The 57,671-nt window shown below is 40.4% G+C and carries 47 protein-coding genes (1 of these 47 running past the window's edge); 19 read left to right on the top strand and 28 right to left on the bottom strand.

Annotation, left to right across the window (positions count from 1 at the left end; all coding sequences use genetic code 11):
- The 4 genes from AACV33_RS02780 to typA all read right to left on the bottom strand — a co-directional run.
- On the bottom strand, nt 1–353 hold the beginning of the coding sequence (locus AACV33_RS02780; RefSeq protein ID WP_182699820.1) for a bifunctional GNAT family N-acetyltransferase/hotdog fold thioesterase. 547 nt of this gene lie to the left of the window's left edge; only the first 353 of its 900 coding nucleotides appear in the window; the start codon lies at nt 351–353; its stop codon lies beyond the left edge, outside the window.
- Nucleotides 354–622: 269 nt separating this feature from the next.
- Nucleotides 623–1,057: a D-aminoacyl-tRNA deacylase gene (dtd, locus tag AACV33_RS02775; RefSeq protein ID WP_065611894.1), complete on the bottom strand. Its 435-nt coding sequence runs from the start codon at nt 1,055–1,057 to the stop codon at nt 623–625.
- Nucleotides 1,029–1,961: a virulence factor BrkB family protein gene (locus AACV33_RS02770; RefSeq protein WP_182699819.1), complete on the bottom strand. Its 933-nt coding sequence runs from the start codon at nt 1,959–1,961 to the stop codon at nt 1,029–1,031. The genes dtd and AACV33_RS02770 overlap by 29 nt, the downstream gene beginning before the upstream one ends.
- Nucleotides 1,962–2,093: 132 nt before the next feature.
- Nucleotides 2,094–3,923, bottom strand: a complete 1,830-nt coding sequence (gene typA / locus AACV33_RS02765; protein WP_065611944.1) for a translational GTPase TypA — start codon at nt 3,921–3,923, stop codon at nt 2,094–2,096.
- Between the two features lie 557 nt (nt 3,924–4,480).
- Between typA and glnA the strand changes: the two genes are divergently transcribed.
- The 7 genes from glnA (at nt 4,481) to AACV33_RS02730 (ending at nt 15,822) form a co-directional block, all read left to right on the top strand.
- On the top strand, nt 4,481–5,890 hold the full coding sequence (glnA, locus tag AACV33_RS02760; protein ID WP_012551354.1) for a glutamate--ammonia ligase: 1,410 nt from the start codon (nt 4,481–4,483) through the stop codon (nt 5,888–5,890).
- 219 nt (nt 5,891–6,109) lie between these two features.
- Nucleotides 6,110–6,649, top strand: a complete 540-nt coding sequence (locus tag AACV33_RS02755; RefSeq protein ID WP_065611895.1) for a DUF4124 domain-containing protein — start codon at nt 6,110–6,112, stop codon at nt 6,647–6,649.
- 122 nt (nt 6,650–6,771) lie between these two features.
- Complete coding sequence (gene glnL / locus AACV33_RS02750) at nt 6,772–7,815, top strand: nitrogen regulation protein NR(II) (protein ID WP_065611896.1); 1,044 nt, start codon at nt 6,772–6,774, stop codon at nt 7,813–7,815.
- A gap of 43 nt (nt 7,816–7,858) precedes the next feature.
- Nucleotides 7,859–9,262, top strand: a complete 1,404-nt coding sequence (gene glnG, locus AACV33_RS02745) for a nitrogen regulation protein NR(I) (protein WP_182699818.1) — start codon at nt 7,859–7,861, stop codon at nt 9,260–9,262.
- A 99-nt stretch (nt 9,263–9,361) separates the two neighbouring features.
- Nucleotides 9,362–11,905: a bifunctional diguanylate cyclase/phosphodiesterase gene (locus tag AACV33_RS02740; RefSeq protein ID WP_065611898.1), complete on the top strand. Its 2,544-nt coding sequence runs from the start codon at nt 9,362–9,364 to the stop codon at nt 11,903–11,905.
- A gap of 134 nt (nt 11,906–12,039) precedes the next feature.
- Nucleotides 12,040–13,041 (top strand): adenosine deaminase, encoded by a 1,002-nt coding sequence (gene add / locus AACV33_RS02735; RefSeq protein WP_017022171.1) that lies wholly within the window; start codon nt 12,040–12,042, stop codon nt 13,039–13,041.
- A gap of 240 nt (nt 13,042–13,281) precedes the next feature.
- Entirely contained in the window at nt 13,282–15,822 is a 2,541-nt protein-coding gene (locus tag AACV33_RS02730; protein ID WP_065611900.1) for a bifunctional diguanylate cyclase/phosphodiesterase, read from the top strand.
- Between the two features lie 66 nt (nt 15,823–15,888).
- Here AACV33_RS02730 and AACV33_RS02725 read toward each other — a convergent pair whose 3' ends face one another.
- On the bottom strand, nt 15,889–16,524 hold the full coding sequence (locus AACV33_RS02725) for a bifunctional 4-hydroxy-2-oxoglutarate aldolase/2-dehydro-3-deoxy-phosphogluconate aldolase (protein ID WP_012551363.1): 636 nt from the start codon (nt 16,522–16,524) through the stop codon (nt 15,889–15,891).
- A 154-nt stretch (nt 16,525–16,678) separates the two neighbouring features.
- On the opposite strand from AACV33_RS02725, the gene AACV33_RS02720 reads away from it, so the two are divergent.
- A complete protein-coding gene (locus AACV33_RS02720; RefSeq protein ID WP_065611901.1) occupies nt 16,679–17,698 on the top strand; it encodes a COG3650 family protein in 1,020 nt (339 codons plus the stop codon).
- Nucleotides 17,698–18,285 carry a tRNA-uridine aminocarboxypropyltransferase gene (locus AACV33_RS02715; RefSeq protein ID WP_065611902.1) on the top strand — a complete coding sequence of 196 codons (588 nt, stop codon included), beginning with the start codon at nt 17,698–17,700 and terminating at the stop codon, nt 18,283–18,285. The genes AACV33_RS02720 and AACV33_RS02715 overlap by 1 nt, the downstream gene beginning before the upstream one ends.
- 13 nt (nt 18,286–18,298) lie before the next feature.
- Here AACV33_RS02715 and AACV33_RS02710 read toward each other — a convergent pair whose 3' ends face one another.
- The 4 genes from AACV33_RS02710 to ftnA all read right to left on the bottom strand — a co-directional run bounded on the left by AACV33_RS02710 (nt 18,299) and on the right by ftnA (nt 23,109).
- Nucleotides 18,299–20,782: a bifunctional diguanylate cyclase/phosphodiesterase gene (locus AACV33_RS02710; protein ID WP_017022175.1), complete on the bottom strand. Its 2,484-nt coding sequence runs from the start codon at nt 20,780–20,782 to the stop codon at nt 18,299–18,301.
- A gap of 117 nt (nt 20,783–20,899) precedes the next feature.
- Nucleotides 20,900–22,084, bottom strand: coding sequence for an NAD(P)/FAD-dependent oxidoreductase (locus AACV33_RS02705; RefSeq protein WP_026025483.1), 1,185 nt, complete (start codon nt 22,082–22,084; stop codon nt 20,900–20,902).
- A gap of 48 nt (nt 22,085–22,132) precedes the next feature.
- On the bottom strand, nt 22,133–22,471 hold the full coding sequence (uspB, locus tag AACV33_RS02700) for a universal stress protein UspB (protein ID WP_012551359.1): 339 nt from the start codon (nt 22,469–22,471) through the stop codon (nt 22,133–22,135).
- A 110-nt stretch (nt 22,472–22,581) separates the two neighbouring features.
- Entirely contained in the window at nt 22,582–23,109 is a 528-nt protein-coding gene (gene ftnA, locus AACV33_RS02695) for a non-heme ferritin (RefSeq protein WP_012551358.1), read from the bottom strand.
- Nucleotides 23,110–23,315: 206 nt separating this feature from the next.
- Here ftnA and AACV33_RS02690 point away from each other — a divergent pair, with 206 nt between their 5' ends.
- Complete coding sequence (locus AACV33_RS02690) at nt 23,316–23,741, top strand: universal stress protein (RefSeq protein WP_012551357.1); 426 nt, start codon at nt 23,316–23,318, stop codon at nt 23,739–23,741.
- Here AACV33_RS02690 and AACV33_RS02685 read toward each other — a convergent pair.
- Entirely contained in the window at nt 23,738–24,520 is a 783-nt protein-coding gene (locus AACV33_RS02685) for a class I SAM-dependent methyltransferase (RefSeq protein WP_017022177.1), read from the bottom strand. The genes AACV33_RS02690 and AACV33_RS02685 overlap by 4 nt on opposite strands.
- Before the next feature lie 155 nt (nt 24,521–24,675).
- On the opposite strand from AACV33_RS02685, the gene asnC reads away from it, so the two are divergent.
- A complete protein-coding gene (gene asnC, locus AACV33_RS02680; protein ID WP_012551355.1) occupies nt 24,676–25,137 on the top strand; it encodes a transcriptional regulator AsnC in 462 nt (153 codons plus the stop codon).
- A 529-nt stretch (nt 25,138–25,666) separates the two neighbouring features.
- On the opposite strand, the gene hemN is transcribed toward asnC, so the two are convergent.
- The 5 genes from hemN to AACV33_RS02655 all read right to left on the bottom strand — a co-directional run bounded on the left by hemN (nt 25,667) and on the right by AACV33_RS02655 (nt 29,597).
- Nucleotides 25,667–27,040, bottom strand: coding sequence for an oxygen-independent coproporphyrinogen III oxidase (hemN, locus tag AACV33_RS02675; RefSeq protein WP_017020375.1), 1,374 nt, complete (start codon nt 27,038–27,040; stop codon nt 25,667–25,669).
- Between the two features lie 111 nt (nt 27,041–27,151).
- On the bottom strand, nt 27,152–27,643 hold the full coding sequence (locus AACV33_RS02670; RefSeq protein WP_012549104.1) for a DUF2489 domain-containing protein: 492 nt from the start codon (nt 27,641–27,643) through the stop codon (nt 27,152–27,154).
- Nucleotides 27,644–27,645: 2 nt separating this feature from the next.
- Nucleotides 27,646–28,194 (bottom strand): Der GTPase-activating protein YihI, encoded by a 549-nt coding sequence (gene yihI / locus AACV33_RS02665; protein ID WP_012549103.1) that lies wholly within the window; start codon nt 28,192–28,194, stop codon nt 27,646–27,648.
- Nucleotides 28,194–28,835: a class I SAM-dependent methyltransferase gene (locus AACV33_RS02660; protein WP_026025262.1), complete on the bottom strand. Its 642-nt coding sequence runs from the start codon at nt 28,833–28,835 to the stop codon at nt 28,194–28,196. Before AACV33_RS02660 ends, yihI begins: the two co-directional genes overlap by 1 nt.
- 144 nt (nt 28,836–28,979) lie before the next feature.
- Entirely contained in the window at nt 28,980–29,597 is a 618-nt protein-coding gene (locus AACV33_RS02655; RefSeq protein ID WP_017020377.1) for a c-type cytochrome, read from the bottom strand.
- 287 nt (nt 29,598–29,884) lie between these two features.
- Between AACV33_RS02655 and yihA the strand changes: the two genes are divergently transcribed.
- The gene (gene yihA, locus AACV33_RS02650; protein ID WP_017020378.1) at nt 29,885–30,532 is read left to right on the top strand and encodes a ribosome biogenesis GTP-binding protein YihA/YsxC; all 648 of its coding nucleotides are present in this window, start codon (nt 29,885–29,887) and stop codon (nt 30,530–30,532) included.
- Between the two features lie 436 nt (nt 30,533–30,968).
- On the opposite strand, the gene AACV33_RS21515 is transcribed toward yihA, so the two are convergent.
- The 5 genes from AACV33_RS21515 to recQ all read right to left on the bottom strand — a co-directional run bounded on the left by AACV33_RS21515 (nt 30,969) and on the right by recQ (nt 37,706).
- Complete coding sequence (locus AACV33_RS21515; RefSeq protein ID WP_438616993.1) at nt 30,969–31,016, bottom strand: hypothetical protein; 48 nt, start codon at nt 31,014–31,016, stop codon at nt 30,969–30,971.
- A 239-nt stretch (nt 31,017–31,255) separates the two neighbouring features.
- A complete protein-coding gene (gene polA / locus AACV33_RS02645; protein WP_017020379.1) occupies nt 31,256–34,060 on the bottom strand; it encodes a DNA polymerase I in 2,805 nt (934 codons plus the stop codon).
- Between the two features lie 712 nt (nt 34,061–34,772).
- Nucleotides 34,773–35,438, bottom strand: a complete 666-nt coding sequence (locus AACV33_RS02640; protein WP_017020380.1) for a 7-cyano-7-deazaguanine/7-aminomethyl-7-deazaguanine transporter — start codon at nt 35,436–35,438, stop codon at nt 34,773–34,775.
- Nucleotides 35,439–35,576: 138 nt separating this feature from the next.
- Nucleotides 35,577–35,867, bottom strand: a complete 291-nt coding sequence (locus AACV33_RS02635) for a DUF3630 family protein (RefSeq protein ID WP_182699817.1) — start codon at nt 35,865–35,867, stop codon at nt 35,577–35,579.
- A 3-nt stretch (nt 35,868–35,870) separates the two neighbouring features.
- Nucleotides 35,871–37,706 carry an ATP-dependent DNA helicase RecQ gene (gene recQ, locus AACV33_RS02630; protein WP_182699816.1) on the bottom strand — a complete coding sequence of 612 codons (1,836 nt, stop codon included), beginning with the start codon at nt 37,704–37,706 and terminating at the stop codon, nt 35,871–35,873.
- Nucleotides 37,707–37,883: 177 nt separating this feature from the next.
- Between recQ and rarD the strand changes: the two genes are divergently transcribed.
- Entirely contained in the window at nt 37,884–38,801 is a 918-nt protein-coding gene (gene rarD / locus AACV33_RS02625) for an EamA family transporter RarD (protein ID WP_182699815.1), read from the top strand.
- A gap of 974 nt (nt 38,802–39,775) precedes the next feature.
- Here the strand turns inward: rarD and uvrD are convergent.
- Both uvrD and AACV33_RS02615 read right to left on the bottom strand, forming a co-directional pair.
- Nucleotides 39,776–41,980 carry a DNA helicase II gene (uvrD, locus tag AACV33_RS02620; protein WP_182699814.1) on the bottom strand — a complete coding sequence of 735 codons (2,205 nt, stop codon included), beginning with the start codon at nt 41,978–41,980 and terminating at the stop codon, nt 39,776–39,778.
- A 101-nt stretch (nt 41,981–42,081) separates the two neighbouring features.
- On the bottom strand, nt 42,082–44,592 hold the full coding sequence (locus AACV33_RS02615; RefSeq protein ID WP_017020385.1) for a class I adenylate cyclase: 2,511 nt from the start codon (nt 44,590–44,592) through the stop codon (nt 42,082–42,084).
- Between the two features lie 257 nt (nt 44,593–44,849).
- On the opposite strand from AACV33_RS02615, the gene hemC reads away from it, so the two are divergent.
- Genes hemC through AACV33_RS02595 form a run of 4 tightly spaced genes read left to right on the top strand, consistent with a single transcriptional unit; the run spans nt 44,850 to nt 48,938 of the window.
- Nucleotides 44,850–45,785, top strand: a complete 936-nt coding sequence (hemC, locus tag AACV33_RS02610; RefSeq protein ID WP_012549092.1) for a hydroxymethylbilane synthase — start codon at nt 44,850–44,852, stop codon at nt 45,783–45,785.
- Nucleotide 45,786: 1 nt separating this feature from the next.
- A complete protein-coding gene (locus AACV33_RS02605; RefSeq protein ID WP_065611909.1) occupies nt 45,787–46,533 on the top strand; it encodes a uroporphyrinogen-III synthase in 747 nt (248 codons plus the stop codon).
- A 12-nt stretch (nt 46,534–46,545) separates the two neighbouring features.
- Complete coding sequence (locus AACV33_RS02600; protein ID WP_017020387.1) at nt 46,546–47,760, top strand: uroporphyrinogen-III C-methyltransferase; 1,215 nt, start codon at nt 46,546–46,548, stop codon at nt 47,758–47,760.
- On the top strand, nt 47,757–48,938 hold the full coding sequence (locus AACV33_RS02595; RefSeq protein ID WP_065611910.1) for a heme biosynthesis HemY N-terminal domain-containing protein: 1,182 nt from the start codon (nt 47,757–47,759) through the stop codon (nt 48,936–48,938). Before AACV33_RS02600 ends, AACV33_RS02595 begins: the two co-directional genes overlap by 4 nt.
- A gap of 78 nt (nt 48,939–49,016) precedes the next feature.
- On the opposite strand, the gene fre is transcribed toward AACV33_RS02595, so the two are convergent.
- The 6 genes from fre to trxA all read right to left on the bottom strand — a co-directional run bounded on the left by fre (nt 49,017) and on the right by trxA (nt 54,987).
- Nucleotides 49,017–49,727 carry an NAD(P)H-flavin reductase gene (gene fre / locus AACV33_RS02590; protein ID WP_012549039.1) on the bottom strand — a complete coding sequence of 237 codons (711 nt, stop codon included), beginning with the start codon at nt 49,725–49,727 and terminating at the stop codon, nt 49,017–49,019.
- A gap of 98 nt (nt 49,728–49,825) precedes the next feature.
- Complete coding sequence (locus AACV33_RS02585; protein ID WP_065611911.1) at nt 49,826–50,089, bottom strand: 2Fe-2S iron-sulfur cluster-binding protein; 264 nt, start codon at nt 50,087–50,089, stop codon at nt 49,826–49,828.
- A complete protein-coding gene (gene ubiD / locus AACV33_RS02580) occupies nt 50,086–51,927 on the bottom strand; it encodes a 4-hydroxy-3-polyprenylbenzoate decarboxylase (protein WP_065611912.1) in 1,842 nt (613 codons plus the stop codon). Before ubiD ends, AACV33_RS02585 begins: the two co-directional genes overlap by 4 nt.
- A gap of 96 nt (nt 51,928–52,023) precedes the next feature.
- Nucleotides 52,024–53,019 carry a hypothetical protein gene (locus tag AACV33_RS02575; protein ID WP_017020392.1) on the bottom strand — a complete coding sequence of 332 codons (996 nt, stop codon included), beginning with the start codon at nt 53,017–53,019 and terminating at the stop codon, nt 52,024–52,026.
- 143 nt (nt 53,020–53,162) lie between these two features.
- Nucleotides 53,163–54,422, bottom strand: coding sequence for a transcription termination factor Rho (gene rho, locus AACV33_RS02570; RefSeq protein ID WP_065611913.1), 1,260 nt, complete (start codon nt 54,420–54,422; stop codon nt 53,163–53,165).
- A 238-nt stretch (nt 54,423–54,660) separates the two neighbouring features.
- The gene (gene trxA, locus AACV33_RS02565) at nt 54,661–54,987 is read right to left on the bottom strand and encodes a thioredoxin TrxA (protein WP_012549034.1); all 327 of its coding nucleotides are present in this window, start codon (nt 54,985–54,987) and stop codon (nt 54,661–54,663) included.
- A gap of 112 nt (nt 54,988–55,099) precedes the next feature.
- Between trxA and rhlB the strand changes: the two genes are divergently transcribed.
- The gene (rhlB, locus tag AACV33_RS02560) at nt 55,100–56,404 is read left to right on the top strand and encodes an ATP-dependent RNA helicase RhlB (RefSeq protein ID WP_017020393.1); all 1,305 of its coding nucleotides are present in this window, start codon (nt 55,100–55,102) and stop codon (nt 56,402–56,404) included.
- A 32-nt stretch (nt 56,405–56,436) separates the two neighbouring features.
- On the top strand, nt 56,437–57,671 hold a 1,235-nt coding region (gene gppA / locus AACV33_RS02555; RefSeq protein ID WP_182699813.1), incomplete at its 3' end, for a guanosine-5'-triphosphate,3'-diphosphate diphosphatase.

Here is a 57,671-nt window from a genome sequence, read left to right as displayed (position 1 = left end):
ACATAAAACGGAATTGCTTCTTCACGGGCATTACATACCAGACGTTTAGCCCCTTCTTGGCGTGCGTAAGACTCTAGGGCGACCATTATCAATGCACCAATGCCTTTACCGCGACAATGTGGAGAAACCGCCATATAGCGGATTTGGCCATCATTATCAGGAGTAAGGTATAAACGTCCGACTGCCACGGGCTTCCCTCTGCCATCAACAATCATCCGATGCTGACTCATGTCGTCATACGCATCACGCTCAGAGCCTTCAGGTTGACGCCAAGGTTCACGCAGTACTTGCCAACGAAAATGATAGTAGGCTTTTAGTTCGGCCTCTGTGGTTGGGGTGATCAATCGAAACATATAAATCCTTTTATAAAAATTAGAGCAGGGTTCAGATCGGTCGCAAGCTCCCTTGCAGAGTTCAGGGATGATCGTTGTGATTTCAGCGGTCACAATACTGTTCCTCCCCTTAATAAGGGGAGGGTTAGGGAGGGGTTATTGCGATACAGGTAGAATTGAATACCAATCTACCTTGATTATGCGCTGTTAGTTCTTGACCCCATCCCAACCTCCCCCTTATTAAGGGGGAGGAGCTAAAAGCAAACGAATCTAAAACCTAGTCCCTGCTCTTAGACCTGCAACCAAAATGTCACAGGACCATCATTCACTAACGATACTTTCATATCAGCCGCAAAACGGCCTCTTTGCGTAGTTAATTTTTCTTCACATAAATCAGAGAAGTGATCATATAAGCGCTCAGCGTCGATAGGGTTCGCACCTTTAGAAAACCCAGGACGCGTTCCCTTTTTCGTATCAGCAGGTAAAGTAAACTGAGAAACAACCAATACGCTACCATTCACTTGTTGCACATTTAAGTTCATTTTCCCTTCGTCGTCTTCAAAGATACGATAAGTCAGAACTCTTTCCATTAAGCGTTTTGCTTTCGCTTCATCGTCTTCTCTTTCAACACCAAGTAATATTAATAAACCTTGATTAATTTCACCTGTGATCTCGCCATCAACACGTACTGAGGCTTCACTTACTCTTTGGATCAGTGCTATCACTTTCTGTTAATCCTTTTGATTCTGTTAATGCCGTATTCTCAGCATCAAATACATGCGTATTTATTTTATCTATCAACCACTGATCGGATTCACCCAGACTTGCCGTAATTTCTGCGCCAATTAACACAATGATCCAACACAGATAAATCCACACAAATAGAATCGGTACCGCCGCTAAAGCGCCATAAATAACTTCATAAGATGGAAATTGCGTGATGTATTGTGCGAATCCCACCTTGCTGACTTCAAACAAGCACCCTGCTGACATCGCACCAATAAGCGCATGTCTTACTCGTATTTTTTTATTTGGAACCAGTAAATACAACCCTAAAAATGCTGAGAATGACAAAATAATAGGTAACCACCCCAGTAACGTTCGATAAAAACTGGAGACGATTTCATCATCCATAATTTTTAATGACGTCACATACGATGTCGCCGCTAAGCTAGCCCCAACCAGTAATGGACCTAAGGTTAAAATCATCCAATACAATGAAAATGAATACATTGGACGACGCTTTTTCTTCACTCGCCAAATGTAATTCAAGCTACGGTCAATTGCCGATATCAACATCACAGAGGCAACAAATAAGAACCCAGACCCAACGGCGGTCATCTTGCCCGTATTTGAAATAAATTCTTTCAGACTTCCTTCAACCGCATCACTGGCGGCTGGTACAAAATTCTGAATCACAAACTCTTGCACTGTCTCTCCTGCTCCTGAAAAAATAGGAAACTGAGATAACACAGAAAGTAAGACGGTGACTAAAGGAACCAATGATAACAACGTAATATAGGCCATATAACCGGCACTGACCGTTAATCGATCATGAATAATGCGTTGCTTTAAAAATAAAAAATATGACCAGCTAATCCTTAGCGAATGTTTAAACTTCTCTTCCATAATATCTGACTCTTTAAAATTGCCTTTATTTATCATAACAGATAAAAAAAATCCCTTCGTAGTTGCCTACAAAGGGATTTAATATTTATTCAATTTACAATTTAACTATAACGCTAAATCAAAAATTAATAATTACTTAGGTGTACGACCAGCACGTTTACGATCGTTCTCTGTAAGTAGTTTCTTACGGATACGAATGCTTACTGGTGTTACTTCTACTAGCTCATCAACGTCGATGAATTCAAGAGCTTGCTCAAGAGTCAAATCGATGAAAGGAGAAAGCGTTTGTGCTTCATCAGTACCAGAAGAACGAACGTTAGTCAGTTGCTTACCACGAATACAGTTAACTGTAAGGTCGTTTGCACGGTTATGAATACCGATGATTTGACCTTCGTATACTTCTGTAGCGTGACCTAAGAATAAACGACCACGATCTTGTAGGAAGAATAGTGAGTAAGTAACAGCTTTACCAGCTTGGTTACAAATTAGTACACCATTTTTACGTTGACCAATTGTGCCGCCTTTGTGAGGACCGTAGTGATCAAATGCGTGGTAGATAAGACCAGAACCAGAAGTCATTGTCATGAATTCAGTTTGGAAACCGATAAGACCACGAGAAGGCATCATAAAGTCCATACGTACACGGCCTTTACCATCTGGAGCCATATCAGTTAGTTCACCCTTACGAGTACCGATACTTTCCATTACCGCGCCTTGGTTCTCTTCAACTACATCGATTGTTACCGTTTCAAACGGTTCCATTAGTTGACCATCTACCATACGTTCGATAACTTCTGGACGAGATACTGCTAGCTCGAAACCTTCACGACGCATGTTTTCGATTAAGATACCTAGGTGAAGTTCACCACGACCAGATACTTTAAATTTATCCGGGTCACCAGTTTCTTCAACTTTAAGTGCAACGTTGTGTACTAGTTCTTTTTGTAAACGCTCAAGGATGTTACGTGAAGTAACGAATTTACCTTCTTTACCACAGAATGGTGAGTTGTTTACTTGGAAAGTCATTGTTACCGTTGGTTCATCAACTGTTAGTGGCGGCAATGCTTCAACATTGTTTTGCGCACAAACTGTATCAGAAATTTTAAGCTCGCCTAAACCACTGATTGCAACGATGTTACCCGCTTCTGCAAGTTCAACATCATGACGCTCAAGACCTAAGTAACCTAGTACTTGACCAATTTTGCCTTTACGTTCTTTACCGTCAGCACCGATAACTGTAACCGCTTGGTTAACTTTAACGCTACCACGTGTAATACGACCAACACCGATAACACCAACGTATGCGTTGTGATCAAGTTGAGAAATTTGCATTTGGAAGTCACCGTCACGGTCAGCAACTGGTGCATCAACACCGTCAACGATCGCTTGGAATAAAGATTCCATGTTTTCAGTTTCTTCTTCTGATTCAGCGTTAGCCCAACCATTTAGTGCAGAAGCGTAAACAACTTTAAAGTCTAGTTGTTCATCAGTTGCGCCTAGGTTATCAAATAAATCAAATACTTGATCCATAACCCACTCAGGACGAGCGCCTGGACGGTCAACCTTGTTGATTACAACGATTGGCTTAAGACCGTGTGCGAATGCTTTTTGCGTTACGAAACGCGTTTGTGGCATTGGACCGTCAACAGCATCTACGATAAGTAGAACTGAATCAACCATAGACATAATACGCTCAACTTCACCACCGAAATCGGCGTGTCCTGGAGTATCTACGATGTTGATGTTGTAATCGTTCCAAGTAATCGCTGTGTTCTTAGCAAGGATCGTGATACCACGTTCTTTTTCAATATCGTTCGAGTCCATGACGCGCTCTTCAGCTTCACCACGAGATTCAAGCGTACCTGATTGCTGGAGCAATTTATCAACCAACGTTGTTTTACCGTGGTCAACGTGCGCAATAATTGCGATATTTCTTAGTTTATCAAGTTGTGGAGTAGACATGGATTCAAATTCACTCAGAACGTGTAGAGCCACCATTGGCGCTACTTTGGTTTAAAAACGGTCAATAATTTAACAGATTTTAGAGCAAAACCCACGAAATATGTGATTGAAGACACAATTTTTTTTCAATTTATTTAATCAAGCCCACAAAAACGACGAAAAAATAACCAAAAATCAAGAAACCCCATCAATTTGCATTCTTACTTTATTTTTTTCAACAAAAAACAAAAAACAATTATTATCAACAAGTTAAAACATTAATTTACTTTTTCTAATTATTTTAACAAGGGATTATATTGACAAATATGGCATTTCACGGCTGAATAGCAGATAGAAGTAAATTAGTGATGATTTAATTTTTTATTTTTCGATACTCGACTTGCACCAAATAAGTGCAACCAAAGATCAACTTGGTGCAACACCCAAGTAAAAATGAAGATAAAAAAACCTAACTCACTAATATTAAAGGATTATTACTTTTGGCACAGTTTTGGCTATATAGTTAATAACAGCCTAACTGGCCAATATTTATATTATAACACCGGAGGTTATCCTACATGTCAGTAGAAAACGTATTCGCTCTAATTCAAGAAAACGAAGTAAAATTTATTGATTTACGCTTTACCGATACAAAAGGTAAAGAGCAACATATCTCAATTCCTTCTCATCAAGTTGATGCAGACTTCTTCGAAGACGGCAAAATGTTTGATGGTTCTTCAGTTGCTGGCTGGAAAGGCATTAATGAATCTGACATGGTTATGATGCCAGATGCAGCAAGTGCGGTACTTGACCCATTCACTGCTGATGCAACCTTAAATATTCGTTGTGATATTCTTGAACCAACAACAATGCAAGGTTACGATCGTGACCCTCGCTCAATTGCAAAACGCTCTGAAGACTACTTACGCTCGACAGGTCTTGCTGACACGGTTTTAGTCGGTCCAGAACCAGAATTCTTCCTATTTGATGACGTTCGCTTTAGCACTGATATGTCAGGTTCTTTCTTTAAGATTGATGATATCGAAGCCGCGTGGAACTCAGGTACTGAATACGAAGGCGGCAACAAAGGTCACCGTCCTGGCGTTAAAGGCGGTTACTTCCCAGTCGCTCCTGTTGATTCATCTCAAGATATCCGTTCTGCTATGTGTTTAATCATGGAAGAAATGGGCCTTGTTGTTGAGGCGCACCACCACGAAGTAGCAACGGCGGGTCAAAATGAGATCGCAACTCGCTTCAATACGCTAACAAACAAAGCAGATGAAACTCAAATCTATAAGTATGTTGTTCATAACGTAGCTCACGCTTACGGTAAAACAGCGACTTTCATGCCAAAACCACTTGTTGGTGATAACGGTTCAGGCATGCACGTACATATGTCATTGAACAAAGATGGACAAAACTTATTTGCTGGCGATAAGTACGGCGGCCTATCAGAAATGGCTATCTTCTTTATTGGCGGTATCATTAAACACGCTCGTGCTATCAATGCATTTGCTAACCCAACAACCAACTCATACAAGCGTCTTGTCCCTGGTTTTGAAGCTCCGGTAATGCTTGCATATTCTGCTCGTAACCGTTCAGCGTCTATCCGTATCCCAGTGGTACCAAGCCCGAAAGCACGTCGTATCGAAGTTCGTTTTGGTGACCCTGCGGCAAACCCATACTTAAGCTACTCAGCAATGCTAATGGCTGGTCTTGACGGAATTAAGAACAAGATCCACCCAGGCGAAGCAATGGATAAAGATCTGTATGACCTTCCTGCGGAAGAAGCAGCTGAAATTCCAAAAGTAGCTGAATCTCTAGATATCGCACTACAAGCTCTGGATTCTGATCGTGAATTCTTAACGGCGGGTGGCGTATTCTCTAGTGATTTCATTGATTCTTACATCACTCTAAAATCTCAAGACGTTGCCGCTATCAACACAGCTGTTCACCCTCTTGAATTTGAAATGTATTACTCAGTTTAATTCTGACGTAACAAATTGAAATCAATCTGATGTTTTTAGGCTCGCTTCACAAGCGAGCCTTTTTTATATTGGCAAAATCCCATTTACACGCAACACTCCCTACACACACGACAACACTCGCCATTTAACGAGTTGTATTGTTATGCATAAACTAAACGAGATTTCACTTTTGAAGTAGCTTATTGAAATCAAATAATAACCATCATCAATGGTGGAACCATGCCTCATACTTATATCGTACTTTTATTTCTTAGCCTATTCTCCCTACCTTCTACCGCAAATACCGTTTACACATGGGAAGATAAATCGGGCGTCCGACATTTCAGTGACACTCCCCCAGCAAGTAATACAAAATCAACACAACTGTCTTTTTCTTCGAATGAAAATGAAATGGAAAGCATTCCAGCCCCCACGGCCTCAAACTCTTCGGTCCCAAAAAAGAAAAGACCAGAGCAAAAGACCACCTTAGCTAAGTTAAGCATATCAATTAATAACTTATCTCAAGAAGAAACCATCCGTAGCTCTCGCGGGCACATCATGGTGTTAACAGACTTAACTCGTAAGCTTGCTGTTGATGAGAAACTTCAATTAGTGCTCGATGGCTCTCCTTATGGCTTGCCTCAAACATCAAAAGAATGGAAGCTCACCAACATAGAAAGAGGCACTCACATTATTACTGTCGTGGCTCAAAAAAACGGCAAGAGAATTGCATCATCACCAATAATAACGGTGCACTTGCATCGACCATCCAAGCTATAAGTACCTATAGCGAGTAAGAGCGTATAAATTCGCGCTATTTGGGTTGTCACTGCCTTTCATGAAAGGTAACGATGCACTAGAATGGTGCATTAGAATGTGATGACAAGGATGTGGTTCTATTTATGGATTTTTCAACGCAATTACTCGACCATCAAGTAACCGCAATTTTATTACTTGATGACCAACGTAATATTCATTATGCCAACCCTGCCGCTGAACAGCTTTTTTCTCAAAGCGCTCAACGTATGGCTCTACATACTTTTGATGACTTATTTCAACACACTCGATTTGACCTATCTACGTTAATGATCCCTCTTGAAACAGGACAAAGTGTTACCGACAGTGATGTGTGTATGATCGTAGGAAACAGCCCTCTCTACATTGAAGTAACATCCAGTCCAATTGCCATTAAAAAGTCACTGTATCTCTTAATTGAAATTCGTCAGATTGAGCAACAACGTCGTTTATCACAAGAAATTAATCAACATGCCCAACAACAAGCAGCAAAAGTATTAGTTCGAAGCCTTGCTCATGAAATCAAAAATCCATTAGGAGGATTACGTGGTGCGGCCCAACTTTTAGAGCGTATGCTCCCAAACCCTGAACTGCACGAATACACTCAAATAATTATTGAGCAAGCCGATCGTTTACGTAATTTAGTCGACCGACTTTTGGGGCCACAACGTCTTGGCCTAAAGCAACCCGAAAACCTGCACGCCATCATAGAAAAAGTACGTCAAATTATTGAATTAAACCCAAGCTATCAAGTAAAAATACAACGAGATTATGATCCAAGCCTGCCTGATTTTGAAATGGATGCAGAACAGATTGAACAGGCGATTCTAAATATCGTGAGTAACGCCGCCGAAGTATTAAAGAACCAACCGGATGGCCTCATTACCCTAAGAACGCGCACCGATTATCAAACCAACATTTATGGCCAACGCCATCGTCTTGCCGCAAAAATAGAAGTGATTGATAACGGTCCGGGAATACCAAGTCATATCCAAGACACGTTATTTTACCCCATGGTCAGCGCGCGAGAAGGCGGAACCGGCTTAGGTCTTTCTATTTCTCAAAACTTAATAGACCAACATAATGGCAAGATTGATGTCGACAGTTGGCCAGGAAAAACCATATTTACGATTTACCTCCCACTAAAATAACAATGAATAAGACCATGAAATATCATGGCAATGGAGAAAAACAATGAGCAAAGGATTTATTTGGGTTGTTGACGATGATAGCTCTATTCGCTGGGTATTAGAAAAGACACTAACAAGTGCCAACATGTTATGCGAAAGTTTTGGCGATGCAGAGAGCGTACTGCAAGCGCTAGAACGCAATGTGCCAGACGTTATTATCTCAGATATTCGTATGCCTGGGATGGACGGATTAACCCTTCTCAACAACATTCAAGAAAACTACCCCGAGTTACCCGTCATCATCATGACGGCACACTCAGATCTTGATGCAGCGGTAAGTGCTTATCAAAAAGGGGCCTTTGAATATTTACCAAAGCCGTTTGATATTGATGAAGCATTAACCTTAGTTGAACGAGCTCTTGCTCATAGCCAAGAACAAAAAAAACAACACAACCAACAACCAAAACAAGAACACCATGTTCCAGAGATCATTGGTGAAGCTCCTGCCATGCAGGAAGTATTTAGAGCCATTGGTCGACTTTCTCGCTCTTCAATTTCGGTATTAATTAATGGGGAATCCGGCACGGGTAAAGAGCTCGTAGCCCATGCTTTACACCGTCATAGCCCAAGAGCCAATAACGAATTCATCGCACTCAACATGGCTGCCATACCAAAAGATTTAATTGAGTCTGAATTGTTTGGCCATGAAAAAGGGGCATTTACTGGCGCGAATTCAATACGCAAAGGTCGTTTTGAACAAGCCAATAATGGCACCCTATTTCTTGATGAGATTGGAGATATGCCATTAGACATTCAAACCAGATTATTGCGTGTTCTCGCTGACGGGCAATTTTATCGTGTCGGTGGGCACTCACCCGTGCAAGTGGATGTACGTATCATCGCGGCCACTCATCAAAACTTAGAAAAGTTAGTATCCGATGGTGGCTTTCGTGAAGATTTATTTCACCGTTTGAATGTTATTCGAGTGCATATTCCTGCACTACGTGAGCGCCGTGAAGACATAACGAAACTCACCGAACATTTTTTACGTCTTGCCGCAAAAGAGTTGAGTGTCGAATGCAAAACACTGAGTAAAGAAGCCAGTCATAAACTCGGCGAATGTGAGTGGCCTGGTAACGTAAGACAATTAGAAAACACTTGTCGATGGCTGACGGTAATGGCCAGCAGCCAAGAAGTACTTCCTTCGGATCTTCCACCCGAATTATTCACCATTCAATCAAAAGCAAGCAATCTTGAAACATCAGATTGGCAATCCTCACTTCAATTATGGGTTGAAGAACAACTTAACCAAGGTGAGACTGAAATCTTAAATTATGTGATACCTCAAGTTGAAAGAATATTGCTTGAAAAAGCACTCACACACACACATGGTCACAAGCAAGAGGCAGCAAAACTATTAGGTTGGGGACGCAACACCCTAACAAGGAAATTGAAAGAATTAGAATAATCATTGCAGCTTTTACGATTTTGGCCGATTAATTACTAATACCATTTAAATTAATCGGCTACGGCATAGCAAAATGCGGTACCTCATAATGAAGTTACTATGATTGAACAGACACCGAAAAGACAATTCTCATTAAGAACAGCAGTTATGCTGCCTTTTATTACCGTGTTATCACTAACACTCGGTGTTATTTTTTATACTCAAAATAGTAGTTACGAAAAAATGGTTGATGATGTCAGCCAAAAGATATTGTCCTCTTACACCCAAAATACCCATGATGACCTCAACAAGTTTTTAGAAAGCCCATTTTTCGCCGTTCAGAACATGGTCGACCAAATTGAACGTTATAAAATGTACCAACCGAACAACATCACACACATTCAGTCTTATTTAGAAGGTACCTTCTTAGGCTTATATCAAGACCTTGAACAAATGGATGTTCTCTCTTTTGGTGGGGAGAAAAAAGAATACATCGGGTTCCGACGCGAGCCAAACACCGGCCTATCCTTGATGTTGCAAGACAAGAGGACAGGGGACGATCTCATCATTTACCGTGGAAAAAAAGAATCGAAAGACATACGATCCGTCATTAAAAACTACGATCCAAGAGAACGCCCTTGGTATATCCCTGCAGCAAACACATTCAGGCCTTCTTGGTCGGCAATTTACGCCAATGCGGACGAACGTAAAGACATTACCATGTCAGCAATACAGCCTGTTTTTTATAATGATGATTTTATTGGCGTCTTTGCCGCTGACATCAAATTAGACTCTTTTAATCGTTTTTTATTAAAAGAAACAAAACAGACGAAAGGGTCGATTTATCTTATTGATGAGCAACAGCAACTCATTGCGCATTCCAGCATAGGAAGTGTTATTTCTTTAGGTACTGATAAAAGCCAAATTGGCTCTCGTTTGTACGCCACCGAAAGCTCAGATATAGCCATTAATCAAAGCGCCCAATACATTAAAGATCACAATTTAATTCATGCGACCACCGCGACACCCTTTAATTTCACTAATAATAAAGAACGCTATTTCAGTCAAATAACACCTTACGTAGATGATTATGGGCTGCATTGGTATATCGTTATTTCTATTTCAGAAAGCGATTTATTAGGTCAATTACAACAAGAGCAACGCAGAGGTTTAGGGTTTGGCTTTCTGCTTGCGATTGCAGGTCTTTTGATCGGTATTTATTTTATTACTCAAGTCACTAAACCGATATTTACCACAGCAAAAGCAGCCCGCAATATTGCCAGTGGTCACTGGAACAACCTTGAAGCCACAGGCAGCATCTATGAAACCACCATGCTGATGAACGCCTTTAACGATATGACCAATAAACTGCAATCTTCGTTCGAAGCCATGCGTCAACAAATTATATTCGACCCTTTAACCCAAGTATTCAGTCGCCAAGGCTTAATTGAACACAGTAAAGAAATGATCCAAGCAGGAAAAAAACAAGGTCTCTTAATCATTGGGGTGAATAACTTCCGAGATATTAACGACAGCTTAGGCATTATCGAAGGCGACAAATTACTTCAAAGCATTACTGATCGCCTTCAGTTAAGTTTTCCAGAAAAAGACATTGCCATCAGCCGAGTGGGTGGAGATGAGTTCGCTGTTTTCTTTTCGCAATTGGACAATGTAAAACAATTAGAACAACACGCCATTGAGATACAAGCGCGATTTATCACACCATTTTGTAGCGCAAACGACAGCGTGTTAGTCAGTATTTCCATAGGCTTAGTGGCAGGAGATCTTAGCTCGGATTCCATGACAATATGGTTACGTAACGCCAGCATTGCACTTGGCCAAGCCAAAAAGAATAATTTCAACATCTCGCTATACACACCTGAAATGGCGGAGGCATCATTAAATAAAGCCATCATGACAAGAGAGCTCGTGTTAGCGATTGAGAACAACGAAATGGTGCCTTTCTATCAACCGATCATTGATATAAAAACAGGTAAAACCATTGGTGCAGAAGCATTAGTACGCTGGTTGCATCCGACCCGAGGGATGATATCGCCATTAGATTTCATTCCCCTTGCTGAAGATAATGGAATGATTATTCCTATTGGCAAACAGATCCTGACCCAAGCCTGTTTAGACACGGTTTCACAGATAGAAAAAGGCTTATGGTCAAAAGACTTCCATATGCACGTTAATTTATCGGTTTGCCAACTCATGCAGGACGATTTCTTAGAAGAGTTAGATTCGGTGTTAACTCAAACGACGATTCCACCACAAAACCTAACCTTAGAGATAACGGAATCTCGCTTAGTCAATCATGATAAAACCACCACAGACACAATGCAGAAAATACGAGATTTGGGTATTCAAATTGCGATAGATGACTTCGGTACTGGCTATTCGTCATTGGCGTACATTCATAAACTTCCTTTTGATGTACTCAAAGTCGATCGTTCATTTATCAAAGATTTAACCACTGAAAATGTAGAATCTTCTATCGCTGCTGCGGTCATTAATATGACCAAAGGATTTAATATCACTTTAGTTGCCGAGGGGATTGAAACTCAAGAGCAAGCCGAATTACTCGTTAAATTAAATTATCAACACGCTCAAGGCTTCTTATACAGTCGCCCGCTTCCTCTGAGTGAATGGCCAACAGAATAAGTTAACATAACAGCGCAATCGGTAAAATTGCGCTGTTTTCCCCCGTTTTGCTGCTGACATCATCATCACTACTCTCTATACTTATTCTTACTATTTATACGCATTCATGTCTTCTTTGTAGGAATAATCCAATAATGATAACTAAAACACTCCCTCTTACGGATCTTCATCGTCACCTTGATGGCAATATCCGCATTGAAACCATTTTAGATTTAGGCCAAAAATTTGGTCTTGCATTACCCGCTTATGACTTAGAAGCATTACGTCCACACGTTCAAATTGTAGAAGCAGAGCCAAGCTTGGTTGCCTTTCTTTCTAAATTGGACTGGGGTGTTGCTGTTCTGGGTGACTTAGACGCATGTCGTCGCGTGGCTTATGAAAATGTTCAAGATGCCATGAATGCACAGATTGATTACGCCGAATTGCGTTTCTCCCCTTACTACATGGCAATGAAACATAACCTATCGATTGCGGGTGTTGTTGAAGCCGTTGTTGATGGCGTTGAGGCCGGTTGTCGTGATTTTGGTATCAAGACAAATCTTATTGGGATCATGAGCCGTACGTTTGGACAAGAAGCCTGTCAGCAAGAATTAGATGGTCTTCTTTCTCAAAAAAATAAGTTAGTTGCTATCGATTTAGCAGGCGATGAACTCGGTCAACCGGGTGATCGTTTTGTAAATCACTTTAAACAAGTACGTGATGCCGATTTACGTGTGACTGTGCATGCTGGTGAAGCGGCGGGTGCAGAAAGCATGTGGCAAGCAATTAATGAATTAGGAGCCATTCGTATTGGGCACGGCGTTAAAGCCGTTGAAGATCCAAAACTGTTGGAATTTCTAGCCAAAAACAACATTGGTATCGAGTCATGCTTAACCTCAAACATTCAAACAAGTACCGTTGCTTCCTTTGAATCTCACCCAATCAAAACCTTCTTGGAATATGGTGTAAAAGTCTGTTTAAACACCGATGATCCTGCGGTTGAAGGCATTGAGCTTCCTCATGAATACAACGTTGCGGCACCAAAAGTCGGCCTGACTCAAGAGCAGATCCGTCAGATTCAAATTAATGGCTTAGAGTTGGCTTTCTTATCTGACGCAGAAAAACAAGCGTTACGAGACATGGCAGCAAAGCGTTAATCATATAAAACGTCCTCATTAATAATAAGAGCCATTGGCTCTTATTATTAAATTCACCTCGTAACACTCACTTACCCTACTCATTCATCTTAACTTTAAGAATTCCACTCATCTTACCGTGCTTATTGATAAATAGCCTCTTGAGTCATTGTTAAGACAGTTTTGTTCTCATCATTACTGATAGCATCAGACCGCTAAAATTTACTCTCTAAATTTTGAACTCTGATAGGCCTTCTCGTCATGTTGTTTAAACAAAAAATCTCATTAAAGCTCGCAATAACACTGCCTTTTTTAGTCATCTTTATTATAACGATGACTATTATGCTCAATGAACAACAAAAAATGTACGACGACATGTTAAGTATAACGAGTAAAAAGCTCCTTCAATCGTCTTCTCGTAGCATTAAAGTCGGCCTACATCATTTTTTAGAAGATCCATTCAATGCCAATTTAACGATGCGTAATACCATAGAGCACTATCAGCTTTATTTACCAAATAAAGCATTCGAATTACAAGATTATTTAAAACAGCATTTTTCAAAAGAACTTAATGTTCTCCAGCAAGTCGATATTATTGGCTTTGGCAGCAATACTGGTGATTACTTTGGTTTTCGTCGAAACAAAAGTGCTCATACTTTATCTTTATTCTTAAAAGATCAATCCACCGATAATGGCCTTAATATTTACACTAACGCATCAACCAATGCACCGCTCCTAAAAACAATTCCAGCGTATGATCCTCGCTTACGCCCATGGTACATAAAATCAAAAGAGAACCCCAAGGCACAATGGAGCGATATTTATACCAATATCGACGAAGATGACGACTCAATTTTATCTGCATTAGCGCCTGTTTATGATAAAAGACATCATCTTGCCGGCGTCTTAACGACCGATGTCATGCTCAGCTCGTTTAATACCTTTTTAAATCAGGAAGCAAAAGAAATATCAGGCAGTATTTCAATTTTAGATGAGAAAGGAAATGTGTGGATTCATTCAAATCACAATGAAAAATACGCAAACCACAAAATAGATCGCTTAAAAGACATTAATGATCCCGTCACTCGAGAAACCATTCGTTATATCTCTGATATTGGGTTTAGCAAAGCAATCACAAAGAAAATCATCACGTTAAAAATTAATGGTAAAAACCATTTTTTAACCATTACCCCGTTTAAAAATAATACCGATATTGGAGCCTACATTGTGGCATCAATACCTGAATCCGTTTTACTCGGGAAGCTCCCAGAACAGCGGGACCGTTCTATTTTATTTATTATACTACTCAGCTTACTGTGTTTTACTTTAACGGCTTATATTGCCCGTCGCTTAATTCAGCCAATCATTGATACCGCAAATTCAGCAAAAGCCTTATCTCAAGGGGAATGGGATACACCGGTACCTTCTCACAGCAGCACAAAGGAAATCTCAACATTAACTGAGTCATTCGAATTAATGGCGAGAAATTTAAAATCCTCCTTTCAAGAACTCCAAGATAAAGTGACCTACGATACGTTAACCACGCTGTATAGCCGATCTGGATTAACCGAAGCGATATCGCCTTATTTATCAAAAGAATCAGGGCTCATCTCTTTTAGTATTAACGAATTTAGAAATATTAATGATGCCATTGGGCACGTAAGCGGTGATCTCCTGCTAGTCGATATCGCGCAACGTTTAAAAACACATTATCAAATAGACAATATTGAACTTGCCAGAATTGGTGGTTCGGAATTCGCGCTCTTTTTCTATTCAGTAAAAAGCGTCGATGAACTAAAGAAGTACGCTCAACAATTGCATTCTATTTTTAACACCCCGATTCAATCAAATTCAGGGGAAATAGCCATTCAAATCTCGATTGGGATTGTTTATGAACTCAATGACAATAACGTGATGCATTGGCTTCGCAGTGCCAGTTTGGCATTGGCCCAAGCACAATCAACGGCTGGGTATATCACCACTTTTACACCTTGCATGGCGATTGCATCTACTCAAAAAACACAATTAACGACAGACCTTGCCTACGCCATAAAAAATAATGAGTTCATTCCGTATTATCAACCATTAATCGATTTTAAAACCGGTAACGTTCAAGGCGCAGAGGCATTAATACGCTGGCAATCTCCCCTTTATGGGTTAATTCCACCGAATCAGTTTATTCCACTCGCTGAAGATAATGGCATGATTATCAACATTGGCCGTTACATTCTTCAGCAAGCCTGTTCCGATACGGCAAAAAAAATAAAATCAGGAGAATGGCCTGCTGACTTTATTATTCACGTTAATGTATCAATAGAGCAATTTCACCACTCCAACAGCTACGAAGGACTTGTTCGTATTTTACAATCATCAGGGTTATCAGCAAAAAATCTAAGCCTTGAGCTCATTGAATCTCGTTTGCTTAATGAAGATGACACCATGATAGAGCTAATGCGAAAAATAAGATCACTAGGGGTTCATTTGGCCATTGATGATTTTGGTACTGGCTATTCATCGCTTTCTTATTTACACACGCTGCCGTTTGATTGCCTCAAAATAGACCGTTCTTTTGTTAAAGGGTTAAACACAGAAAATGCATCGACTTCCATTGCAAACGCGATTGTGAATATTGCGAAAGGGTTTAATGTGTCGATTGTAGCAGAGGGTATTGAAACGGAAGAACAAGCCTTAATTTTAAAAGAAATGGGGTGCGATACCGCACAAGGGTTTTTATACAGCAAGCCACTACCACTTTCTTCATGGCCAAAAGACTTAACCGATTTTTCAATCACCCCCTCGTGATAATAAAAAAGACAACCACTTAAGTAAGTCATTGCCTTTATGTGAAAAGAAAATCGAATATTGTGCTTATTTAATTAGCTCAATCGCTTCTTTTGCAAGCGTGGTTATTTTTGACCAGTCTTTAGCGGCAATGACGTCTTTTGGTAGCATCCAAGAGCCACCGACCGTCGCCACACACTCTAACGCAGTGTAGTCATTTACATTCTGTGGATTAATCCCACCAGTAGGACAAAACTGCACTTGAGGTAATGGAGCCGCCATCGCTTTCAATACAGATGGTCCACCAAACGCACTTGCTGGAAAGAATTTAAGGTGCGTATAACCTAACTCAATGGCACGAATGACTTCTGACGGCGTAGCAACACCTGGGATCAAAGGAACATCTGCCGATTTTGCATGAGCTAATAAACTGGGAGTAAATCCAGGAGAGATAATAAACTTAGCGCCAGCCTCTACCGCTTGATCATATTGTTGAGTGCTGATCACTGTACCTGCACCAACAAGGGCTTGTGGCATTGCTTTTCGAATCGCCGTAATCGCCTCAAGAGCAACCGCCGTTCTCAATGTAACTTCAAATACATTAATACCGCCCGCCGCTAAAGCTTGAGCCATTGGTACAGCATCTTCTAGTTGTTCAATAACCATAACAGGAACAACGGGTGATGCGCTAAATACGTCTGAAGGCGAAAGATTCCAACTCATATTTTTCTTAGCTCTCTTTACTTATTAAAATAACCCTATTATTTTACGCTAATTTATTATCAATAGCTCTGATAAAGGTGAATTCCAATCTATTTTAGGTGTCCTATGGCATACTGGTTTTTATTCAACTTATCATCGATTTCTGGAGTTTATTATGAAGCTTTCACTACTGACTTTCACCGCTCTTCTGTTTTTATCAGGGTGTAGCCAGCAATCAGCAATAGACACATCCACAGATGATTTTGATAACAGTCAATCCGCATCAGGGGCTCATACTTTTATACTGCGTGGTACTGTAGTCATTGGCCACGAATCACAAAGTATTCAACCTTGTGGCAGTGATCAACAATATTGGATAAACCTCACTTCAGAGCAATGGAAAGCAGGAACCGACATTCAATCAACACCTTACCAATCAATGTATGGTGAATTAATCGGTCATTTTGAAGCACCACCAAAGGGCGGATTTGCGAATGATTACCCTGCACGTTTTGTCGTTTCTCATATCAACAAATTAGTTGCCGGTGAAGGCGCACGCTGCCAACAACCCGCTCAACCAACAACCGCATCGGGTAATGAACCTTTTTGGAATGTTCAAGTAAATAAAGGGATATTTAGCGTATCGGAAATGGGTAAAAAGGCCCAACAGCAAGCCATTACGGATCAAGAATTATCCATCGAGCAACGCACCTATCAATCCGATGACATTTCTCTTGTGATGGACAGTGCTATCTGCAAAGACACCATGGTTGATACTGTTTATGGTTGGGCATCAGACGTCACGATAAATGATAAAAACTATCAAGGTTGTGCTTCAATCTCACCAAAAGATACCACGCTAAACTGGGTAAACACATACAAAGGAACCAGTACGGCAGGTAACTCAGGTTTAACCATTGGTCTAACTTTACGTCCTGATCATTCCGCCGTCACTACGTATGATTATCAAAATGGCGAACCTCAATTAATTGAAACTGGCGTGTGGCAAGCCATTAATGAAAACCAAGTTCACGTATTAATGAGCCGTCACCAACGACAATACATGATTGCAGAACGAACCTTTACCCGTAAAGGCAATACCATCAACGCAGAGAAAGAAACGGTGAATGGCGTAGTCTTTCCCATCCAATCAGGGCTAACCTTATTCTCACCAGTACAACCGTTGGATAAATAATGTCTTGTTCAATTTGTGGATTTACCTATAACTGTATTTGCTCTCACCAGCCAAGTTTAACCTCGCACATTGAATTTGCGCTGCTGTACCATGAGAACGAACAAAAAAAATTAACCAACACCGGTAAGTTGATAACAAACAGCTTACCGAACGCTCGGGCTTATTTATGGCAACGTAAAGAGCTGCCAACCGCGCTACTAGAAAAAATAGCGCGAGATGATACTGAGACATGGTTACTTTTTCCAAGTACAGAAAACACACTCAGTACAGAATATGCCAATGCAAAGACGTCATCTAAAAAGCAGTTGTTTATTTTACTTGATGCGACCTGGCAAGAAGCGAAAAAAATGGTCAACAAAAGCCCTTGGTTACAAGAGCTTCCTTGTTTGTATTTAGAGAGTGTCGATACCTCAAGCTATCATTTACGTCGAAATCAAAGCGAAGGCAATCTGTGCACTTGTGAGGCGGGAATGGAAATATTAAAGATGGTAAAAGAGCCTGAAAATGCACAGGCTCTTAATCTGTATTACGAGCGATTTTTAACCGTTTTTCAAGCAGAACGCAGTGGTCACCTTTACGTCGAATGACCCTCGACATCCCTTATTTCAATGCTTTAGGCTCACCCAAAAAGTAGCCTTGTAAATAATCAACGCCCATTTGCTCCACAATCGAGCAGACTTCTTGATTGTGAACAAACTCAGCCACCACTTTCGCATCAAGCGCATGGCACAATTGCACCATTTGCTGAGAGATCAGGCGTTGACGCTTATCTTGATGAACATTTTTAATCAAAGAGCCATCCAGTTTAATCACTTGAGGCTCTAGTTTCATGACCTCATCAATATTCGAATAACCAGACCCAAAGTCATCAATGATGATCCGTGCCCCTAATCGTCTAAAGTGATTACAAACTTCAATCATACGACCGTAATCTTGAATTTGCTCCGTCTCTAACACCTCAAAACCTACTCTAAATGGATTATCTAAACGAATAATAGAGGACTCTAATAAATCAAGAGTTCTGTCACTCATCAAATCTTGAGGCGAAAGATTAATGGAAAAATCCATATGATTCGATTGCATAATATCAAACGTACAAGAAATCATTTCTCGGCTTAATCGAGTATAAAGGTGAGTGCCCTCTACCGCTGGCAAAAATTGCCCAGGAGAAAATACTTGGTCACCTTCACGAATACGCATTAAACACTCTGTAGAGGCTTGCTCGTGGCTATTTGCTTTAAAGATTGGCTGACCATAGACCAACACACTTTTTTTAGAAATGGCGCGATTCACACACGTTAACCAATCCAACTGGCTTTGGCGTAATCGCTCTTCTTTCAATAAATCACGTGCGTTACATAAGTGACGATTTCGACGCATCGCTACGCGACGGGCTTCTACGGTTTTTAAAATAAGTTCTTCGACTGCAATCTGAGGGAAATCACGACGGCTAATTAAACCACCAGAAATAGTCACACTGAGATAATCCACATCATTAAGGCCATAAGGTTCAAAACTTACGTGCTCAATGCCTTCAATAAAGTCCGTAATGTATTTACGTAAAACTTCACTGTTCTTATTACTGTGAAAAACCACTCCCCATTCAGCAATACCGATACTGTAAAGCTCGACTGCCGCCCCAATCGCACTAGAAAGTTGATCTTCTAAGTATTTACTGATGTCTTGAAGTAATTTATCCCCGACTTGATAACCATATTTTTCATTCACTTGGCTTAAATTGGTGAGCTTAAAAGACACTAAGTGATCGGTTTCTGCAATATGTTCAAGACGCTCTTTCAAAACGATCCGATTAAGGAGACCAGTTCGTCGGTCAGTACGATACGTTTGGATAAGGCGCATCGATTGGTCATGGATTTTCTTTTCCATCTCAGAGGTCATTTGATCAACATCTTGAATCGAATTTTTTATTAATGAAAACAAAGGTGTTAAGTTATGCTCTCTTGGTGAGGGAGCAAATCCAGAATCAACCGTTTCTGAGACGGACTCTCTCAGAGCTAAGTAGGTTAAACTATGATGCAAGATGAGTTGCTTATGAGAACGGAAAAATTCGCCCATTCCATAAATACCTTGGCACGAACCAATATCTGAGAAAGTTTGCAGCTCTGTCGATTCCGAACTGCTTTCAATTCGAGATTCACAATTATAAATAAAAATAGATTCAGGTTGTTTCTTTGCCAGTCTCATTGCGCCTTGATTCACTTGCTCTTGAGTCAATGAAGGATGGTAATAACATAATCGAACTTCATCCCCCATTGGGATCGGTGAAGCAAACTGAAGGTACCCTTCTTCTGTAATCGCCTCCACCGCGTTGATGTGGCGCACGGTGTCCTCTTCCAACATTAAAGGAAATGCTTGGATCTGGCTTAATGCCGTCGATTTGTTATCAGCAAGATATTTACAGTAAAAATCATACGCAAGAAGGTGATCTATTGTTTTTACAATATTACCTTCTGAAGAAGTAATTCGAAAACGCTTACCAATTGGGTTCCATTCCACAAACGCTTCTGACCACGCTTGCAGTTGTTCTCCATGCATCGCTACCGCAACAATTTGATCGTAATAAAATCGACCATTTAAAAATACCCATGTTCCTTTTCCGGTATCTGCGGCAACGCCTCCAGACACAGGGATTTGATTTTGGTGTTCTGAGAAGGCATCGAAAAGTTTATAGTTACTCGCTGAACCATAACAACCAAAGGCAATAATCGCTTTTGTTGTTTGTCCAATAGAGAGTCGTCTTAATAGGTGATGACCAACGCGAGTTTCATCTTGAGAATGAAACACGGAAGCAGAAGTAAGTTGAGAAGAATCGAGAATAGAAATACTAATTACGGTTGAATCAGTAAAAATTGACGCATCAATACTGGAATGAATAACGCTAAGGCCAATCACTTCCGAGTTAGGGAAAAAATGCTGTAAAGAAGCATAATAATCATCAACAATCTCTGGTTGTTGAGAAGAAAATATTTGAATTAAACACGCGGTTCCAAGCTCTATAGATAGTGAATCACACTCCTCATGGAGTTGTGTAAGTCTCTGAACACTAAACGAGAGAGTTTGCATCGTTAATTAAGCCCTTATTATTTTAATATATTTAGCTCGTCACATATAAAACAGAGGCACATATGCGCCCCTATTTTTAGAATAAACCAATAATGACTTAATGATTATTAGGTAACCCTATACGTTTATCCCTGCAACATAACCGCTCGACCATGCCCACTGAAAGTTATAGCCGCCAAGCCAACCACTTACATCCATCACTTCCCCGACAAAATACAGACCAGGTACTTTTTTCGATTCCATGGTTTTAGACGACAATTCATTACTATCAACCCCTCCTAGCGTGACTTCTGCGGTACGATACCCTTCAGTGCCATTAGGAAGAATTTGCCATTTATGGAACAACGAACACAGCTGTTCTTGTTCTTTGTTATTGATTTGCTTAAGAGAACGATCATTAAAAATAGTATTCTTTAATAAGGTTTCAACCACTCTTTTAGGCAATAATTTAGCTAATGAATTTTTAACGCTTTGATTGGGATGATCGATACGCATAGTATCTAATTCTTCGGACAAATCGTCATTTGGTAACAAATCTATCATTACTTTTTGACCTGCGTTCCAATATGAAGAAATTTGTAGGATTGAGGGGCCAGATAAACCACGGTGGGTAAACAAGAGATTTTCTTTAAAGCTATCACCACTTTCTGATTCTACAACCACTGGAATCGCAATGCCTGACAGTTCAGAAAACGCTTCTTTATCTTCTTTATGCAACGTGAACGGAACAAGACCCGCCGTCGTTGGAACCATTGATAAACCAAACTGCTCAGCCAATTGATAACCAAACGGGGTTGCACCTAATTTCGGCATTGATAATCCACCCGTCGCGATCACCAAAGATTCGCATTCGATACGATCAGTATCAAGCGTCAGAGAAAAACCGGATTCACTCTTTTTAACATCTTGAATCTCGCAGCGGTAGCGATAATTCACATTAGCCAATTCACATTCTTTTAGCAGCATATCGACAATTTCTTTTGCCGAATCGACACAGAATAATTGGCCATGATCGCGCTCTTCAAATTCAATGCCGTATTTAGACACTAAAGAGATGAAATCCCAGTTAGTGTATTGAGACAATGCCGATTTCACAAAGTGAGCGTTGTTACAAACAAAGTGAGTTGCTGACACATCGTAATTCGTAAAATTACAACGACCACCACCAGAGATTAAAATTTTACGTCCCGGTTTTTTAGCGTGATCGACAACTAAAACACTGCGGCCTCGTTTGCCGGCTTCAGCTGCACACATTAATCCTGCAGCGCCTGCACCGATAACCACTACGTCTACTTTTTTCATGACACTCTCACCCAAATTCAATTGGGAGGGAGTTTACTATTTTCAGCTCTAGATGCCCAAACTAATTACCAAGAAAAACACCGCGACGGTAACGAAAAGCAAAGCACTCGATAACATGAAGAGATAACGCGCTTTCTCACACTTAAATACAAAAAGTGTATCGTGATGATTTAAATACTCTTCTTGCCATAAATAATGAAATAATTTGCTTTGTTTGCCGATATTGCCATGAGTAGTAAAAAAACCACGGCCATCAACTTGTTGGTACAACAGAGGATGCGCTTCACGCATAATAAAGAGAAGAGTTTTGAGTGTACTGAAATAACGGATCACATTCAGACTTGTAACCGAAAACAACGCCAATAAAATAAGATCGCCACTTACCATAATAACCTCCAGACATACTTGTCATAAGAGCTGGATAAGTGACGACCGGTCATCTACCTGTATTTATACAAATCGTCATAAATACATACTACATTGAGGGGTGCTTTTTCTTACCCAGCAGTGCTATCCATAATAGATGACGAACCAGATTTTGCTAATACAGCTAAATCTTTATCGATAAAGAATAACGCTTTACCGTCTTCACCTACTAGGTCAATTTTATCTAAAATGCCTTTGAATAATTTCTCTTCTTCATGCTGCTCTGCCACGTACCACTGAAGGAAATTAAACGTTGAGTAATCTTGAGAAGTAAAAGCAACATGAGCTAATTTATTGATCTCTTGCGTGATCATTTTCTCATGTTCTAATGTCGTACGGAACACATCGCCCAACCCTGAAAATTCAGATTGTGGTGCTTCAATCGCACCTAAGATAGGCATTGAACCAGTTTCACTCACGTAAGTGAATAAGCGTTGCATATGTTCCATTTCTTCCGATGCGTGAGCACGAAAAAACGACGCTGCGCCATCAAATCCTTTGTCTTCACACCAAGCACTCATTTGTAAGTATAGGTTAGATGAGAAAAATTCTAGGTTAATTTGCGCATTAAGATGATCGATCATGGTTTTCGCTAACATAGTTGAATTCCTTTATGACTCATTTTCATTCGAAACTGAGTCTACTATACCATAGGTAATCTGTATTTTAATTAATCAGAAGACATGAGACAGAACGAGACCTAAACGACAAAAAAAGAGAAAGACTGGTGCTAATCTATAGATAATCCATCTTAAATATCGAATTCAAAAGGGATTTAACCTTTGGATTACCTAGGAGATAAATTATGAGCTATAAACATATTCTTGTTGCTGTCGATTTAACAGAAGAGAGTAAGTCACTGGTCACTAAAGCGGTTGGTTTAGCCAAGGCTCTTGATGCGAAAGTCTCTTTTATTCACATTGATGTTAGCTATGCAGAATTATATACCGGATTAATTGATATTAATCTGGCTGAAACACAACACCAAGCAATGGAAGCATCGCACGAAGCCATGAAGCATTTAGTCACCTTTGCAGATTATCCAATTCATAAAACATTGGTCAGTAGTGGGGATCTAAGCAGTGAGTTGTGCGAAGCAATTGAAAACTTAGATGTAAACCTTGTGGTTTGTGGTCATCATCAAGATTTCTGGAGTAAATTATTATCATCAACCAGACAAGTGATCAACACCTGTCCAATTGACGTTCTTGTTGTGCCATTTAAAGATTAAGACTTCATTCCGGCGTTAACATACACATCGAAACGATTCTTCTTCGTTTCAATCGCCATCGAAGGCTTTTGATTATCTAGCCATTCAGCATAATCAGGACGCTTCACAACAACACGTTTCGTGGCCATCAATAATGCCGGTGCTAACAATGCATCGGCATCATTATCTGCACCAACCAACGATTGGAACACTCGCATTTCTTTCTTAACGAGCGCACTTTTCTTTTTATTTTCAGGGTGTGGGTACATAGGATCAAGGTACACAACATCGGGCTGTACAAAATCATCTTGTGCCATTAATTGCTCTAACGCATCATGACTTGATGCATGCAACAGAGACATTCGTTGCGATACCCAGCCACCAATATCGGCATCGTGTTTCGCTCGCGATAAGCCATCATCAAGCAAGGCAGCCACCACTGGATGACGCTCTACCATTTGCACTTTGCATCCTAAAGAAGCCAAAACAAACGCATCTCGCCCTAGCCCTGCCGTTCCATCCAGAACCAATGGGGTTGCGCCTTTATTCAATCCAACCGCTTTCGCTATAGACTGGCCTTTACCACCACCAAACTTACGGCGATGCGCTACGGCACCAGAGACCAAATCAACAAAAATTGCCCCTAGCTTAGGTTCATCTCGTTTACGTAATTCAAGCTGTTGTGTTGTCAGTACCAACGCAAAGACATTATCTTCATCGTGCATTAATCCCCAACGAGTGGCAATGGCTTCGAGTTCAGATTGACGATTTAGGTCTTCACACAATAACGCTATTTGCACGGGGTACTCCAACACACTTAATAATAAGAACAGTAAGAGGGCTATGGTAATAGATATTCTTCAGAACGACTAGATAAAGTACTCGCTGAAAGCCCTCCCTTAAGGTAGCTTAGTAAGAATATTGATATATAAATAACCCTGCTTAAGGCTGTCTCATGAACAACACCAGTAAAATCGATGATCTTGACCGAGATATTCTGCAAGCCTTGATGAATGATGCTCGAACCCCTTATGCAGAACTTGCTAAACGTTTTAATGTTAGCCCTGCAACTATCCATGTTCGTATTGAAAAAATGAAAGCCGCAAAAATCATTGAAGGCACTGAGGTTATCGTTAACCCTAAAACGCTGGGCTACGATGTCTGCTGCTTTATCGGCATTAATTTATACGCGGCCCGTGACTACCACTCTGCCATCGCGAAACTCGATGCATTAGAAGAAGTCGTGGAAGCTTATTACACCACCGGTGCTTACAATATTTTTGTGAAACTGATGTGCAAAAGCATTCAAGAACTACAGCATGTATTAATTGATAAACTACAAGCGATTGAGGAAGTTCAATCAACGGAAACGCTGATTTCGTTACAGAATCCGATCAGTAGGAATGTGAAGCCGTAAAGACGCTGCGATACGCTAGTTATGAATGAGCAACCCCTCCTAACCTCCCCTTATAGCAACATTACCACCCTCAATAGTCCGTAACTCAAGGGGAGGAACTGTATTGTGAGCGTTGTAATTACAGCATCAAAGAAGGTTCTCCCCCTTTATCGCTGAATCATTGAAGTTTACTAAGCCAACATAAGGGGGAGTTAGAGGGGGGTTGCTAGTACCAATACTAAATTATTGTTCTTAATAACGTCTAGTTAGCGCATCGTATCGTTTCTAGCTATATAACCAACCCCTCCTAGCCTCCCCTTATATCTACATTACTACTCTCAATAGTCCGTAACTCAAGGGGAGGAACTGTATTGTGATCGTTGTAATTACAGCACAAAGAAGGTTCTCCCCCTTTATCGCTGAATCATTGAAGTTTACTAAGCCAATACAAGGGGGAGTTAGAGGGGGTTGCAAATAAATAACAAAAAAGCCGCAGGTGCATCAACACCTACGGCTTCAAATTTTCAAAACGAATCACACAACTCTATTCTTAGATAACTCTAGAAAACTGCTGTTGACGCGCACGGTCACGAAGGTATTTATCAAAACACATACAGATATTACGGATCAATAAACGACCACGTAATTCAACATCAATACGGCCTTCATGCAGAGACACAAGCTCATCATCGACAAACGTTTGCAGCAATTTAAAGTCTTCTGCAAAGTACGTAGCAAAACTTAAATTAAACTCGGCTTCAATCGCTTTAGTATCTAGCGTGAAATTACAGATAAGCTGTTTAATCACTTCACGACGAATTAAATCATCCTGATCAAGTGCAACACCACGCCACAATGCATGACGCTTATCATCCACCTGTGCGTAATATTCTTTTAAATCTTTCTTATTCTGTGCGTAACTGTCGCCAATCATAGAGATAGCTGATACGCCCATACCCAATAAATCACACTCACCTTGAGTGGTGTAACCTTGGAAATTACGGTGAAGAATGCCATCACGTTGCGCGACCGCTAACTCATCGTCAGGCAGTGCAAAGTGATCCATTCCGATAAACTGGTAACCGGCACCAGTTAACGTTTCAATGGTGTCTTGCAGCATCACCAATTTTTCCGCGGGTGCAGGTAAATCGGCGTCTTTAATTTTACGCTGCGCAGCAAATAAGGTTGGCATGTGTGCGTAGTTAAAAACAGACAAACGACCCGGTTCCATTTCAAGTACGCGCTTAATCGTGATAGCTAATGATTCTGCGGACTGTTTTGGTAAACCATAAATCAAATCAAGGTTAGTTGAACGGAAACCTAATTCTTTCGCTCGCTGCACCATAGAGATAATAAAGTCTTCATCTTGATCACGGTTAACCAATAATTGAACTTCTTTATTAAAGTCTTGAACACCAATACTTAAACGGTTGAACCCTTCATCACGTAAGTGATCCAACATATCCAATTCAATTTCACGTGGATCAACTTCGATACTGATCTCAGCACCCGCTTCAAAATGAAATTCACCACGTAATAAATTCATTAAGCGAGTAAATTGGATTTTCGTTAAAAACGTTGGTGTGCCGCCACCAAAATGCAACTGGGTTACTTTACGATCAGTAAATAACGCCGCTCGTTGACGGATCTCTAACTCTAATGAGTCTAAGTAGATGTCTGCTTTATGATGATGACGAGTAATGACTTTATTACAGCCACAGAAATAACACAGCTTGTGACAAAATGGGATATGGATATACAGAGACAGTGGTCGCTCAGGATACTGAGTACACGCCATGTCGAATTCAGCAGGAGTATACGCTTCATGAAACTCTAAAGCGGTTGGGTAAGAGGTGTAGCGAGGACCAGAGTAGTTATACTTCTCTATGATCGCTTGGTCCCATACTATTTGTTGATTTGACATGACTTACTTCCATCTCTTGATATCTAAATAGACGCTTCTTGATGCTTGCATAATAAAGCATCTCACTTCTAAAGCCGATAACTTCAAGGCAACAATCAAAAGAAGTGTCGATCAGATCATTTTAATATCGATTTTTTGATTCAATGGTTTTATTCGATCGTGCAGTTGTTGAATCTCGATTTTCACTGCATCTTGTAAGCGGGCTTCTGCTTTAGTTCGAATCAAATTGTCTTTCATTCGATCTTGCTTAGCGAGCGCTTGTCTTTTATCACCACGAGGCATGTCTTTCACAACATGGTACAACTCAGATAATGCTGGGTATTCTTTTTCTACATCAATACGATCATCATCTTGTAGATAATCCATAATACAGTACAAACGAATCGACATTTCAGAGTAGTCACATTGCTCTTGAAGACTGGCTTGGCATAATAAAACCACGTTATCAAAAATATTGGCGTTACGTTTCTGTATCGCCAATTTTCTGTGTCGTTCTTGCAGTTCCTTCTGCTTTTTCAACTTCATCAGTAAGCTGCTAGCGTAGCCCGCTAACGCAAGAATAATTGCACCACCAAGCAGTGCTAACAGGGTTACTGTAGTCATAATTATTTAAAATCATCCATGTTGAAATTATCAAATTCAGCTAATAGGTCATCGTCGCTTTTTGTTTTAGGCGCCGCGAACTCAGGGAATTCAGCAATTTCTTCTTCTGTCTCTTCGTCTTCTAATAAGCCTAAACGACCCATTAAGTGCTCAATACGTGCTAATTTTTCATCTACGTATTTTTGCAGACCCATACCTAGGTTTTCACCATTATCGATACGATCAAGAAGAACCATCAATTGCGCATCATTTTCTAATTGAGCCAATTCTTGCTCATTAGTTAGACGACGCTCTTGCTTGCTTGATTTCTTCTTCTCTTCAACAACAAGTTGAATTGGTTTTTTACTGCCAATACGAGGATCTTTATTCTGAGAAAAACGACGTGCTTTCTCTGAATCGCTTTCAACGTTACGAGCACCAGGTTTTAGGCCTTTACGTTTCTTTTTACGCTTAATTTCACGACTGTCTACGTCACGATCGGTACGGTTACGTGTTACAACTACTGGCTCACTCGCCATTCCCGGAGTACGGGCTTTTTTAGTACGGCTCATTACTGGGTTTTCCTCAGTAAAATGACATCCTCTCCAACAAACTCCATATCAAGTTGATAGCGCTTTGCTACAAACTCAAATGTGTCTTTGCTGAAAAAGCTGACATGGGTTAAATCACTCTTGTAATGCCAAGTGGCAAACGCGCTTTCGTCCCTGGCTAGTTTCGTCATGATACCTAACCAACCACCAGGTTTTATCAAGCTCAATAACAATTCCAATTCGTTTTGAGGTTGATAAAAATGCTCAATAGCTTCCGTACAACTGACGAAGTCGTACTGCTTATCTAACACGGACTTATCTGGTGTGTAATAAATATCATAGAGTTCGATATGGTGACCCGCTTCTCTCATCATATGAGCAAGCAATGGTCCAGGGCCACATCCAAAGTCTAGACCTTGTTGAGGTGTCTTACCAACACGTTGCAACAAGGGCTCAGAAAATCGTGATAAGAAGGTTTTATACCCTTCATCGTCAAGATTATTTTCATGACAATCGTAGTGAGCTTTTTCAGCTTCAGCGTCGAAACGATCTGCCTCATCCACATAAATAAGATAACATTGCTGACAACGATAATAACGTCGATGCTTATCTTGGTGGAAGTTATCAGCCTGCGAATGCTGACACAAAGGGCAGAATTGCATCATAAACTCACTCTACTCCCTGAAAATTCTAGGGCGGGAAGTATACCCGATACTGGTGCAAAGATAATCGTTTTTCATGTATTTTTCATAAAAAAAGCAGCTACAAGAGCTGCTTCTTTAAATTCGTTACTGCTGCATTAGAAATTAATGCAAGCCACCAACATATTGCGAAAGTGTCGCAATGTCGTCGTCAGTAAGCTTTTTGGCGATATCACGCATCATACCATTCATATCGTTTGCACGATCAGCAGAGCGAAACTTCTCTAACTGCGCTTTCACGTAGTCAGAATGTTGTCCTGATATCTTAGGAAAACCTGATAGTGAGGTTCCGTTACCACGCGGTCCATGACAAGCAACACAAGCCGTAATACCACGTTCCATATCACCTGCTAAGTATAATGCTTTACCGGCAGGAATAGAGTCTTCAGGCGTTGTGTTATCAGCCATTGGTAAAGAGGCGTAATACGCTGCAATGTCTTTTGCGTCTTCTTCACTAACCGCCATCGCCATTGCTCCCATAACAGGGTCGATACGGCCTTGTTTTCCTTGAGTTTGCATCCCTAATTTAAATTCATTTATCTGCTTTTCAAGATAACCTGCATGTTGACCAGCTAAGTTCGGGTATTGAGTCAGAGTACTGTTGCCCTCTTGACCATGACAAGCCGTACAAGTTACAGATTTTTGCTTCCCAGCTTCGATGTCTCCTTGAGCCCATGTTGAGCAACTAGCTAGGAGAGTTAATATCAGCGCTAATTTTTTCATGACATTCCATTTATTATTATCGTTCCCTCACAATGAGTTACCCTTTTTAACAAGGTTTCTTCGCATTGTGTTGAATATTAAGCTTCCAGTACCGCTCTAAATTGGCTACAGCATGATATAATGAGCGACCTTTACCGTTTTTGTTCTAAGTTTGTCACCAAAAAGTTAACAGTGACAACCTTAATGCGGTTATTTTACACATTTTCACAAAAAAGTAATCAGCTGACTACAATAATCCTACTTGGATCATTATCTACAGCTTGGTTTCACTCGAGACGGAGTTAACAGTGAGCAAAATCATTCACTATCAAAAGACACACTTTATTACCAGTGCACCAGATATTCGCCATCTACCTGAAGATGAAGGTATTGAAGTTGCCTTCGCTGGCCGTTCAAATGCGGGTAAATCAAGCGCATTAAATCGCTTAACAAACCAAAGAAGCTTAGCGAAAACCTCAAAAACGCCTGGTCGTACACAGCTGATTAACTTATTCAAAGTGGATGAGAACTGTCATATTGTCGATTTACCTGGATACGGTTTTGCGCAGGTTCCAATTGAACTGAAAAAGAAATGGCAGAAATCATTAGGTGAATACCTACAAAAACGCGAATGCTTAAAAGGCTTAGTGGTATTGATGGATATCCGTCATCCAATGAAAGACCTTGACCAACAATTAATCTATTGGGCTGTCGATCAAGCGATTCCAGTTCAAGTACTACTGACGAAAGCTGACAAGTTGAAAAGTGGCGCTCGCCAAACTCAAGTGTTAAAAATTCGTGAAGCTTCATTAGAATTTGGCGGTGAAGTGGCGGTTGATGCTTTCTCTTCATTGAAAGGTATTGGTGTTGATTTATTACGCGCAAAATTAGATACCTGGTTTGCACCTGCTTTTGAATTCGATGAAGAGTTCATTGAAAATATTGACGCTGAATAATAAAAAACAACATACCATTCCTGATAAATATTCACGTTGATCGCATTCTGGAATGGTAAAAATAAAAACCCCACCGGCTAAGGTGGGGAAATGGGAGAGATAAGAGGTGTTATTATTCTTTTTCTGCCACGCATCATGCAGCAATCCCTTCTCAGACACAAATCCTTACTTTTTCATTTCCTTACCTTGTATGTCATGCCTTCATCTTTTTCATCTAAAACGATAAAAAACCGACAAAAAGTTAATTAAGCTGATGAAATACAATGCATTAAGTTAATAATTTTGGTGAATTATCAATAGAGTCACATGTAATAAAAATTACATTGTGTTGGAAAGTTACAGATAGAAAAACGAAAGGAAAAACGGATATGACTATTTTTGAGGGGCTAGAAAGAAAAAACGCCCCAGTCAAAAAGGTTGACTGAGGCGGCTGAATTTAGCCAAATCCAATAACGTGAAACAAAAGGTCTGAAAGATAGAACATCTTTACCTCTGTACCCTACGCAGATAAATGTACAACAAACGAACAGTTTTGAAAACCTTTTTTTGTAATTTTTTTTCAGTTTTCGTATTAAAAACACATCTAACAATTGGCATAGCTCACTTTATTTGAGATAAAAAAAAGCCAACGCGTGCGCTGGCTCATAGTTTTAAATTCATTTGTAACTGAATTACAATTTAATCACTAACAAAGGCGATTAAATATTCAGTCATAAAAAGAACTTAATGGGCTTCATCCCAGTTATCTCCAAAACCACTTTCAGCAATCAATGGAACATCCAGCGATACCGCTTCTTCCATTAATGCCGTCACTTGTTTTGTGATCGCTTCTAATTCGTCTTCTTTTACTTCAAATACCAATTCATCGTGTACTTGCATTAACAAATTAACTCGACCAATACCTTCTGCTTCAATCCAGTTGTCCACTAGAATCATTGCTTTCTTAATGATATCCGCAGCAGTGCCCTGCATTGGAGCATTAATTGCTGCACGTTCTGCCGCTTTACGACGAATCGCATTACGTGCATTAATTTCTGGTAAGTACAAACGGCGGCCATACAGAGTTTCAACATACCCCTGTTCTGTCGCCAATAAGCGTGTTTCTTCCATGTATTGCATCACGCCTGGGTAACGTTCGAAATACACATTCATGTAATCTTGCGCTTCACCACGAGAAATCCCGATTTGCTTAGCAAGGCCAAACGCACTCATTCCATAAATCAAACCGAAGTTGATGGCTTTAGCACGACGACGATCTTCTGACGTCACCTCTTCAATTGATACGCCTTTTACTTCAGCTGCCGTCGCTGCGTGAATATCTTTACCCGCAGAGAATGCCTCTAATAAGGCTTTATCTTGAGATAAATGCGCCATAATACGAAGTTCAATTTGAGAGTAATCGACCGCTAAGATTTTCCATCCGTGAGGTGCCACAAATGCTTGACGAATACGACGGCCTTCTTTATTACGAATTGGAATGTTTTGTAAGTTAGGATCGGTCGATGATAAACGCCCAGTCGCCGTTACTGCTTGATGATAAGAAGTATGCACACGACCAGTTGATGGATTAATCATCTTAGGAAGCTTGTCGGTGTAGGTTGATTTTAGTTTCGCTAAACCACGATATTCTAAAATCAATTTAGGTAATTCATACTCTAACGCCAATTCTTGCAGTACTTCTTCATTCGTAGAAGCAGCACCTGATGGTGTTTTCTTGATCACTGGTAATTCCATTTTTTCAAACAGAATGGTTTGCAGTTGTTTTGGTGAGTTCATATTGAACTCTTGTCCTGCCACTTCAAATGACGCTGTTTCTAGCTCATCTAAACGCTGGCCGATTTCCAATGACTGCGCAGAAAGCAGCATATCATCGATATATACGCCTTTTCTTTCCATGCGAGAAAGCACTGAAATTAAAGGCAGTTCGATATCAGTAAACACTGAATTCAGTTTTTCATCAGCCATCAGTTTCGCATGTAAAACATTATGTAAGCGCAGCGTGATATCCGCATCTTCAGCCGCATAAGGTGCTGCTTCTTCTAACGCAATTTGGTTAAAGGTCAGTTGTTTCTTACCTTTACCTGCAATCTCTTCAAATGAAATCGTATTATGCTGCAGATAACGCAGTGCAAGGCTGTCCATGTTATGTTTACCAGCCACGCTGTTATAAACATAAGATTCCAACATGGTATCAAACTTAATGCCTTTCATTTCGATATCATAACGAGCAAGCACGCTCGCATCGTATTTCAGGTTTTGACCTACTTTTGCTTTAGTCTCGTCTTCTAAATACGGCGTTAATTGCGCCAGAACCCAATCACGATCTAATTGCTCAGGTGCATCAAGGTAATCATGAGCAAGGGGCACATAAGCGGCTTCTCCCTCTTCTACAGAGAAAGAAAGACCTATCAGGTTCGCGACCATGTAATCTAAGCTGTCTGTTTCAGTATCAAACGCGGTTACTTCTGCACTATTTAATTTTTCTAACCACGCAGAAAACGCCTCTTTCGTGAAGATGGTTTCATATTTTGAACGATCGACCTGAGCAGCAACAATCGTTTCTTCTTCTGCACTATCACCTTCATCTGATGACGAGCTGGTTGCTCGGTGTGCCGATGTTTCATGTGAAACGATCTTACCGTCACTGCCATCCAGCATTTCAGTTAACCAACGCTTGAAGTTCATTTGACCAAACATTTGGATTAATTCATCAACATTCGGTTCTTGTTTCACAAGTTCTTCTGGTTGTTGTTCTAACTCAACATCTAATTTAATCGTTGCAAGTTTATAAGAAAGATAAGCCCCTTCTTTATTTTCTTCCAACTTCTTAGCCATGCCTTTTGAACCACGGAAACCAAGAGGCGCAATATCATCAAGATTAGCGTAAAGCGTATCTAAACCACCAACACCTTGTAATAAGGCTCTTGCTGTTTTATCACCAATGCCAGGAACACCAGGAATGTTATCTGAGGCATCTCCCATCAAGGCAAGGTAATCAATAATAAGCTCTGGAGGAACACCAAATTTTTCAACCACACCTTCAGGGCCCATGATCACATTCGTCATGGTATTTATCAATGTGACGTTCTCATCAACCAACTGCGCCATGTCTTTATCTCCGGTACTAATCAGTACTGGGATACCAGCCTTTGACGCTTGTGATGCAAGCGTACCAATCACGTCATCGGCTTCAACACCTGAGATAGAAATCAACGGTAAACCCATCGCTTTAATCAATTTATGCAATGGTTCGATTTGGCAACGTAATTCATCCGGCATCGGTGGACGATTCGCTTTATACTCTGGGTACATGTCATTACGAAAAGTTTTGCCTTTCGCATCAAAAATAACCGCAATACGATTCGTTTCGAATTGCTTTAGAAGACTACGCAGCATATTGATAACACCGTACACTGCACCTGTTGGCTCACCATTGCCATTAGTGAAGTTCGGAGCAGCATGGTAAGCGCGGAAAAGATATGAGGAACCATCCACTAAAATGAATGGGTTATCAGGAATTCTTGCCATAGTCTGTATTATCCAGAGTTTATGATGATCAATGACTTTCATTCTACCCCATCACCAAGCCACATCAAAACACTCAACTTCGTTCTTTTCTTTTTCTTTCTCAAATAAAAATAAACACGAAAATAAGTTCACGATTCTGTGGATAAGTCTGTTTGTAATTATTTTTCACTAAATTAGTAATGGTTTTATCAACGCTATATTTTAAAAATTAAAACCACACAATCAAACAGTTAGATCTGTATAAATGATCCACAGATGGATCCTTTCTTGATCATGCTTTGTGGACAATAATATTAATATCCTAATATCCTTCTCAAATATCAGGATATTTTAAAGCCTATTTTTAGCTCTTTTGCAGATACCTTTTCAAAAAAAAGACAAAAAAAAGCGGCGACTTCTAAAAGAAGCGCCGCTCAGCAAAAAAGAACAATGGTACCCGTTAACTTAGAAACGTTCACCACTGCTCATGTAGCTGATTTACACTGGAAGCAATGTGAGCAATGTCGTGCCTTCTTGAAATAATGACTCAGATAAATCCTTGTGCTCTATTCCCTGAAGACAAGTTAATAATAACCATTCTCATTTGAAATGCAACACTTAAATGAGACCTAATCTCAACTAGTTTTACTATTCATTAATTATCAATAAGATATAATTATAAAAAAGGCCAGTATAGTACTGACCTCTTCCTTATTTATTGCTATCTCATCTTTTATGATGCTTGAGTAGCAAGCTGATGTCCTTCCGAAGTGAGTTTGCGAATTAGGTAATTCAACAGCACACCATACATAGGAACAAATAGCCCTAAACTGATCACAAGCTTAATACTATAATCAACTAAAGCGATTTCAGTCCAATGTTCAGCCATGAAAGCATCTGGACTTTGGTAAAAGGCAATAGCAAAAAATGCCAACGTATCTAATGCATTACCAAACAACGTTGAACACGTTGGTGCAATCCACCACTGCTTTAACTGTCGAAGACGATTAAACACATACACATCTAAGATTTGACCCAGTAAATAAGCCATAAAACTGGCGACCGCAATTCGAGCAACGAATAAATTAAATTCACTCAGATGTAAAAGACCTTGATACTGACCTTCAAAGAACACGACGGATAAGACATACGATACCGCCAGTGCTGGCAACATAACAAAGAAGATAATACTTCTTGCCATTTTGGCACCAAAAATTCGAACCGTTAAGTCTGTCGCTAAGAAAATGAACGGGAAGGTAAATGCACCCCATGTGGTATGAAACCCAAACAAAGTGAATGGGATTTGAACCAAATAGTTACTTGATGCAATTATTACAAGATGGAATAAAACAAGGAAAGATAAAGCGTTGCGCTGTTGCGCGGGCGTAAATGTACTCATATAAGTACCTTTTTGTCATTGGGGGCGAGGGAACCCAAATTAAACACACAGCTGATTAGCACTCAATTAAGAGTATCTACTCTAGCCAATTTTCAGGGCGGTGATTATACATTAACCGCTTTTGATCACAAGAGTTGCTTAAAACAATCCCGCAATAAAAGACAATTCGTCTTGATGCTCCTTACGAGCTAACGCTTCTAACCATACTGAATTAGAATAATGCTCTGCACGCAGCATAAATTGGCAACCTTCAAAATCAATCAACCAAGAATATAAATCTGCATCCATTTGTTTCTCTACAATACTTGCATTCATAGCAGACACGAGTTGCTGACCAATAACGTCAAACGAATCAAAATCAAACGGCGGGATACCGAAAATAATACGGCCTTCATTATTATCAAACTCAATAACAGAAAATAAACTCACGACTTATCCTTGTCCTGTAATGTGCATCTCGATCAAATCTAAAAAAGGATCGGCGTATTTTTCTAGTTTCTTCTGCCCTACACCATTAACAGCAAGCATCTCACCGTAAGACGTCGGAGTAATGTCAGCCATATCCATTAACGTTGCATCACTAAAAACGATATAAGGAGGGAGATCATCACGATCAGCAATGGATTTACGTAACTTACGTAATTTGGCAAACAATTGCTTATCGTATTGACGATTATTCAATTTTTCAGATTTCGCCGTTTTAGCCGCAGTATCTAAACGTGGAACCGCTAATTCTAGGGGTTCTTGACCTTTTAAGATCGGACGTGCCTCTTCGGTTAACTGTAATGTCGAGTTTCGGGTAATATTTTGCGTTAATAATCCTTTATGGATCAATTGACGAATAATGCTAACCCAATACTCGTGACTATTGTCTTTACCAATACCATAAGTAGATAACTTGTCATGGCCATGCTCACGAATACGAGCAATCTTTAATCCACGCAGAACTTCCACCACGTAACCAACACCAAAGCTTTGGTTTACGCGATAAACACAAGAGAGTGCTTTTTGGGCGGCTTCAGTGCCATCAAATTGTTTTGGGGGATCTAAACAAACATCACAGTTACCACAAGGTTTTGGACTGTATTCACCAAAATAATTTAATAGGACTTGGCGACGACATGTCTGCGCTTCAGCAAAAGCCGTCATCGCATTTAGCTTATGGCTTTCAACTAATTTTTGTGGGCCTTCTGGCTTTTCTTCCACTAATTTTCTTAACCAAACAATATCCGCAGGATCATAAAGCATCACCGCTTCTGCAGGTAAACCATCACGCCCTGCTCGACCGGTTTCTTGATAATACGATTCAATGTTCTTTGGGATATCAAAATGAGCAACAAAACGCACGTTGGATTTATTAATCCCCATGCCAAAAGCAACCGTTGCAACCACTATTTGAATATCGTCTCGCTGAAATGCTTCTTGCACATAATTTCGCTCATCAAGATCCAAACCCGCATGATAAGACGCCGCTCGAATGTGGTTATTGCAGAGCTTTTCTGTCAGCATTTCGACTTTCTTACGGCTACCACAATAAATCACACCACATTGGTTTTTCTGCGTTGCAAGATATCGAACAATTTGACTGACTGGCTTGTGTTTTTCTAACACGGTATAGCGAATATTAGGGCGATCAAAGCTGCCCAAATATTCATGAGGATTTGGTAAAGAAAGACGACTTAATATGTCTTTACGTGTTGCTTCATCAGCCGTTGCCGTTAGCGCCATAATCGGAACATTAGGAAAACGTTGTTTGATTTGACCAAGAGATGCATATTCAGGGCGGAAATCATGGCCCCATTGAGAAATACAATGCGCTTCATCCACGGCGATCATACATAGATTTAGGGATGCTAATCGATCCATAAAATCTCGCATCATCACACGCTCAGGTGACACATACAGCATCTTAATTTGACCCGAATTAACTCGGTTCCAAATAGAGACTTGAGCGTCACGATCAATCGTAGAATTTAAACACTCTGCTTGCACTCCATCTGCCTTTAATTGATCCACTTGGTCTTTCATTAAAGAAATCAATGGCGAGATGACTAAAGTTAACCCTTCAAACACTAAAGCTGGAATTTGATAACACAGTGATTTACCGCCCCCCGTCGGCATAATAACTAAGCTGTCTTTACCTTCAAGAACGGCATTAATGACTTCTTCTTGTCCAACACGAAATTCCTGATAACCAAAAACATCTCTTAAAACAGTTTGGCTCTGTGATACCTGTTCCATTGGCTGCTCTACTGTAATGCTGGACATAAAAAACTCATTAATAATGCGGGAGAGCCATTCTACCTATCGTTATTGGTGAGGAAAAGAACAATAGGAAAAAACTAGGCACATTCGACATCCATCCTTATACTCAAATCTATAATTTCGCACTAACGTATCCATGTACGTTCGTCTATTCTCCTTCTCATTTCACTGAAGAATTCTATGCCGACAACTGAACTTGAACAACAGCGCACCCGACAAGGGATTTTGCTCGCGATTGCTGCTTATACCATGTGGGGCATTGCGCCTATTTATTTTAAAACCATTAATAGTGTTTCTCCATTAGAGATATTAAGTCATCGTGCAATTTGGTCTTTCTTCTTTTTAGCGGGTCTACTCTGTGTATCTAAAGGTTGGAAAACAGTATTAAACACATTAAAAGACAAACGAAAAATGACCTATTTAGTCACGACGGGATTATTGGTCGGAACAAATTGGTTAATCTTTATCTGGGCTGTAAATAACAACCATATGCTCGATGCCAGTTTGGGTTACTATATTAATCCCTTATTGAATGTTGTATTAGGCATGATATTTTTGGGTGAGCGTTTACGTAAATTACAATGGGTTGCCGTTGCTTGTGCTGCTATTGGCGTCATTGTTCAATTAATTACTTTCGGTTCTATTCCTATCGTCGCTTTAGCACTTGCGTGTAGTTTTGGGTTTTATGGTTTATTACGAAAAAAAGTCGCTATGGATGCTCAATCTGGACTGTTTATTGAAACCTTAGTAATGCTACCAATGGCCGCTATTTATTTATTATTCATTGCTGATTCTGCAACGTCTAGTTTTACGAATAACGCAATGAACCTCAATCTCCTTCTTATTGCGGCCGGTATCATCACGACCATTCCATTATTATGCTTTACTGGAGCAGCCACACGATTAAAGCTCTCAACGTTAGGGTTCTTCCAATATATTGGCCCTAGTTTAATGTTCCTGTTGGCGGTTGGTTTATATGGTGAAGAATTTAGTACAGATAAAGCGATTACCTTCGCCTTTATTTGGAGCGCATTAATTCTGTTTACGGGCGATGCGCTTTTATATAAAAAAAGAAACCAAAAAATTAACACAAAATAAACATTTGATTTATTTTGTGAGACATGACCCGAAAATGAGAATAAAGTTATTGAAATAATAAAATAACTCCTGAAGTAAACTTCATAATATGTGATACTGCTTGAATAATTAGAAGAAACAGTATTGACAATATTATAAATAGGTTGACTCCATGGCTAAGTGTAAAAACTGCAGAGCGATATTACCGCTGCTACCGTCTCGACGAAGTTTTGTTGAAAAGCATATAACACAACGAAACACTAAAAAATATAAATGCAAAGAATGTGATGAACTGCAATTTAGAAGTCCTTTTTCATCAAAATCTGATGCACAAAAATAAAAAAAAGAGAGCTTAATTAGCTCTCTTTTTTTATTTAAAATAAATAACAACCGAATGAACCTAGCCATAACTATCATTAATGACATTCAATAAGCCAATCTATGGACTCATATTCATAATTAATATAAATAATTAATCAAAGCCCTTAATTCTAACTATTTAAAAAATATAACCTTATATTTCCAATTTTATTTAATATGAATAAATTTATAAAAATTAAATAGATAATTCAGTTTCAATCGGCAATAGAGACTTGAAAAATTGACGACAACACGATAAGTATCATCCGTTACATTCCTTCTTGCGAGCTACATTTAATATGTAATATGTAAATATTGAAATAGATATCAGCCGAGGTAACCTTACTTACAATACGTGATGCTAGTGCAATAATTATAAAAGACAATATTGTTAATAGGCTTAACTCATGAATAAATGTAAGAACTGCAAAGCAACATTACCAATACGTCCATCTCGACGAAGTTTTATAGAAAGACATCTAACAAAGAGAAATACCGTAAAATACAAATGCCAAGAATGTAAGGTATTACAGTTTTTAAGCCCATTGTTAGAATAAACATCAAAATAATATATAGACATAAAAAAAGAGCCTATATTATATAGGCTCTTTTTATTGGTAAAAATATCAATTAAATTACATCGACTCTAACTTCGCGTATTGCGTTACAAGCCATTTTATCCCTTCACCATTAAAAGCAACCTGAACACGCCCTTGTGGGCCTGCACCTTCAAAATTGATGATCGTGCCTTCACCAAATTTAGGATGCTTCACTCGCTGCCCTAAATTATAGCCCGTTTCATTAAAGCTATTACTCATTGCCGTTTGACCAAAACGCGCTTGGGATGACTCACTTTGAGACCCATAACTACCATATGAACTGGTTCGGCTGACTTTTGCTTTCATGCGAACTTCTTCAACAAACTTTGCCGAGATTTCTTTAATAAAGCGTGATGGCTTGTGAAATTTCTCTTGCCCATACACTCGACGAGTTTCTGCGTAAAGAATATAGAGTTTCTCCATCGCACGAGTCATACCAACATAACAAAGACGACGTTCTTCTTCTAAACGCCCAGCTTCTTCTGCTGACATTTGACTTGGGAACATCCCCTCTTCAACACCCACCATAAAGACCAAAGGAAACTCTAACCCTTTTGCACTGTGCAGCGTCATTAATTGCACCGCATCTTCAAATTCATCCGCCTGACCATCACCCGCTTCTAATGCGGCATGCGTCAAGAATGCGGTTAAATCCGTCATTTCTTCAGCTTCTTCCGGTTTATCAAATTGACGCGTTGCGGTCACTAATTCTTCCAAGTTCTCAATACGCGCTTTCGATTTTTCGCCTTTTTCTTGTTCGTACATAGTAAACAAACCCGAGCTTTTAATCACTTGGTCAGTTTGTTCATGCAGACGGCAATCACGTGTATCATCTTCTAGCGCATTAATTAGCTCAACGAAACGACTTAACGCTCCCGCCGCACGCCCAGGTAATACTTGTTCTTCGATTAAGGCAATACTTGCTTGCCACATGGTTGCACCACGTTCACGCGCAGCCAAACGCACGGTTTCCAGAGTTTTGTCACCTAGGCCTCGTGTTGGCGTATTTACGACACGTTCAAACGCAGCATCATCATTACGATTATTCATTAAACGTAAGTAGGACAGTGCATCTTTGATCTCTTGTCGTTCAAAGAATCGCATCCCACCATAAATACGATAAGGTAAACCTGCTTGTATTAAGGCTTCTTCAAGAACTCGAGATTGAGCATTATTACGATATAAGAAAGCGGTATCTTCTAATGCTCCCCCGTTATCGCGCCATTCTTTAATTTTTCCAACCGCAAAACGAGCTTCGTCCATTTCATTGTAAGCTGAATAGATTGAAATCAACTCGCCATCAGCGTCTTCAGTCCACAGCTCTTTGCCCATTCGCTCGGTATTGTTACTGATCAATTCATTGGCAGCATTCAATATATTGGCTGTTGAACGATAATTTTGCTCTAAAAGGATGGTTTTAGCACCAACAAATTCATTTAAGAATCGTTGAATATTTTCAATTTGAGCACCACGCCAACCATAGATTGATTGATCATCATCCCCAACGATCATAACCTTACAATCCGGGCCCGCCATCATACGTAGCCATGCATATTGAATGTTGTTCGTATCTTGGAATTCGTCGACAAGAATGTGCTTAAAGCGAGCTTGGTAGTGTTCGCGGATATGCTGATGATCACGCAACAGTTCATGAGCACGAAGAAGAATCTCAGCAAAATCGACCAAGCCTGAACGATCACAAGCATCTTGATAAGCGCGATACACTTTTAACCATGTTTCAGCGATAGGATCATTAAATGAGTTAATTTGATGCGGGCGTAAACCTTCATCTTTTTTCCCATTAATGAACCATGCAGCTTGACGTGCAGGCCAGTTTTTATCATCCAAGTTCTGCGCTTTAATCAAACGCTTTAATAAGCGTTGTTGATCATCAGAGTCGATGATCTGAAAACCTTCAGGCAATTTCGCATCAAGATAATGAGCACGAAGAATACGGTGACAAATACCATGAAAAGTACCGTTCCACATTCCCCCTGCGCTACCGTGCATTAATTCTTCAATACGACCACGCATTTCAGCGGCGGCTTTATTGGTAAATGTCACCGACATAATAGAGAAAGGAGACGCTTGCTCGATTTGCATTAACCATGCGATACGATGAACAAGTACTCGAGTTTTACCACTACCGGCACCCGCAAGTACAAGCATGTTTTCTAACGGAGCGGCTACGGCTTCGCGCTGTTTGTCATTAAGACCATCAAGAAGAAAAGAAACGTCCATCACATCACACTGGTTATTTATACATGTGAGTGGAGTATATACTGAAATGAAGTGAGACCCAAACGGTGTGTTTTTACAGCACACCCATAATCAGGAAAGTATTAAGCTTGTTTCACTTTTGATTGCTGTTGACCACTACGATACGGAACAATAGAGGCTTCTCTATTTTCACAATACGCAAGATCATAAAATTGAGGTAAATTAAAATTCACTTTGTCTGGCGATTCTAAATCAACGTTATTACGGCTAGAGGTGTAATAATGATTGATGCTATTCACCATATCATCTTTACTGCCATAACAATCATGGTAGATTTCTACGTTGTTTTCCTCATCAAGCACATAGATATTGAAGCCTTTTTCAATGTCATCAAAGAAAAATTGAATCAAACCTTCACTGGCAAACGAATCCACAACATCAGGGATTAAAATGCCACGGCGATCAAGAGGAACACTCGTAGAACCAATCGCTTTATTGGTTGAGATACTGGAATAAAATTGAACGGAATCTTCCAATTTTTGAATCGAAACACCACGGCGCTCAAAGAACAATCCATACATAGTTGAACCAATCTTAATGCCTTTAAAACGACGGCGTTTTTCACTGTTCTCAACGGGTTTCAAACGTAACTCTAAACATTCAGCCAATAATTGGTAAATATTATTACGAATAATACCGCGCATTTGCTTACTGTAACAAAACACATCAACAGATTCTGGGCGCTCTGCATCTTGGTGCATTTTGCACAATACCGTTTTCAAAGCATCTAAAATAGCGGTCTCGCCACTAAAATTTAACGTTCTCACTTCATGCCATGAATTTCGATACACCAAATCCACACTGCCCACTAAGTTGTGCTGTTCTTTGCCACAACTAAAGATATCCGCATCGCTTTGCGTTGCTCGCTCGGCTTTAATCGTTAATTCTTCTGTTGGATCGTTTTCTAAATTAATAAAAATAGATAACTGACGAACTTCACACGGGCTAGCCAGTTCTTCTTTGGTTGGACGTGGAGAATGCACCGAAAATGTGTTTCTTAAATCACTGACCATTTGATAAAACTTATCAATGTTCAAATCTGCATTTCGTACCACGGCATCCAAACGAGTAGATTCTGTAAGCAAGCCATTAAAAAATGCCCACGCAACCAATTTACTTAGATACTTATTGTGTTCTAAATGCTTAGCCCCCATCAACTCTTTGGCAATAAGCGGTTTTTTATAGACATACCAGCCGGGTTTATTTACCCCATTTTCTGGAACTTCAATAAAGCTTAAATCGGATTCATGTAAATCAGGAGAGATCTGTGGATTAAGCAGAGTAACCTTGCCAGGAAGCTCTTCAAATGCAGCATAAAGCTTACGAGCAAGAATACTAATATCTTCAGGACTAATAGAAGACGTAATATCATTATTACGCGCAAAACGAATCAAATTACGATAACTTTGCATTAACGCTTCAAGCAAATCGTTATGTGCTTTTTTAACTTGTTCGACTTTCCAAGTACGACGAGAATCGAGCTCAACAATGGTACTTTGAGACCATCCCCATTGCGTTGTCAGCTCAGTCAGTGCTTTACGACGCCACTCAACAGAATCTTGAACTTGTCTACGCGATAGCTTCTCATGTGTTTTTAGATAAAAACTACGGCGAACCAACTCTAAACGAGATAAATCGTTTGTACGCTCAAGATAACGCGTCACTTTTTCAAGCATTAAATAATACGCATCCATACCATAGAGATCAGGCTCATCGGCAAAAAAACGGCGTTTACTATCAATACTTAATAATTGTGTGTGTGGGTATTCCCAAGAATAAGCTTCTAATAAAATGGCTTTCAACACCGATTTAAAAGGTGAATCAATACTCTTATAGAGCTGCCATAGGCTAGACCCAAAATACTCTTCCGCAGGAATATGATTTAAACGACCGAAATCGACCCATTCGTCACGCTTAATGACACCGCTTTCGCATAATTGAGCGACATATTCATCATAGCTTTCTTCCATTTCAGGAGGAATGATTTGCCATAATAGCTGCTGACCACCAAGGCATACCGCGGTACGATAAAATTCATCCAATAATAGTAGATGCTGTGAAGATCCACAGTTATCACCCGTCATTTCTTCAGAATACGCATCACGAAAACGATTTTGCTCCATCAGAAAGAAGTTTGCTTCAATATAAAATTGCAAAGCCCACTCTGTAATCGCATCACATTTTTGTTGTAATAACGCTTTCTTTTCTGGTGCAAGATGCTCAGGAATACACACCCAGATATCGAGGTCACTGGCAACAGTTTGGCCAATAGAAGACGTACTACCCATGGAATAAAGACCAAGGATATTTTCTTGATTAGAGGTAGATAGAGGGTAACGGAGTGTTAGCTCAGCCATCCACTCACGTTGTTTCTGATTTGCATGAAACTTTTTAATACCACTAGGTGCACCTTCAATAAAACCCGGAAGCTCCGAGTGATTGAAATGCAATAGCAATGGCAATTGATGGAATATCTCTTGCGCTAGTGGTTTCATTAATGCCAATGCACGCTCTACACGTTGTTCCGTGAGACGTTTTTGCCTAGCAATTAAGGTTTCAATATAGGTGTGCAAATAGAAAGCCTAGTTTATTGTCGTCACAATACATGACGGTAAATATTGAACAGCATTCGTTCAATTCCAACCATAAAACGTGATCAAGATAACACTTTTACTTCAGAACGTAAAGATACACGCATGAGCAGAAAGTGTAATACCCATACCGTTTGCGGTGTTGTTTTTAACCTATAATCACACTGTTGTCATCCGGTATTTTCACCTCACCCTCAACTAATGGTAGGATAAGGTAATTATTTTGAACGGATACTACTATGTCACAACAATTACCAGTTCGTATTGCCACTCGTAAAAGTCCTCTGGCTCTATGGCAAGCTCATTTTGTAAAGGATGCACTGCAAGCCGCTCACCCTGGTTTGGAAGTCGAACTCGTTACAATGGTCACTAAAGGAGACATCATTCTTGATACACCTTTAGCTAAAATTGGCGGTAAAGGTTTATTCGTTAAAGAGCTTGAAGTTGCGATGTTAGAAGGTCGTGCCGATCTTGCCGTTCACTCTATGAAAGACGTGCCTGTCGAATTTCCTGAAGGACTAGGGCTTGTCACTATTTGCGAGCGTGGAGACCCGCGTGATGCTTTTGTATCAAATACCTACAACAACATTGATGAATTACCACAAGGTGCTACAGTTGGTACATGTAGCTTACGTCGTCAATGCCAGTTAAAAGAATATCGTCCAGATTTAATCATCAAAGAATTACGCGGTAATGTGGGAACACGTTTACAAAAACTGGATGATGGTAATTACGATGCGATCATTCTTGCGTGTGCCGGACTGATTCGTCTTGGCTTAGAAGATCGCATTAAAAGTTCAATTGAACCAGAGCAATCTCTACCCGCTGTTGGTCAAGGTGCTGTTGGTATTGAAACCCGCTTGAACGATGATCGTATTCGAGCACTACTCGCGCCACTTAATCACCCAGAAACGGCTCACCGTGTATTGTGTGAAAGAGCAATGAATAATCGCCTTGAAGGCGGTTGCCAGGTACCAATTGGCAGCTATTCATTAATCGATGGCGATCAAATTTGGTTACGTGCTTTAGTTGGTGAACCTGACGGATCGATTATGGTTCGCGGTGAAACTACGGGTCCAGTCTCTGATGCTGAAGAACTTGGCACAAAACTGGCCGAACAACTGCTTAATGACGGTGCAAAAGACATTTTAGACCGCCTATACGCTGACGCTTAACATGACCATATTGGTGACTCGCCCAGAGCAAGAGAGCCAAGCACTCTGTGATGCCCTACACCAAGCAGGGCATCTCGCCATTTCTCATCCTTTGTTAACCATACATCCAGGACGAGAACTTTCTCAATTGCCTTCTCTTTTTTCTTCTCTGTCTGATGGTGATTTTATCATCGCCGTAAGCCAACATGCTGTTGAACATGCGCAGAACAGCCTTCAAATGCAGCAAACGGAATGGAAAAAAGGGGTAAATTATATTGCGGTTGGTCAAAAGAGCGCTCAACACCTCAAAAAGTATGTTGTAGATACAGTACACTTTCCAACACACAGCGATAGCGAACATTTATTGGCTCTTCCTGTTTTAAAAAACACACAAGGAAAGAAAGCTCTCATTTTACGAGGCAATGGTGGACGAGACTTAATATTTCAAGCGCTTGACAATTCGGGGGTAGAAGTCTCTTATTGTGAAACATATCAACGAAAAAACACACCCTTTAATGGCGCATTAAAAGCAGCTGAATGGCAAAAAGAGCACGTAGATACAATCATAGTGACCAGCGGAGAACAACTGTCCTTCTTCACTGAACAATTCACACTCATACATTTACACTGGGTACTGCACTGTCGTTTATTAGTACCGAGTGAACGAATTAACCAACTTGCTCAACAACTTGGTTATCAACATATAGAAACGGTTGGCGGAGCCTCTAATTCCGATGTGCTGCACTATCTCAGTGAGCATCATGCATGATGGGACTTTCAAATGACAAAAGACAATAACAAACCACAATCAGCAGAAGAAAAATCATCAAATTCTGCAACGGCACCTTCTTCTCAAATCCCAAAAAAAGAGACGGAGAAACATGTGCAGCCAACAACATCTAAAGCGCCTTCAAATAAAGAAGAGCCTGTCGTAGACAAAAAAAGCCGTCGCCTAGGTACGGTTGCTATCATCATTTCAATTCTGCTAAGTGGTGGTGCATTTTTAGCATCACAGCAACAGGTCACTCAACAACAGCTTAAAATTGCTCAACTTCAACAGCAATTAAAAAATGCCGACAGCACCTTTGATGCAAAACTCGTCACAGCAGAGCAACGTATCACGGACAAAGCTGACGATATTGTACGTAAAGCAACGGTTCTCATCCAACAGCAAGACAAAAGCATAGCAAGTCTTCAATTGGCCATTGCTGACGTTAAAGGTCGCAGACCAAATGACTGGTTACTTGCAGAAGCCGATTATCTTGTAAAAATGGCGGGCCGAAAATTATGGCTAGAGCATGACGTCGTCAGTGCGACCCGTTTAATGGAAAATGCCGATCAACGTATTTCAGCATTGAACGATCCAAGTTTAATGCCACTTCGCAGAGCCATGGCCAGTGATATCTCAACACTGAAAGCCATCCCACTGATTGATCGTGATGGTTTAGTTCTGAAATTAAACAGCTTAGAACAACAAATTAATACCCTTCCATTAGCGAGTGCCATTCTCCCTGAAGCGGGCGTTGTAGAACAAAAAGAAGTGTCTACCAATATCAATGATTGGCAATCAAACCTGATGCAGTCATTGGATGATTTTGCCGGCCACTTTATTACTTATCGTGTTCGTGAGGGTAATGTCATTCCATTACTTAGCCCTGAGCAGCATTTTTATCTAAAAGAAAACATCAAAGGTAAACTACTACTGGCGTCTAAAGCTCTGTATCGCGAACAAAGTGAAGTGTATGTAACGTCATTAGAAAGTGCGAAATTGTGGTCATCTCAATATTTCCAACAAGATGATCCTGCAGTGAAGAGCTTTATGGCACAGTTAGATTCTTTGACTAAATTTAAAGTCGATGTGCGTTATCCACAAAAAATGAAAACTCAAGCACTTCTGTCTGATTTCATTTCAGAACGTCTACGCCGCAATGTCCAAGCGGTTAGTACAACAACGCCTGAGACTAAAACCACAACAATAGAAGGAGGTAAATCATGATTCGATTGCTTCTTCTGGCCATTGTCTTAGTCGGTGGATTAATCGTTGGGACAACATTCGCAGACCAACAAGGCTATGTATTAATTTCAGTCGCTGAGACCACCATTGAAATGAGTTTAACAACACTTGTTCTCTTCATTGGTGCCTTAATTGCGGGTCTTTTCTTATTAGAAATAGTCGTTAAACGCATTCTGTCAGTCAGTAATTTTACGCGTGGTTGGTTCAGTGCTCGCCATCTTAGAAAGGCTCGTTACAACACCTTTAAAGGCATGATTAAACTGCATGAAGGGGAATGGAAAGAAGCCGAACGTTTAATCACAAAGGGCGGACGCCATAACGATTTTCCGTTATTAAACTACCTCGCCGCCGCAGAAGCAGCCCAAGGTCGCCAACATATCGAGCAACGAGATGCCTACTTAAAGCTCGCTTCAGAACAACCAGGCAGTCACTTAGCTGTCGCATTAACCAGCGCAAAATTACAAATGCGTGAAGAACAATATGAATTTGCTCTTGCGACACTTCAGTCGGTTAACGTTGATTACCCTCATAATCCGGTTTTACTCGATCTTCTAAAAGACTGTTATTTAGCCCTTAATGAATGGCAAGCATTGAAAAAAATCATTCATCCGCTTACCAAAGGGAATTTAATTACAGAGCAACAAGCGCTTGAATTAGAAGAAAAAGTGGAATGTGGCATTCTCGCTTTAATTGCGACGAATAAGGGCACAACGGGGCTATTAGACCATTGGCAAAGTTTACCGAAAAAGCTAAAAAAACACATCCCCATTTTAGTGTGTTTAATTCGACAATTACACAATCGCAAAGCCGATTCTGAAGCGTATATCCTATTACGAGATAACCTAAAGAAACGCAGTGATGATCGCTTAATTGAGTTATTGCCAACCTTAAATCTGCCTGATTATCACCCAGCTACGGTACTGCTTGAAGATTTAGCACGCTACGATATTCGTAATCCCATAATTCAAAGCACACTGGCTCAACTTTATATGCGAACTCAAAAATGGCAACCGGCTCGCGAACATTTTGAAGCGGCATTGGCCATCCGCGAAGACATGTCAGATTACGCCTATCTTGCTCGGGTTTTAGATAAGCAAAACAGAAAACAAGCCGCTGCGGACATTTCTCGAAAAGCCTTAACCATGGTTGATGATATCTAATCCTATTTTATGACTCGTATAAAAAATGCCACTCAATTGAGTGGCATTTTATTTTCATTTATTACTCAGGAAAAGCGCTTAGATAAATGCAAATGCATCGCCAAATAAGTGTTCTTTCTTCGCTTGTTTTTCTGTCGTAAATTGCTCACGAGCCGCACCCGCCATTTCAAAACGACCTGCAATGTAAATATCCAATTCCGCTAATGAATTAAAATCTTCCTTCACCGCTTCCAATACATTGCCTGTTTTGCCAGTCCAGCCTTCACCTTGCTCAATAACGGGAACAAATGTGATATGACTGTGTGCTGCCGCAATCGCTTCTAATTCGGCTTTTGCGTACAACTGACGCTCATCACGACCACCCCAATAAAGGTAAATTGGTTTTTCGATATTCTGACTAATGCAATGATCAAGAATAGAACGCACGTAACTGAAACCCGTACCACCCGCAATCAACAACATTGAACGAGTGTTGTCTTCACGGATCCACGCCTCGCCATGCGGTGCATCAATTTGAATGTCTCCGCCATTTTCTAGCGCCGCTTTCATCGACTGTACGACTTCATTAGCATAAGCATTTTGCTCTGCAGCACCGATATGAAGTTCAATTTCTCCTTCATGGCGACACGGGCTACTTGCGATTGAAAATGGGCGTTTGTCTTTTTCTCCCATCACAACCATCAAATATTGACCCGCTTTAAACGCGATTGGTTGTTCAGGATGAAGTAAAATTCGAAAAGTATTACAAGCCAATGGCTCGATAGACTTTACTTTGCAATTGATTGGCATGACTTTCCTTTTCAGCTGATACCTATTTTAAAATGGTATTTATAACGCTGTAATTATTATGAGTATTGAGCATTAGATTCTAATTATACGGGGTGAATTTATTCTAACAACAGCACTAAATCACTTTTTGCTGTTGCCTGACACGCAAATACCCACCCTTCTTGTTGTTCTTTATCAGTCAAAAGAGGATCTAAATCGTATTCGATTTCCCCTTCTAACTTTTTACATAAGCACATAGCACATGCGCCTACTTGGCATCGATTTGGGTAGTTTATTCCGGCCTCTAATGCCGCATCTAAGATAGTTTGCCCTTCTTTGATGCCAAATTCTTTTTTCTGTGGTAATAAGGTTATTTTTTTCAAAAGATACCCAATTCACCCCAAATAGCGTCAATTTTAGCGACTATTTTAGGATCTTTTTTGATTGGTGTTCCCCATTCACGGAGGCATTCGTCTTCCCATTTATTGGTCGCGTCTAAACCAACTTTTGAGTGACTGTCTTCATTTTTCAAGAACAGTGTGTCCCTTGCTGGGTCCATTCGTGTCGTCACAGCCCAAATAATGTCATTCCAATTACTCACATCGACATCACCGTCACACACGATAACAAACTTGTTCTCATCAAACTGAGACCAAACCCCTTCCATGATTCTCTTACCGTTATGCGCAGCCTGTTTATTGATAGATACAATCACCATACTGGCATTGTCATTCTGTAAATAAATATCAATGATTTCAGGGAAGGCCTTTGTTAACTCGGCTAAATTACCTTCAATATGTGCACTCTCTATTGATGACGATTCAATATTTGGTGACAGTGCTAATTCTGCGTCCCATTTTTTAGTGATATCTAAGCCCATTTTTGAACCTAAACCAACGACTGGTGAAGCAAAATCTAGAGAATCGATAGGGGTATTCTCTATCATCAAACTGTCTCGAAACGGATCCATATGCTGAGACATTGCAGCAGTCACTTCTGACCAATCTCGAGCATTCACTTCTTCGTCGCATACCAAAACAAATTTAGTGTACATGAATTGACGCAAGAAAGACCACACCCCCATCATCACGCGTTTAGCATGTCCTGGGTATTGTTTCTTCATTGTTACTACCGCCATGCGATATGAACACCCTTCAGGGGGTAAATAGAAGTCAATAATCTCAGGAAACTGCTTTTGTAATATCGGCACAAAGACTTCGTTTAACGCCACACCCAATACGGCAGGTTCATCTGGCGGACGACCAGTATAGGTGCTGTGATAAATAGGGTCTTTACGCATAGTGATGTGGGTAACAGTGAATACATGATGCTTTTCAATTTCATTATAATAACCAGTATGGTCACCATAAGGGCCTTCATCGGCAAATTCGCTGGGATCAATATAACCTTCCAGCACGATTTCAGCGCTGGCTGGTACTTCTAAATCATTACTAATCGATTTCGTCACTTCCGTTTTACTGCCACGCAGCAGACCGGCAAATGCGTATTCAGACAACGTATCTGGAACCGGAGTTACTGCACCAAGAATTGTCGCAGGATCAGCACCAAACGCAACAGAAACAGGGAAAGGTTCGCCCGGATTCATTTCCATCCAATCACGTAAATCTAATGCACCACCACGATGAGCAAGCCAACGCATAATAACTTTATTTTTACTGAGCTTTTGTTGGCGATAAATGCCTAGGTTTTGACGCTTCTTATGTGGGCCACGAGTAACGGTTAACCCCCATGTAAGCAAGGGAGCAACATCGCCAGCCCAACAACTCATTACCGGAATTTTATCAAGATCAACGTCATCGCCTTTCCAAACAATTTGCTGACATGCAGCTTTACGAATGTTCTTCGTTGGCATATTCAATACTTGTTTGAATACTGGCAGCTTATCCATCGCATCTTTAAACCCTTTTGGTGGCTCGGGCTCTTTTAAATACGCTAATAGCTTACCAACTTCACGTAGCTCAAGAACGTCTTTACGTCCCATACCAATTGCCACACGCTCCGCAGTACCAAACAAATTGGTCAATACAGGAATATCATAACCAATCGGATTTTCAAACAGCAATGCAGGGCCACCCGCTCGTAAAGTACGATCACTGATCTCTGTCATTTCATAATGAGGGTCAATCGGGTGTGAAATGCGTTTTAACTGCCCGATCGCTTCCAAATGATCGAGAAAACCGCGTAAATCCTTATATTGCATCGCTATCTACTGTCATGAAGTTTGAATAGATTATACCCAAACAAGTGCATATCCCCAACCTACTTCAATCGTATTATTGAGTAATGCTTAACAAACTCAACGTTGTGATAACGCAAATCTTACGTGTTGCTTACGAACTTTATTGCGACTATTCGATAAACTTTCTAGCCAAGAACCATGCCCATAATTGGCTAAATGAAGTGCGACAGCGCCACCATCTTGGATATGACTGAGCTTAGCCAATAAGAACTGCTCAACATCTGAAGGCAAAGGATGCAGCTGCGCTAGAGAAGCAAACGCGCTTTGTTTTAGTGAAGGATTACTCGTTGCCGCAATCAGTTGATCGGTTGCAAACTTGTCCGGCGCTAAACGAGATAAACGAGTTAGTTCTGAAATACTGTGTTGATCTGTTCTCATTTTCCATAAAATTTTATATACGGCAGGATCTTGCGATAACTGAGCTAAACGAACGACAATTTCCGTGGTAGGTAACCAGACAGAAATCGGTCCATCGGTAATTTGCCCAGATAAATAGGCAAGCGCTTCAGGGGTTAAGCTGTCTAACTCAGCTAAAACGATGGATTGACGTACGCGCACCTCATGGGGTTCACCCACGAGCCACTCAGACAGTACTAAGCTGTGCTCTTCTGCAGCAAGAATAAAATCTAAGACTTGTTGATCTTTCGACATTTGGTTTAGCACACGAGAAGCAATACTAGAATAATCAAACGCCAATTTAGTCACGACATACCCATCACCTTGCTCTTTAATCATATAGGTTGGGTGTTTCGTTAATTGCGCTCTTAACCAAATCGTTCCTTTTGGATCCAAAATGAGTTTCTGTTGCTCTATCTGTTGGAGCAACATAAAGCGTACGGCTTCTTGCTGAGGCATAGACAAACGATTGAGAGAGAAATTGAGTGTAATAATGTCACCATCAATAAGGTATTGATGTAACTCATCCACTTTCTTTTTTAGTTGTGCATCAACCAATAAGCTCTTCGCAAATGTAGGCTGAATTTCAGAGGCGGATACTACACCGACCATCAAACTAGTAGAAAGGAGGATTGATGCTAACAGTCCTTGTCGCATAGAGGGAGCTCCTTAAAAAATAACTAAACTGAATTATCCTTATCAAGTTTAGTACAAACCATAATGCGATCAAATTAACATTTAATCAACAAAAAAGCGCTACCTAGTAGGCAGCGCTTTTTATTTAATGACTAAACTATCAATTACTGACGACGCATCGCGTCAAAGAACTCATCGTTCGTTTTTGTCATTGATAGTTTATCAATTAGGAATTCCATCGCATCACTTTCACCCATTGGATGAACAATCTTACGTAGGATCCACATTTTCTGTAATTCATCAGTCTTAGTTAGCAACTCTTCACGACGAGTACCAGAACGATTAAAGTCAATCGCTGGGAATATACGTTTTTCCGCAATTTTACGGTTTAAATGCAATTCCATGTTACCAGTACCTTTAAACTCTTCGTAGATAACTTCATCCATTTTAGAGCCGGTATCAACAAGTGCCGTTGCAATGATAGTTAAACTGCCACCTTCTTCAACGTTACGTGCTGCACCAAAAAAGCGTTTAGGGCGGTGTAATGCGTTTGCATCAATACCACCAGTAAGAACTTTACCTGATGATGGAATAACGGTGTTGTATGCACGAGCAAGACGAGTAATTGAATCCAATAGGATAACCACGTCTTTTTTATGCTCTACAAGACGTTTCGCTTTCTCGATAACCATTTCAGCAACCTGTACGTGACGAGACGCTGGCTCATCAAACGTAGACGCAATTACTTCACCTTTAACAAGGCGTTGCATCTCAGTTACTTCTTCTGGACGTTCATCGATAAGTAGAACCATCAACTCACATTCTGGGTAGTTGTGAGCAATACTTTGAGCGATGTTTTGAAGTAGCATTGTTTTACCCGCTTTTGGCGGAGCAACAATCAGACCACGTTGACCACGGCCAATTGGAGAAGCTAAATCAAGAATACGCGCCGTAATATCTTCTGTTGAACCATTACCACGTTCCATACGTAAACGATCGTTTGCGTGTAAAGGGGTAAGGTTTTCAAAAAGGATTTTGTTACGAGCATTGTCTGGGCGATCATAATTAACAGCGTTTACTTTAAGAAGAGCGAAATAACGTTCGCCATCTTTTGGTGGACGAATCTTTCCGCCAATCGTATCACCAGTACGCAAGTTAAAGCGACGAATTTGGCTTGGAGAGACATAGATGTCATCCGGGCCAGCCAAGTAAGAACAATCTGCTGAACGAAGGAAACCAAAGCCATCTTGAAGAATCTCAAGTACACCATCTCCAAAGATGTCTTCACCGCTTTTCGCATGTTGCTTAAGGATGGAGAAGATGATGTCTTGTTTTCTTAGACGAGCTAGGTTTTCTAGGCCTAATGATTCGCCAAGAGCAACAAGGTCAGACACTGGTCTGTTTTTAAGTTCAGTAAGATTCATAGTGGTAGGTAGTTGTTTAGTCAAAATCAGATTCTATCTTTAGTTGATTTAAGAATGGATGACCTTCGAGCTCGGTCAAGAAATGAAATCGTATGAAATACGCCCGATAAATTATCACTTATTCGCATTTTAGTCTAGGGCTTGGCCCTGATTTCTAAGCTTAGCTTAGCTCAGAAAAACAAAACCGCACATAATTTTTCATTACATGCGGTTCTATCTGACTTAATTGCACCCTATATTATAGGTTTGCATCAAGAAACTCTTTAAGTTGAGTTTTAGAAAGTGCACCCACTTTCGTTGCAGCTACGCCACCATCTTTAAATAAAAGCAGCGTTGGAATGCCACGGATACCGAATTTTGGCGGTGTTCCTGCATTCTGATCGATATTTAATTTACCAATCGTTAATTTGCCTTCGTACTCATCTGCAATCTCATCCAGAATAGGAGCAATCATTTTACAAGGACCACACCATTCTGCCCAGAAATCTACTAGTACTGGGCCTGAAGCATTGATAACACTTTCTTCAAAACCGTCATCTGTAAGCTGCAAAATTTTGTCGCTCATCGTCAACTCCAACGTTAAATTTAAAGGCTGATTTCATGGTAACCAGCAAATTGATGCTCTATTTGAATGGAATCCGTTTCGTATTGCAAGCTTTAACTGATATTCTATAGCAATGAAAAAGACGCACATCACAGAGCAAAAATTTGCCGACCTAGGTTTAGAGCCTCAGGTCCTTGATGGTTTGAATGCAAAAGGGTTCATTAATTGTACCCCAATTCAAGCTAAGGCATTGCCGGTACTGCTCGCCGGCCAAGACATTGCAGGCCAAGCCCAAACGGGCACTGGTAAGACGCTCGCGTTCCTTGCTGCTACTTTTAATCACCTATTAACTACGCCTGCACCTGAAGGCCGTAAAATCACGCAACCACGAGCTATTATTATGGCTCCAACGCGTGAGTTAGCGATTCAAATCTATAACGATGCTGAATCTCTAATCGCAAGTACCGGCTTAAAAGCGGCACTTGCTTACGGTGGCGAACGCTATGAGAAGCAACAAAAAGTTATCGAAGCTGGTGTTGATATCCTAATCGGAACAACTGGCCGCATTATCGATTTCTACAAACAAGGTCAAATTGACTTTAAAGCAATCCAAGTGGTTGTTTTAGATGAAGCCGATCGCATGTTTGATTTGGGTTTCATTAAAGATATTCGTTTTGTATTCCGTCGTATGCCAGCGCCTGCTGATCGTCTGAATATGCTGTTTTCAGCAACATTATCTTACCGCGTACAAGAACTTGCGTTTGAACACATGCAAGAACCTGAGCACGTAGTTGTTGAACCGGATCAAAAAACGGGTCACCTGATTACTGAAGAATTATTCTATCCTTCAAATGATCACAAAATGGCACTTCTTCAAACATTGATCGAAGAAGAATGGCCTGATCGTGCAATTATTTTCGCCAATACTAAACACAAATGTGAATTAGTTTGGGGTCATCTAGCTGCCGATAAACACCGCGTAGGTCTTCTTACTGGTGATGTTCCACAGAAAAAACGTGAACGCATCCTAGAAGAATTTACGAAAGGTGAAGTCGATATCCTTGTTGCTACCGACGTAGCGGCTCGTGGTCTACACATTCCACAAGTAACACACGTATTTAACTTTGATTTACCAAATGAAGCCGAAGATTATGTTCACCGTATTGGTCGTACTGGTCGTGCTGGTGAAAGCGGTAATTCAATTAGTTTCGCTTGTGAAGAATACGCAATCAATCTTCCTGCAATTGAAGAATACATTGAGCATTCAATTCCACAGTCTGATTACGATACATCTGCACTATTGGAAGATTTACCAGCACCAATCAGACTTCAACGCCGTCCACCACAAAATCGTCGTAACGGCAGTAACAATGGTCAACGTCAAAGCGGGAATCGCAAACATTCACGCCCACGTCCACCTCGTAGCCCTCAAGCTTAATCAGAGGTCGATGAAAGAATAATAAGGATGTTATGAAAAGTTCAACAATATCACCTATGTATGCCGTCATTGATTTAGGCTCCAATAGCTTCCATATGCTTGTTGTGCGTCATATAAATGGCAGTGTGCAAACCATGGCCAAAATTAAACGTAAAGTTCGTTTGGCTACGGGATTAGATAAAAACAACACACTCAGCCATGAAGCTATGCAACGTGGGTGGGATTGCTTGAACTTATTTGCAGAACGTTTGCAAGACATCCCTGTAGAAAATATTCGCATTGTCGGTACCGCAACACTGCGTGTAGCGACCAATGTGGATATCTTCTTAAAAAAAGCCAATCAGATCTTAGGTCATGACATTAATGTGATCGAAGGTGAAGAAGAAGCTTGTACAATTTACCAAGGAGTTGCACACACTTCTGGTGGAAGCGGACGTCGATTGGTCGTTGATATCGGTGGCGCAAGTACAGAGCTAATTATTGGTGAAGGTTTTGAAGCACAAGCACTCACAAGCCTCAAAATGGGTTGTGTTACTTGGCTTGAAGGCTATTTCAAAGACCGTGCATTAACCAAAGTGAATTTTGAGGCGGCAATCTCCGCAGCAAAGGAAACCTTAGCGCCGATTTTGCAGCAATACACTGACTTAGGTTGGCAAACCTGTGTTGGCGCAAGTGGTACGGTACAAGCATTGCAAGAAATCATGTTGGCGCAAGGCATGGATGAGGTTATTACCTTAGCCAAGCTTAAGCGCCTTCAAAAACAAGCGATGCAATACGAACATTTAGAAGAATTAGATATTGATGGATTGACCCTTGAGCGCGCTTTAGTGTTCCCTAGTGGTTTATCCATTCTTATTGCTATTTTTGAATTATTATCTATTGATTCAATGACATTGGCCGGTGGCGCTCTTCGTGAAGGGTTATGCTACGGAATGATCCCAGCACTTCAGCATGATGAAGTATGTCAACGTACGATTTCTAGTATTCAACAGCGCTATCAACTTGATGCTGATTACGCACAGCAAGTCACTGATCTCGCTGAACAGTTAAGTGCACAATGTGGCGATGATTGGCTCATTGATCCACAAGCCTTATCTCTATTAAAAACAGCAACACAATTACACGAAATTGGTATGTGTATTGATTATAAAAAAGCAGGAGAACACGCCTCTTATCTTATCAATGCATTAGATCTACCTGGTTATACCCGTGCTCAAAAACATTTATTAGGTGAATTACTGCGTCGTTATCGTGAGCAGTTCTCTGC

It is taken from the genome of Aliivibrio sp. SR45-2, assembly GCF_963890165.1.
Taxonomy (GTDB): domain Bacteria; phylum Pseudomonadota; class Gammaproteobacteria; order Enterobacterales; family Vibrionaceae; genus Aliivibrio; species Aliivibrio salmonicida.
The sequence above is the reverse complement of the archived record's forward strand: the minus strand, read 5'-3'. Positions and strand labels throughout refer to the sequence as shown.

Bases quoted from the DNA above. Each gene is read 5' to 3' on its own strand.
- AACV33_RS02770 (WP_182699819.1), bottom strand. From the start codon at position 1,961: ATGGAAGAGAAGTTTAAACATTCGCTAAGGATTAGCTGGTCATATTTT.
- typA (WP_065611944.1), bottom strand. From the start codon at position 3,923: ATGTCTACTCCACAACTTGATAAACTAAGAAATATCGCAATTATTGCG.
- glnA (WP_012551354.1), top strand. From the start codon at position 4,481: ATGTCAGTAGAAAACGTATTCGCTCTAATTCAAGAAAACGAAGTAAAA.
- AACV33_RS02755 (WP_065611895.1), top strand. From the start codon at position 6,110: ATGCCTCATACTTATATCGTACTTTTATTTCTTAGCCTATTCTCCCTA.
- glnL (WP_065611896.1), top strand. From the start codon at position 6,772: ATGGATTTTTCAACGCAATTACTCGACCATCAAGTAACCGCAATTTTA.
- glnG (WP_182699818.1), top strand. From the start codon at position 7,859: ATGAGCAAAGGATTTATTTGGGTTGTTGACGATGATAGCTCTATTCGC.
- AACV33_RS02740 (WP_065611898.1), top strand. From the start codon at position 9,362: ATGATTGAACAGACACCGAAAAGACAATTCTCATTAAGAACAGCAGTT.
- add (WP_017022171.1), top strand. From the start codon at position 12,040: ATGATAACTAAAACACTCCCTCTTACGGATCTTCATCGTCACCTTGAT.
- AACV33_RS02730 (WP_065611900.1), top strand. From the start codon at position 13,282: ATGTTGTTTAAACAAAAAATCTCATTAAAGCTCGCAATAACACTGCCT.
- AACV33_RS02725 (WP_012551363.1), bottom strand. From the start codon at position 16,524: ATGAGTTGGAATCTTTCGCCTTCAGACGTATTTAGCGCATCACCCGTT.
- AACV33_RS02720 (WP_065611901.1), top strand. From the start codon at position 16,679: ATGAAGCTTTCACTACTGACTTTCACCGCTCTTCTGTTTTTATCAGGG.
- AACV33_RS02715 (WP_065611902.1), top strand. From the start codon at position 17,698: ATGTCTTGTTCAATTTGTGGATTTACCTATAACTGTATTTGCTCTCAC.
- AACV33_RS02710 (WP_017022175.1), bottom strand. From the start codon at position 20,782: ATGCAAACTCTCTCGTTTAGTGTTCAGAGACTTACACAACTCCATGAG.
- AACV33_RS02705 (WP_026025483.1), bottom strand. From the start codon at position 22,084: ATGAAAAAAGTAGACGTAGTGGTTATCGGTGCAGGCGCTGCAGGATTA.
- uspB (WP_012551359.1), bottom strand. From the start codon at position 22,471: ATGGTAAGTGGCGATCTTATTTTATTGGCGTTGTTTTCGGTTACAAGT.
- ftnA (WP_012551358.1), bottom strand. From the start codon at position 23,109: ATGTTAGCGAAAACCATGATCGATCATCTTAATGCGCAAATTAACCTA.
- AACV33_RS02690 (WP_012551357.1), top strand. From the start codon at position 23,316: ATGAGCTATAAACATATTCTTGTTGCTGTCGATTTAACAGAAGAGAGT.
- asnC (WP_012551355.1), top strand. From the start codon at position 24,676: ATGAACAACACCAGTAAAATCGATGATCTTGACCGAGATATTCTGCAA.
- hemN (WP_017020375.1), bottom strand. From the start codon at position 27,040: ATGTCAAATCAACAAATAGTATGGGACCAAGCGATCATAGAGAAGTAT.
- AACV33_RS02670 (WP_012549104.1), bottom strand. From the start codon at position 27,643: ATGACTACAGTAACCCTGTTAGCACTGCTTGGTGGTGCAATTATTCTT.
- yihI (WP_012549103.1), bottom strand. From the start codon at position 28,194: ATGAGCCGTACTAAAAAAGCCCGTACTCCGGGAATGGCGAGTGAGCCA.
- AACV33_RS02660 (WP_026025262.1), bottom strand. From the start codon at position 28,835: ATGCAATTCTGCCCTTTGTGTCAGCATTCGCAGGCTGATAACTTCCAC.
- AACV33_RS02655 (WP_017020377.1), bottom strand. From the start codon at position 29,597: ATGAAAAAATTAGCGCTGATATTAACTCTCCTAGCTAGTTGCTCAACA.
- polA (WP_017020379.1), bottom strand. From the start codon at position 34,060: ATGGCAAGAATTCCTGATAACCCATTCATTTTAGTGGATGGTTCCTCA.
- AACV33_RS02640 (WP_017020380.1), bottom strand. From the start codon at position 35,438: ATGAGTACATTTACGCCCGCGCAACAGCGCAACGCTTTATCTTTCCTT.
- recQ (WP_182699816.1), bottom strand. From the start codon at position 37,706: ATGTCCAGCATTACAGTAGAGCAGCCAATGGAACAGGTATCACAGAGC.
- rarD (WP_182699815.1), top strand. From the start codon at position 37,884: ATGCCGACAACTGAACTTGAACAACAGCGCACCCGACAAGGGATTTTG.
- uvrD (WP_182699814.1), bottom strand. From the start codon at position 41,980: ATGGACGTTTCTTTTCTTCTTGATGGTCTTAATGACAAACAGCGCGAA.
- hemC (WP_012549092.1), top strand. From the start codon at position 44,850: ATGTCACAACAATTACCAGTTCGTATTGCCACTCGTAAAAGTCCTCTG.
- AACV33_RS02605 (WP_065611909.1), top strand. From the start codon at position 45,787: ATGACCATATTGGTGACTCGCCCAGAGCAAGAGAGCCAAGCACTCTGT.
- AACV33_RS02600 (WP_017020387.1), top strand. From the start codon at position 46,546: ATGACAAAAGACAATAACAAACCACAATCAGCAGAAGAAAAATCATCA.
- AACV33_RS02595 (WP_065611910.1), top strand. From the start codon at position 47,757: ATGATTCGATTGCTTCTTCTGGCCATTGTCTTAGTCGGTGGATTAATC.
- fre (WP_012549039.1), bottom strand. From the start codon at position 49,727: ATGCCAATCAATTGCAAAGTAAAGTCTATCGAGCCATTGGCTTGTAAT.
- ubiD (WP_065611912.1), bottom strand. From the start codon at position 51,927: ATGCAATATAAGGATTTACGCGGTTTTCTCGATCATTTGGAAGCGATC.
- AACV33_RS02575 (WP_017020392.1), bottom strand. From the start codon at position 53,019: ATGCGACAAGGACTGTTAGCATCAATCCTCCTTTCTACTAGTTTGATG.
- rho (WP_065611913.1), bottom strand. From the start codon at position 54,422: ATGAATCTTACTGAACTTAAAAACAGACCAGTGTCTGACCTTGTTGCT.
- trxA (WP_012549034.1), bottom strand. From the start codon at position 54,987: ATGAGCGACAAAATTTTGCAGCTTACAGATGACGGTTTTGAAGAAAGT.
- rhlB (WP_017020393.1), top strand. From the start codon at position 55,100: ATGAAAAAGACGCACATCACAGAGCAAAAATTTGCCGACCTAGGTTTA.